Source organism: Streptomyces sp. NPDC014864 (assembly GCF_043081525.1).
Lineage (GTDB): Bacteria > Actinomycetota > Actinomycetes > Streptomycetales > Streptomycetaceae > Streptomyces.
This window is the reverse complement of the sequence record NZ_JBIBWT010000012.1, coordinates 113,714-170,551: the sequence shown is the minus strand read 5'-3', so window position 1 is coordinate 170,551 and position 56,838 is coordinate 113,714. Positions and strand designations below refer to the sequence as shown.

51 protein-coding genes and 1 pseudogene (2 of these 52 only partly in view) are annotated in these 56,838 nt (G+C 73.0%); 18 read left to right on the top strand and 34 right to left on the bottom strand.

The genetic code is table 11. The features are described 5' to 3' along the window. The 3 genes from pepN to ACF1A5_RS22530 all read right to left on the bottom strand — a co-directional run. Positions 1 to 2,210, bottom strand: the 5' portion of a protein-coding gene (gene pepN, locus ACF1A5_RS22540; protein WP_392194643.1) for an aminopeptidase N. The gene continues 295 nt to the left of window position 1, outside the view; 2,210 of the gene's 2,505 nt are visible here — the first part of the coding sequence; the start codon lies at positions 2,208 to 2,210; its stop codon lies beyond the left edge, outside the window. 196 nt (positions 2,211 to 2,406) lie between these two features. Further along, complete coding sequence (locus ACF1A5_RS22535; RefSeq protein ID WP_392194642.1) at positions 2,407 to 2,877, bottom strand: two-component system response regulator; 471 nt, start codon at positions 2,875 to 2,877, stop codon at positions 2,407 to 2,409. Between the two features lie 143 nt (positions 2,878 to 3,020). Continuing rightward, a complete protein-coding gene (locus ACF1A5_RS22530) occupies positions 3,021 to 3,380 on the bottom strand; it encodes a chorismate mutase (RefSeq protein ID WP_392194641.1) in 360 nt (119 codons plus the stop codon). Between the two features lie 164 nt (positions 3,381 to 3,544). On the opposite strand from ACF1A5_RS22530, the gene ACF1A5_RS22525 reads away from it, so the two are divergent. Further along, positions 3,545 to 4,444: a hypothetical protein gene (locus tag ACF1A5_RS22525; protein ID WP_392194640.1), complete on the top strand. Its 900-nt coding sequence runs from the start codon at positions 3,545 to 3,547 to the stop codon at positions 4,442 to 4,444. Positions 4,445 to 4,518: 74 nt separating this feature from the next. On the opposite strand, the gene ACF1A5_RS22520 is transcribed toward ACF1A5_RS22525, so the two are convergent. The 5 genes from ACF1A5_RS22520 to ACF1A5_RS22500 all read right to left on the bottom strand — a co-directional run bounded on the left by ACF1A5_RS22520 (position 4,519) and on the right by ACF1A5_RS22500 (position 13,294). Continuing rightward, positions 4,519 to 5,163, bottom strand: a complete 645-nt coding sequence (locus tag ACF1A5_RS22520; RefSeq protein ID WP_392194639.1) for a TetR/AcrR family transcriptional regulator — start codon at positions 5,161 to 5,163, stop codon at positions 4,519 to 4,521. Positions 5,164 to 5,230: 67 nt separating this feature from the next. Continuing rightward, positions 5,231 to 5,956, bottom strand: a complete 726-nt coding sequence (locus ACF1A5_RS22515; protein WP_392194638.1) for a vWA domain-containing protein — start codon at positions 5,954 to 5,956, stop codon at positions 5,231 to 5,233. Positions 5,957 to 6,138: 182 nt separating this feature from the next. Next, a complete protein-coding gene (locus ACF1A5_RS22510) occupies positions 6,139 to 7,602 on the bottom strand; it encodes a glutamate synthase subunit beta (protein ID WP_392194637.1) in 1,464 nt (487 codons plus the stop codon). Further along, positions 7,595 to 12,190 carry a glutamate synthase large subunit gene (gene gltB / locus ACF1A5_RS22505; protein ID WP_392194710.1) on the bottom strand — a complete coding sequence of 1,532 codons (4,596 nt, stop codon included), beginning with the start codon at positions 12,188 to 12,190 and terminating at the stop codon, positions 7,595 to 7,597. The genes ACF1A5_RS22510 and gltB overlap by 8 nt, the downstream gene beginning before the upstream one ends. A 372-nt stretch (positions 12,191 to 12,562) precedes the next feature. Then, a complete protein-coding gene (locus tag ACF1A5_RS22500; RefSeq protein WP_392194636.1) occupies positions 12,563 to 13,294 on the bottom strand; it encodes a VIT1/CCC1 transporter family protein in 732 nt (243 codons plus the stop codon). Between the two features lie 273 nt (positions 13,295 to 13,567). On the opposite strand from ACF1A5_RS22500, the pseudogene ACF1A5_RS22495 reads away from it, so the two are divergent. From ACF1A5_RS22495 to ACF1A5_RS22470, 6 genes and pseudogenes are all read left to right on the top strand, one after another. Continuing rightward, positions 13,568 to 14,533: pseudogene (locus ACF1A5_RS22495) on the top strand (ADP-ribosylglycohydrolase family protein); the annotation flags it as partial. 659 nt (positions 14,534 to 15,192) lie between these two features. Beyond that, positions 15,193 to 16,443, top strand: a complete 1,251-nt coding sequence (locus ACF1A5_RS22490; protein ID WP_392194635.1) for an ADP-ribosylglycohydrolase family protein — start codon at positions 15,193 to 15,195, stop codon at positions 16,441 to 16,443. 8 nt (positions 16,444 to 16,451) lie between these two features. After that, positions 16,452 to 17,627: an ADP-ribosylglycohydrolase family protein gene (locus ACF1A5_RS22485; RefSeq protein WP_392194634.1), complete on the top strand. Its 1,176-nt coding sequence runs from the start codon at positions 16,452 to 16,454 to the stop codon at positions 17,625 to 17,627. After that, positions 17,615 to 18,979 carry an ADP-ribosylglycohydrolase family protein gene (locus ACF1A5_RS22480; protein WP_392194633.1) on the top strand — a complete coding sequence of 455 codons (1,365 nt, stop codon included), beginning with the start codon at positions 17,615 to 17,617 and terminating at the stop codon, positions 18,977 to 18,979. Before ACF1A5_RS22485 ends, ACF1A5_RS22480 begins: the two co-directional genes overlap by 13 nt. Positions 18,980 to 19,016: 37 nt before the next feature. Beyond that, positions 19,017 to 20,312, top strand: coding sequence for a CaiB/BaiF CoA transferase family protein (locus tag ACF1A5_RS22475; RefSeq protein WP_392194632.1), 1,296 nt, complete (start codon positions 19,017 to 19,019; stop codon positions 20,310 to 20,312). Beyond that, positions 20,309 to 21,184, top strand: a complete 876-nt coding sequence (locus tag ACF1A5_RS22470) for an HpcH/HpaI aldolase/citrate lyase family protein (RefSeq protein ID WP_392194631.1) — start codon at positions 20,309 to 20,311, stop codon at positions 21,182 to 21,184. Before ACF1A5_RS22475 ends, ACF1A5_RS22470 begins: the two co-directional genes overlap by 4 nt. Positions 21,185 to 21,314: 130 nt before the next feature. Here ACF1A5_RS22470 and lgt read toward each other — a convergent pair whose 3' ends face one another. From lgt to ACF1A5_RS22425, 9 genes are all read right to left on the bottom strand, one after another. Further along, a complete protein-coding gene (gene lgt / locus ACF1A5_RS22465) occupies positions 21,315 to 22,337 on the bottom strand; it encodes a prolipoprotein diacylglyceryl transferase (RefSeq protein WP_392194630.1) in 1,023 nt (340 codons plus the stop codon). Between the two features lie 105 nt (positions 22,338 to 22,442). Continuing rightward, entirely contained in the window at positions 22,443 to 23,216 is a 774-nt protein-coding gene (locus ACF1A5_RS22460) for a DsbA family protein (protein WP_392194629.1), read from the bottom strand. Positions 23,217 to 23,373: 157 nt separating this feature from the next. Next, entirely contained in the window at positions 23,374 to 24,192 is an 819-nt protein-coding gene (trpA, locus tag ACF1A5_RS22455; protein WP_392194628.1) for a tryptophan synthase subunit alpha, read from the bottom strand. Further along, on the bottom strand, positions 24,189 to 25,472 hold the full coding sequence (gene trpB, locus ACF1A5_RS22450) for a tryptophan synthase subunit beta (protein ID WP_392194627.1): 1,284 nt from the start codon (positions 25,470 to 25,472) through the stop codon (positions 24,189 to 24,191). The genes trpA and trpB overlap by 4 nt, the downstream gene beginning before the upstream one ends. A gap of 89 nt (positions 25,473 to 25,561) precedes the next feature. Continuing rightward, positions 25,562 to 25,771: a tryptophan biosynthesis modulator TrpM gene (trpM, locus tag ACF1A5_RS22445; protein WP_392194626.1), complete on the bottom strand. Its 210-nt coding sequence runs from the start codon at positions 25,769 to 25,771 to the stop codon at positions 25,562 to 25,564. A gap of 46 nt (positions 25,772 to 25,817) precedes the next feature. Continuing rightward, a complete protein-coding gene (gene trpC, locus ACF1A5_RS22440) occupies positions 25,818 to 26,627 on the bottom strand; it encodes an indole-3-glycerol phosphate synthase TrpC (RefSeq protein ID WP_392194625.1) in 810 nt (269 codons plus the stop codon). 166 nt (positions 26,628 to 26,793) lie between these two features. Further along, positions 26,794 to 27,294: a DUF2752 domain-containing protein gene (locus tag ACF1A5_RS22435; RefSeq protein ID WP_392194624.1), complete on the bottom strand. Its 501-nt coding sequence runs from the start codon at positions 27,292 to 27,294 to the stop codon at positions 26,794 to 26,796. Positions 27,295 to 27,416: 122 nt separating this feature from the next. Next, positions 27,417 to 27,668 carry an HGxxPAAW family protein gene (locus ACF1A5_RS22430; RefSeq protein WP_392194623.1) on the bottom strand — a complete coding sequence of 84 codons (252 nt, stop codon included), beginning with the start codon at positions 27,666 to 27,668 and terminating at the stop codon, positions 27,417 to 27,419. A 233-nt stretch (positions 27,669 to 27,901) separates the two neighbouring features. After that, on the bottom strand, positions 27,902 to 28,549 hold the full coding sequence (locus ACF1A5_RS22425) for a TIGR02234 family membrane protein (protein ID WP_392194622.1): 648 nt from the start codon (positions 28,547 to 28,549) through the stop codon (positions 27,902 to 27,904). A 258-nt stretch (positions 28,550 to 28,807) separates the two neighbouring features. Between ACF1A5_RS22425 and ACF1A5_RS22420 the strand changes: the two genes are divergently transcribed. Further along, positions 28,808 to 30,025 carry a peptidase S8 gene (locus tag ACF1A5_RS22420; protein WP_392194621.1) on the top strand — a complete coding sequence of 406 codons (1,218 nt, stop codon included), beginning with the start codon at positions 28,808 to 28,810 and terminating at the stop codon, positions 30,023 to 30,025. A 30-nt stretch (positions 30,026 to 30,055) separates the two neighbouring features. On the opposite strand, the gene ACF1A5_RS22415 is transcribed toward ACF1A5_RS22420, so the two are convergent. Both ACF1A5_RS22415 and hisI read right to left on the bottom strand, forming a co-directional pair. Further along, a complete protein-coding gene (locus ACF1A5_RS22415) occupies positions 30,056 to 31,555 on the bottom strand; it encodes an anthranilate synthase component I (protein WP_392194620.1) in 1,500 nt (499 codons plus the stop codon). A gap of 11 nt (positions 31,556 to 31,566) precedes the next feature. After that, positions 31,567 to 31,959: a phosphoribosyl-AMP cyclohydrolase gene (gene hisI, locus ACF1A5_RS22410; RefSeq protein ID WP_392194619.1), complete on the bottom strand. Its 393-nt coding sequence runs from the start codon at positions 31,957 to 31,959 to the stop codon at positions 31,567 to 31,569. 116 nt (positions 31,960 to 32,075) lie between these two features. Here hisI and ACF1A5_RS22405 point away from each other — a divergent pair, with 116 nt between their 5' ends. Continuing rightward, complete coding sequence (locus tag ACF1A5_RS22405) at positions 32,076 to 32,711, top strand: TIGR03085 family metal-binding protein (protein ID WP_392194618.1); 636 nt, start codon at positions 32,076 to 32,078, stop codon at positions 32,709 to 32,711. A gap of 71 nt (positions 32,712 to 32,782) precedes the next feature. On the opposite strand, the gene ACF1A5_RS22400 is transcribed toward ACF1A5_RS22405, so the two are convergent. From ACF1A5_RS22400 to hisD, 10 genes are all read right to left on the bottom strand, one after another. Further along, positions 32,783 to 34,027, bottom strand: coding sequence for an MFS transporter (locus ACF1A5_RS22400; protein WP_392194617.1), 1,245 nt, complete (start codon positions 34,025 to 34,027; stop codon positions 32,783 to 32,785). Positions 34,028 to 34,206: 179 nt separating this feature from the next. Further along, a complete protein-coding gene (locus ACF1A5_RS22395; RefSeq protein ID WP_392194616.1) occupies positions 34,207 to 34,797 on the bottom strand; it encodes an ArsR/SmtB family transcription factor in 591 nt (196 codons plus the stop codon). A 154-nt stretch (positions 34,798 to 34,951) separates the two neighbouring features. Next, positions 34,952 to 35,707: an imidazole glycerol phosphate synthase subunit HisF gene (hisF, locus tag ACF1A5_RS22390; protein ID WP_356187616.1), complete on the bottom strand. Its 756-nt coding sequence runs from the start codon at positions 35,705 to 35,707 to the stop codon at positions 34,952 to 34,954. Continuing rightward, a complete protein-coding gene (locus tag ACF1A5_RS22385) occupies positions 35,704 to 36,099 on the bottom strand; it encodes a RidA family protein (RefSeq protein WP_392194615.1) in 396 nt (131 codons plus the stop codon). The genes hisF and ACF1A5_RS22385 overlap by 4 nt, the downstream gene beginning before the upstream one ends. Further along, the gene (priA, locus tag ACF1A5_RS22380) at positions 36,096 to 36,821 is read right to left on the bottom strand and encodes a bifunctional 1-(5-phosphoribosyl)-5-((5-phosphoribosylamino)methylideneamino)imidazole-4-carboxamide isomerase/phosphoribosylanthranilate isomerase PriA (protein WP_392194614.1); all 726 of its coding nucleotides are present in this window, start codon (positions 36,819 to 36,821) and stop codon (positions 36,096 to 36,098) included. Before priA ends, ACF1A5_RS22385 begins: the two co-directional genes overlap by 4 nt. Before the next feature lie 4 nt (positions 36,822 to 36,825). Next, positions 36,826 to 37,473: an imidazole glycerol phosphate synthase subunit HisH gene (gene hisH, locus ACF1A5_RS22375; RefSeq protein ID WP_392194613.1), complete on the bottom strand. Its 648-nt coding sequence runs from the start codon at positions 37,471 to 37,473 to the stop codon at positions 36,826 to 36,828. Then, positions 37,464 to 37,628 carry a hypothetical protein gene (locus ACF1A5_RS22370; RefSeq protein ID WP_046729563.1) on the bottom strand — a complete coding sequence of 55 codons (165 nt, stop codon included), beginning with the start codon at positions 37,626 to 37,628 and terminating at the stop codon, positions 37,464 to 37,466. The genes hisH and ACF1A5_RS22370 overlap by 10 nt, the downstream gene beginning before the upstream one ends. Positions 37,629 to 37,632: 4 nt before the next feature. Next, positions 37,633 to 38,226 carry an imidazoleglycerol-phosphate dehydratase HisB gene (hisB, locus tag ACF1A5_RS22365; RefSeq protein ID WP_356187626.1) on the bottom strand — a complete coding sequence of 198 codons (594 nt, stop codon included), beginning with the start codon at positions 38,224 to 38,226 and terminating at the stop codon, positions 37,633 to 37,635. Beyond that, entirely contained in the window at positions 38,223 to 39,365 is a 1,143-nt protein-coding gene (locus tag ACF1A5_RS22360) for a histidinol-phosphate transaminase (protein WP_392194612.1), read from the bottom strand. The genes hisB and ACF1A5_RS22360 overlap by 4 nt, the downstream gene beginning before the upstream one ends. Next, positions 39,362 to 40,687: a histidinol dehydrogenase gene (gene hisD / locus ACF1A5_RS22355; RefSeq protein WP_392194611.1), complete on the bottom strand. Its 1,326-nt coding sequence runs from the start codon at positions 40,685 to 40,687 to the stop codon at positions 39,362 to 39,364. The genes ACF1A5_RS22360 and hisD overlap by 4 nt, the downstream gene beginning before the upstream one ends. 195 nt (positions 40,688 to 40,882) lie before the next feature. On the opposite strand from hisD, the gene ACF1A5_RS22350 reads away from it, so the two are divergent. From ACF1A5_RS22350 to ybaK, 4 genes are all read left to right on the top strand, one after another. Beyond that, on the top strand, positions 40,883 to 42,460 hold the full coding sequence (locus ACF1A5_RS22350; protein WP_392194610.1) for an oxidoreductase: 1,578 nt from the start codon (positions 40,883 to 40,885) through the stop codon (positions 42,458 to 42,460). A 236-nt stretch (positions 42,461 to 42,696) separates the two neighbouring features. Then, the gene (locus ACF1A5_RS22345; RefSeq protein WP_392194609.1) at positions 42,697 to 43,722 is read left to right on the top strand and encodes a hypothetical protein; all 1,026 of its coding nucleotides are present in this window, start codon (positions 42,697 to 42,699) and stop codon (positions 43,720 to 43,722) included. 11 nt (positions 43,723 to 43,733) lie between these two features. Further along, on the top strand, positions 43,734 to 44,474 hold the full coding sequence (locus ACF1A5_RS22340) for an LON peptidase substrate-binding domain-containing protein (protein WP_392194608.1): 741 nt from the start codon (positions 43,734 to 43,736) through the stop codon (positions 44,472 to 44,474). Between the two features lie 16 nt (positions 44,475 to 44,490). Further along, positions 44,491 to 44,991 carry a Cys-tRNA(Pro) deacylase gene (gene ybaK / locus ACF1A5_RS22335; protein ID WP_392194607.1) on the top strand — a complete coding sequence of 167 codons (501 nt, stop codon included), beginning with the start codon at positions 44,491 to 44,493 and terminating at the stop codon, positions 44,989 to 44,991. A 67-nt stretch (positions 44,992 to 45,058) separates the two neighbouring features. On the opposite strand, the gene ACF1A5_RS22330 is transcribed toward ybaK, so the two are convergent. From ACF1A5_RS22330 to ACF1A5_RS22315, 4 genes are all read right to left on the bottom strand, one after another. Next, positions 45,059 to 45,817 (bottom strand): AAA family ATPase, encoded by a 759-nt coding sequence (locus tag ACF1A5_RS22330; protein WP_392194606.1) that lies wholly within the window; start codon positions 45,815 to 45,817, stop codon positions 45,059 to 45,061. Positions 45,818 to 45,851: 34 nt separating this feature from the next. Further along, the gene (locus ACF1A5_RS22325) at positions 45,852 to 46,673 is read right to left on the bottom strand and encodes an ABC transporter permease (protein ID WP_392194605.1); all 822 of its coding nucleotides are present in this window, start codon (positions 46,671 to 46,673) and stop codon (positions 45,852 to 45,854) included. A 172-nt stretch (positions 46,674 to 46,845) separates the two neighbouring features. Continuing rightward, complete coding sequence (locus tag ACF1A5_RS22320) at positions 46,846 to 47,820, bottom strand: ABC transporter ATP-binding protein (RefSeq protein WP_392194709.1); 975 nt, start codon at positions 47,818 to 47,820, stop codon at positions 46,846 to 46,848. Positions 47,821 to 47,894: 74 nt separating this feature from the next. Continuing rightward, a complete protein-coding gene (locus ACF1A5_RS22315; protein ID WP_392194604.1) occupies positions 47,895 to 49,139 on the bottom strand; it encodes an NYN domain-containing protein in 1,245 nt (414 codons plus the stop codon). A 224-nt stretch (positions 49,140 to 49,363) separates the two neighbouring features. On the opposite strand from ACF1A5_RS22315, the gene ACF1A5_RS22310 reads away from it, so the two are divergent. After that, entirely contained in the window at positions 49,364 to 49,537 is a 174-nt protein-coding gene (locus ACF1A5_RS22310; RefSeq protein ID WP_392194603.1) for a hypothetical protein, read from the top strand. 90 nt (positions 49,538 to 49,627) lie between these two features. Here ACF1A5_RS22310 and dnaE read toward each other — a convergent pair whose 3' ends face one another. Further along, entirely contained in the window at positions 49,628 to 53,167 is a 3,540-nt protein-coding gene (gene dnaE, locus ACF1A5_RS22305) for a DNA polymerase III subunit alpha (RefSeq protein ID WP_392194602.1), read from the bottom strand. A 224-nt stretch (positions 53,168 to 53,391) separates the two neighbouring features. Here dnaE and ACF1A5_RS22300 point away from each other — a divergent pair, with 224 nt between their 5' ends. The 4 genes from ACF1A5_RS22300 to ACF1A5_RS22285 all read left to right on the top strand — a co-directional run. Next, entirely contained in the window at positions 53,392 to 54,717 is a 1,326-nt protein-coding gene (locus ACF1A5_RS22300) for a DUF2252 domain-containing protein (RefSeq protein WP_392194601.1), read from the top strand. 68 nt (positions 54,718 to 54,785) lie between these two features. Further along, positions 54,786 to 55,487 (top strand): hypothetical protein, encoded by a 702-nt coding sequence (locus ACF1A5_RS22295; RefSeq protein WP_392194600.1) that lies wholly within the window; start codon positions 54,786 to 54,788, stop codon positions 55,485 to 55,487. A gap of 134 nt (positions 55,488 to 55,621) precedes the next feature. After that, positions 55,622 to 56,431, top strand: a complete 810-nt coding sequence (locus tag ACF1A5_RS22290; RefSeq protein WP_392194599.1) for a thioredoxin domain-containing protein — start codon at positions 55,622 to 55,624, stop codon at positions 56,429 to 56,431. Positions 56,432 to 56,522: 91 nt separating this feature from the next. Continuing rightward, on the top strand, positions 56,523 to 56,838 hold the 5' portion of the coding sequence (locus tag ACF1A5_RS22285; RefSeq protein WP_392194598.1) for an alkaline phosphatase D family protein. Its footprint extends 1,367 nt past the window's final position; 316 of the gene's 1,683 nt are visible here — the first part of the coding sequence; its start codon is at positions 56,523 to 56,525; the stop codon falls past the right edge of the window.

Sequence of the window (56,838 nt, the reverse complement as noted above, 5' to 3'; positions counted from 1 at the left end):
GACAGTTCGTCGGTGGCGAACATCGCCTCCCAGGCCCTGCGCTTGGACTCCGCGTCGGGCAGGGCGGCGCGGCAGCGGGCGGCGCCTTCCTGGCCTGTGGCGCTGGGGTCGCGGGCCAGTTCGGCGGCGATGGTGTCCTCGTCGGTGGCGCCGAGCGCGGCGAGCCGGGCCAGGATGCGCCAGCGCAGCTCCGGGTCGAGTTCGGGGCCGCCGGAGACGGTGCCCTCGGAGAGCCAGGCGGCGATGGTGCCGGGGCGGGCGGCGACGTCGATGAGGTGGCGTACGGCGGTCAGGCGCAGGCCCGGGTTGTCGCCGTCCTCGGTGCGGCGGATCAGGTCGCGGCACAGGTCGGTGAGGGTGGCCAGGGCGGCGGGCCGCTGGTCGGCGGGCAGGAAGCGGTCCGTGATGTGCACGGTGGCGAAGGACAGCACTCCCTGCACGACGGCGAGGTCCTTCTCCTCGGGGAGGTGGGCGGCGGCGGTGGCCAGGTAGTCGGCGGGGGCGAGGTCGCCGTCGCGCACCATGTCGCGCAGGCTGTTCCAGACGACGGCGCGGGTGATTCCGTCGGGGAGGCCGGACAGGCCGCGCAGCGCGGTCTCCAGGGAGTCCTCGTCGAGGCGGATCTTGGCGTAGGTGAGGTCGAGGTCGTTGGGGACGACGAGGGCGGGCCGGGCGCCGGGGCGTGCCGCGGGGCCGGTGCCCTGGGGGACGTCGGTGTCGTAGCGCTCGCGCAGGACGAGGGCGCGGCCGTCGCTCAGGTCGCGGTCGTAGACGCCGACGGTGACGCGGTGCGGGCGGCTGCCCTGGTGGCCGAGGTCGAGGGTCCACTCGCCGGGGCGGGAGCCGACGGCGGCGGTGAGGGTGTCGACGCCGGAGGTGCGCAGCCAGGAGTCGGCCCAGGCGTGGACGTCCCGGTCGGTGTGGTGGGCGAGGGAGTCGATGAAGTCGGCGAGGGTGGCGTTGGCGAACTTGTGGCGGGTGAAGTGGGTGTTGATGCCGGCGAGGAAGTCCTTCTCGCCGAGCCAGGCCACCAGTTGGCGCAGCGCGGAGGCGCCCTTGGCGTAGGAGATGCCGTCGAAGTTGACCATGGCGGAGGCGGTGTCGTCGACGGCTTCGGGGGCGACGGGGTGGGTGGAGGGGCGCTGGTCGGCGTCGTAGCCCCAGGCCTTGCGGGCGACGCCGAAGTCGGTCCAGGTGTCGGTGAAGCGGGTCGCCTCGGTGAGTGTCTGGTAGCCCATGTACTCGGCGAAGGACTCGTTGAGCCAGATGTCGTCCCACCACTTGAGGGTGACGAGATCGCCGAACCACATGTGGGCCATCTCGTGGGCGACGACCATGGCGCGGGTCTGCCGTTCGGTGTCGGTGACGGCGGAACGGTAGACGAACTCGTCGCGGAAGGTGACCAGGCCGGGGTTCTCCATGGCGCCCGCGTTGAACTCGGGGACGAAGGCCTGGTCGTAGGAGTCGAAGGGGTAGGGCTCCTCGAACTTCTCGTGGTAGCGGTCGAAGCAGGCGCGGGTGATGTCGAGGATCTCGTCGGCGTCCGCGTCGAGGTGGGGTGCGAGGGAGCGGCGGCAGTGGATGCCGAAGGGCAGGCCGCGGTGCTCGGTGCGCACGGAATGCCAGGGGCCGGCGGCGACGGCGACGAGGTAGGTGGAGATCAGCGGGGTGGGGGCGGCCTTCCAGCGGCCGTCGCCGAGGTGCTCGGTGACGCCGTTGGCGAGGACGGTCCAGCCTTCGGGGGCGGTGACGGCCAGGTCGAAGACGGCCTTGAGGTCGGGCTGGTCGAAGGCGGCGAAGACGCGCTGGACGTCTTCCATGAACAGCTGGGTGTAGAGGTAGGTCTCGCCGTCGGTGGGATCGGTGAAGCGGTGCATGCCCTCGCCGGTACGGGAGTAGCGCATGGCGGCGTCGACGCGCAGTTCGTGTTCGCCGGGGGCGAGGTTCTTCAGGGGCAGGCGGTTGTCGACCAGGTTCTCCGGGTCGAGGGGCTGTCCGTCGAGGGTGGCCGTGCGCAGTTCGGCGGGCTTGAGCTCGACGAAGGTGTCCGTGGCGTCCTGGCCGGCGCGCACGGTGAACCGGATGACGGTCAGGGAGTCGAAGGTCTCGTCCCCGGCGGTCAGATCGAGGTCGATCGTGTAGCGGTGGACGTCGAGGAGCTGGGCACGGGTCTGCGCTTCGTCGCGCGTGAGTACGGACATGGACGCCATGCTGCCCGATGGCACCGAGAGGGCACGAGGGGGTATCGGTGGCGTGCGCCGGGGGACGCTGGGGTTCCGTTCCGGATCGGGTCGGGCCGGGTCAAGTGAGGCCGTCGGGGCAGGCGGGGTGAGGCCGTCGGGACAGATGGGGTGAGGCCGTCGGGGCAGGCGGGGTGAGGCCGTCGGGTCGGGGCGGCGAGGGGCCCTAGGCGGGCGCTGCGGCCTCGGGGGCCCGGGTCTGCTCGGCCAGCCGGGCGCGCAGGACGCGTACCTCCTCCTCGAGCGCCTGCCGGCGCTGGTGGGCGTCGTAGAGGTAGTGGACCTTGGTGCGCAGCACCCAGGGGTCGACGGGTTTCGTCAGCAGGTCGGCGACGCCGAGGCGGAAGGCCGTCGCGGTCAGGTCGTGGTCGTAGCCGAAGCCGGTGAGGAGGATGACGGGGATGTGCCGGGTCTGCTTGAGGCGGCGCAGGTGGCGCACCACGTCCAGGCCGCTGATGCCGGGCATGCGCACGTCCAGGAGCAACAGGCCGACCTGGCCGCGCAGCACCTGCTTGAGCGCTTCGTCGCCGCTGGTGGCGCGGTCCGTCCGGTGGCCGAGCGGGGCCAGGGCGCTCTCCAGCGCGAACAGCGTGTGTTCGTGGTCGTCGACGATGAGGATCTTGGCATCCGACGGCATGGCCCGACGTCCCTCCCGCGTGGGGGACCACCAGCTTACGTCCGCGGCACTGACGGACGGTGCCCGCGGACTGACGGGCGGTGCACAGCGCAGCATGCACCCCCTGGGGGCCCGCTGTCACGACCCGTGCGGATCGTCGGAGGTCAGCGGGGTGCCGACAGGCCGCCGAGGGCGCCGTTGCCGGTGTCGTCGGCGATGCGCTCGTGGTGGCGGATCACCTCGGCGATGATGAAGTTCAGGAACTTCTCGGCGAATCCGGGGTCCAGCTTGGCGTCCTCGGCGAGGGAGCGCAGCCGGGCGATCTGGCGGCCCTCGCGGTCCGGGTCGGCGGGCGGCAGCCGATGGGCGGCCTTCAGGTGGCCCACCTGCTGGGTCGCCTTGAACCGCTCGGCGAGCATGTGGACGACGGCCGCGTCGATGTTGTCGATGCTGTCGCGCAGCCGTGCGAGTTCCTCGCGGACGGCGGGGTCGACCTCATCGGTGCCGGTGCTGCTGGTGGTCATGGGCAGCAACCCTACGGGGTGTGCGTCCACCCCGGGGGGGCGGCTGCCCGGGCGGGGGCCGGTGGCCCGGCTCGGCTGCCGGCCGGCGGGAGTCCGCGCGCGTCCGCGCAGGGGCGGATCCGCATAGAGTGGAGTGGAGTTCAGAGCGTCTTTGGGGGTCGGGCGTGGCGAACGACGGACCGGTCGAGCACGGCTACCCGCATCTGGAGACGGTGCGGGCCGCGATCACCGCGCTGTACAGACGGCTGTCGTACGACACGATCCAGACGTTCGCCGGCAGCGTGGCCCCCGCCGACGTCGCCTTCTGCGACACCGACGACCTGCATCTGGGCGCACAGCGCGTGGCCCGTGAACTGCTGCGCCACTACCGGCTGCCGGACGCCCGCCTGATCGTCGGCTTCCGCGAGATGACGCACGCGGCGAATGTGGAACTGGCGGCGGGGCCCGAGTACTTCGTCGAGCTGAACGACCGCTTCCGCACCCACCGCCGGGACATCGGCGCGGCCCTGGCCCACGAGGTGACGCATGTCTATCTGCACCGTCTGGGCCTGTCCTTCCCCGGCACCCGTGACAACGAGGTCCTCACCGACACGGCCGCGACGTATCTGGGCGCGGGCTGGCTGCTGCTCGACGCCTTCCGGGAGGACGCGGCGTCGTCGCAGAAGCTCGGCTATCTCACGCCCGAGGAGTTCGGGTACGTGCTGGCCAAGCGGGCGCTGGTCTTCGGTGAGGACCCCTCGACGTGGTTCACCAGTCCGCAGGCGTACGCGGCGTACGTCGAGGGGATGGCGCGGGCCCGTCAGGACGAGCGGCAGCCGCCGCTGACGGCGGCGGGCTGGGCGGGGCGCCGCCGGTACGCCCGGGACCGCCGGTACGCCCGGGACCACCGGCTTGAGCCGTTCGTCCAGCCGGAGACCCCGTACTCCTTCACCCCGGACGACGACGGTCCGCTGCGGGTGTCGTTCCCCTGCCCGACGTGCCATCAGCGGATCAGGGTGCCGGTGCGGGGCCGGATGCGGGCCCGGTGCGCGCTGTGCCGGACGGTGCTGGAGTGCGACACGTAGGGCCGTGCGCGTCCTGGGGTCCGCGCGGTGACCGCTTCGGCGACGCGGTGCTGGGCCACGGCGGCTTCGGCACGTCAACACCCCTGGGCGCGTACGGCGATCCCGTCCAGCACCATCGACAGGTACTGCCGGGCGATCTCCTCCGGGCTGTGCTGTCCGCCCGGCCGGTACCAGGACGCGGCGACCCAGACGGTGTCGCGCACGAAGCGGTAGGTGAGCCGGACGTCGAGGTCGGCCCGGAAGACCCGGTCGGCGGCCCCGCGTTCCAGCGTTGCCAGCCACGCCTTCTCGAACCGGCGCTGGGACTCGGCGAGGAACGCGAACCGTTCCTGGGTCACCAACTGCCGGGACTCCTTCTGGTAGATCGCGACGGCGGCGCGGTGCCGGTCGATCTCCCGGAACGACTCGGTGACCAGAGCCTCCAGGGTCTCGCGCGGCCCGAGTCCTGCGTCCAGGACGGTGCCGTAGCCGTCCCAGAGCTCGTCGAGGAAGGTGCGCAGGATCTCCTCCAGCATCGACTCCTTGGAGTCGAAGTGGTAGTAGAGGCTGCCCGCGAGCATGCCCGCGTGGTCCGCGATCGTGCGCACGGTGGTGGCGTTGTAGCCCTGTTCGGCGAACACCTCGGCGGCGGTGCGCAGAAGGTCGTGGCGGCGGTCGGCGGCGGCCGTGGCCGCGGGCTTCCTGACGGCGGTCACCTGAGGCTTCTTCTTGGTCGGCACGGGTCCATTGTCGTGCCGGGGATGCCGGTTGCCGACCGGGACGGCCTCGCCGGGGAGGTACGAGGAGTCAGGCCGGGCGCACGATGCCCTGCGCCCGCGCGGCCGCCAGCCAGGTGGGGAACTCGCCCACGAGCCGGTCGTACAGCACCGCGTCGGGCACCCGCCCGGGCTCCGTGCCCGCGTGGAAGAAGCCGGCGTTGTCGACGATCCGCTTGCCGGGCACGGCCAGTTCGTCCAGCTTGCGCAGGAAGTCGAACTGGCGGCTGCCCGGGTCGCCGAAGCCGATGAACTGCCAGAACAGCGGAAGCTTCGCCGCCTTGCACAGGTAGCGCTCCGCGGCGAGCTTGTTGATGGGGCCGCCGTCGGTCTGGAAGACGACGAGGGCGGGGTCGGTGGCGCCGCTGTCGAGGTAGTGGTCGATGACGGCGTCCATGGCCAGGTGGTAGCTGGTTTTGCCCATGTGCCCGAGTCCGGCCGCGATCCGCTCGACGCGGCCCCCGTGGCCGTCCAGCGCGATGTCGGTGACCGCGTCGATGTCCGTGGAGAAGAACACCACCGGCACCCGGCCGTCGTCGTCGAGATGCGCGGACAGTCCCAGCACCCGGTCGGCGAGCGCCTGCACGCTGCCGTCCTTGTAGTACGGCTTCATGGAGCCGGAGTAATCCACCACCAGGTAGACGGCGGCGCGCAGCCCCTCCAGGCCGTGCTTGCGCAGCGAGACTCCCGCGCTCTTGTAGAGGCTGACCAGCGCGGGCGCGGTCTCCTCGACTTTGCTCAGACTGATCGCGGCCATGGCCGGCTCCCCCTTCGATCATGGGCTGGGGGCCGAGGCTACAGGGGCCCGGGCATGCCGACGGCGCCTGCCCATCGTCCGGTCGGGGACTGGCGGGCAGGCGCCGTCTTGCGGGGTCTGGGGGGTGTCCCCCCGGATGACCCGCCCGTACGCCTTTGTACGGGACGCTTGGTGAGCGCGCGTCAGACCATCAGCGCGCGGTCCGTCGGGCGGATCGGGGCCGGCAGCTCGCTGACGCCCGTCAGGTAGCGGTCGACGCCGCGGGCGGCCGAGCGGCCCTCCGCGATCGCCCAGACGATGAGGGACTGGCCGCGGCCGGCGTCACCGGCGACGAAGACGCCCGGCACGTTGGTCTGGAAGTCGGCGTCGCGGGCGACGTTGCCGCGCTCGTCGAGCTCCAGGCCGAACTGCTCGACCAGGCCGTTCTCCCGGTCGGTGCCGGTGAAGCCCATGGCGAGGGTGACCAGCTGGGCCGGGATCTTGCGCTCGGTGCCCGGCTTCTGGGTGAGCTTGCCGTCGACGAACTCGACCTCGGCGAGGTGCAGCCACTGCACGTTGCCGTCCTCGTCGCCCTCGAAGTGGGTGGTGGACGCCGAGTAGATGCGCTCGCCGCCCTCCTCGTGGGCCGAGGTGACCTTGTAGAGGATCGGGAAGGTCGGCCAGGGCTGGCTGACCGGGTTCCGCTCCTCGTTCGGGCGGGGCATGATCTCCAGCTGGGTGACGGAGGCCGCGCCCTGGCGGTGGGCGGTGCCCACGCAGTCCGCGCCGGTGTCGCCGCCGCCGATGACGACGACGTGCTTGCCCTCGGCCGAGATCGGCGGGGCCACGTAGTCGCCCTCCTGCACCTTGTTGGACAGGGGCAGGTACTCCATGGCCTGGTGGATGCCGTTGAGTTCGCGGCCCGGCACCGGCAGGTCGCGCGCCATGGTGGCGCCGGCGGCGATCACGACGGCGTCGTACCGCTTCTTCAGGTCCGTCGCCTTCAGGTCGCGGCCGATCTCGACGCCGGTGCGGAAGCGGGTGCCCTCCGCGCGCATCTGCTCGATACGGCGGTTGATGTGCCGCTTCTCCATCTTGAACTCGGGGATGCCGTACCGCAGGAGGCCTCCGACGCGGTCCGCGCGCTCGTAGACGGCGACGGTGTGGCCGGCCCGGGTCAGCTGCTGGGCGGCGGCCAGGCCCGCCGGGCCCGAGCCGATGACCGCGACGGTCTTGCCGGACAGGCGCTCGGGCGCCTGCGGGGCGACGTCACCGGTCTCCCAGGCCTTGTCGATGATCGAGACCTCGACGTTCTTGATGGTGACCGGCGGCTGGTTGATGCCGAGCACGCAGGCCGACTCGCACGGGGCGGGGCACAGCCGGCCGGTGAACTCCGGGAAGTTGTTCGTGGCGTGCAGCCGCTCGGAGGCGGCCGCCCAGTCCTCGCGGTAGGCGTAGTCGTTCCACTCCGGGATCAGGTTCCCGAGCGGGCAGCCGTTGTGGCAGAACGGGATGCCGCAGTCCATGCAGCGGCTGGCCTGCTTGCTGATGATCGGCAGCAGGGAGCCGGGGACGTAGACCTCGTTCCAGTCCTTCGTGCGCTCCTCGACCGGGCGGGACGTGGCGACCTCGCGGCCGTGGTTCAGAAAGCCCTTCGGGTCAGCCATTGATCGCCGCCTCCATCATCTTCTCGGTGACCTCGGTCTCGGTCAGACCGGCTCGCTCGGCGGCGTCCTTGGCGGCGAGCACTGCCTTGTACGTGCTGGGGATGATCTTGCTGAAGCGCTCCACGGCGGTGTCCCACTCGGCCAGCAGCTTCTCGGCGACGGTGGAACCCGTCTCCTCCTGGTGACGGCGCACGACCTCGTGCAGCCACTGCTTGTCGGTGTCGTCCAGCGCCTCGACCGAGTCCACGTTGCCGGGGTTGACGTTGTCGCGGTCGAGGTCGACGACGTAGGCGACGCCGCCGGACATGCCGGCCGCGAAGTTCCGGCCCGTCTCGCCGAGCACGACCGCGTGACCGCCGGTCATGTACTCGCAGCCGTGGTCGCCCACGCCCTCGGAGACGACCAGCGCGCCGGAGTTGCGGACGCAGAACCGCTCGCCGGTCTTGCCGCGCAGGAACATCTCGCCGCCGGTCGCGCCGTAGGCGAGGGTGTTGCCCGCGATGACGCTGTACTCGGCGAGGTGGTCGGCCGCGCGGTCCGGGCGGACCACGATCCGGCCGCCGGACAGGCCCTTGCCGACGTAGTCGTTGGCGTCGCCCTCCAGGCGCAGCGTGACACCGCGCGGCAGGAAGGCGCCGAAGGACTGGCCCGCGGAGCCGGTGAAGGTGATGTCGACGGTGCCGTCGGGCAGGCCCGCGCCGCCGAACTTCTTCGTCACCTCGTGGCCGAGCATGGTGCCGACCGTGCGGTTGATGTTGCGGATCGCGACCTGGGCGCGCACCGGCTGGGCGTCGGCGGCGCCGGGCGCGGCGAGGGCGTCGGCGGCGAGCTTGATCAGCTCGTTGTCGAGCGCCTTCTCCAGGCCGTGGTCCTGGGGGACGACCTGGTGGCGCACCGCGCCCTCGGGCAGCTCGGGCACGTGGAACAGCGGCTCCAGGTCCAGGCCCTGCGCCTTCCAGTGGTTCACCGCGCGGGTGACGTCGAGGGCCTCGGCGTGGCCGACGGCCTCCTCGATGGAGCGGAAGCCCAGCTCGGCGAGGATCTCGCGGACCTCCTCGGCGATGAACTGGAAGAAGTTCACGACGAACTCGGCCTTGCCGGCGAACCTCTCCCGCAGCACCGGGTTCTGGGTGGCGATGCCGACCGGGCAGGTGTCCAGGTGGCACACGCGCATCATCACGCAGCCGGAGACGACGAGCGGAGCGGTCGCGAAACCGAACTCCTCGGCGCCGAGCAGCGCGGCGATGACCACGTCGCGGCCGGTCTTCAGCTGACCGTCGGTCTGGACGACGATGCGGTCGCGCAGGCCGTTGAGCAGCAGGGTCTGCTGGGTCTCGGCGAGGCCGAGCTCCCAGGGGCCGCCCGCGTGCTTCAGCGAGGTGAGCGGGGAGGCGCCGGTGCCGCCGTCGTGGCCGGAGATCAGCACGACGTCCGCGTGGGCCTTGGACACGCCCGCGGCGACCGTGCCGACGCCGACCTCGGAGACCAGCTTGACGTGGATCCGCGCCTGCGGGTTGGCGTTCTTCAGGTCGTGGATCAGCTGCGCCAGATCCTCGATGGAGTAGATGTCGTGGTGCGGCGGCGGGGAGATCAGCCCCACGCCCGGCGTCGAGTGCCGGGTCTTGGCCACCCACGGGTACACCTTGTGGCCGGGCAGCTGGCCGCCCTCGCCGGGCTTGGCGCCCTGGGCCATCTTGATCTGGATGTCGTCCGCGTTGACCAGGTACTCGCTGGTGACGCCGAAGCGGCCGGAGGCGACCTGCTTGATGGAGGAGCGGCGCGCCGGGTCGTACAGGCGCTCCGGGTCCTCGCCGCCCTCACCGGTGTTGGACTTGCCGCCCAACTGGTTCATGGCGATGGCGAGGGTCTCGTGCGCCTCCTGGGAGATGGAGCCGTACGACATGGCGCCGGTCGAGAACCGCTTGACGATCTCGGAGGCCGGCTCGACCTCGAGGAGCGGGATCGGCCGGCGGCCGGACTGGAAGCCGAACAGGCCGCGCAGCGTCATCAGGCGCTCGGACTGCTCGTTGACGCGGGAGGTGTACTTCTTGAAGACGTCGTAGCGTCCGGTGCGCGTGGAGTGCTGGAGGCGGAACACCGTCTCCGGGTCGAACAGGTGCGGCTCGCCCTCGCGGCGCCACTGGTACTCGCCGCCGATCTCCAGCGCGCGGTGCGCGGGAGCGATGCCGGAGGCCGGGTAGGCCTTGGCGTGGCGGGCGGCGACCTCCTTGGCGATGACGTCGATGCCGACGCCGCCGATCTTGGTGGCGGTGCCGTTGAAGTACTTCGCGACGAAGGCCTCGTCGAGGCCGACGGCCTCGAAGACCTGGGCGCCGCGGTAGGAGGCGACGGTCGAGATGCCCATCTTGGACATGACCTTCAGGACGCCCTTGCCGAGGGCGTAGATCAGGTTGCGGATGGCCTTCTCGGGCTCGATGCCCGGCAGGAACGTACCGGCGCGGACCAGGTCCTCGACGGACTCCATCGCCAGGTACGGGTTGACCGCGGCGGCGCCGTAGCCGATGAGCAGGGCGACGTGGTGCACCTCGCGGACGTCGCCGGCCTCGACCAGCAGGCCCACCTGGGTGCGCTGCTTGGTGCGGATGAGGTGGTGGTGGACGGCCGCGGTGAGCAGCAGCGACGGGATCGGCGCGTGCTCGGCGTCGGAGTGGCGGTCGGACAGGACGATCAGCCGGGCGCCGTTGTCGATGGCGGCATCGGCCTCGGCGCAGATCTCGTCGATGCGCGCGGCCAGTGCGTCGCCGCCGCCGGAGACCCGGAACAGTCCGGACAGGGTGGCGGCCTTGAAGCCGGGCATGTCGCCGTCGGCGTTGATGTGGATGAGCTTGGCGAGCTCGTCGTTGTCGATGACCGGGAAGGGCAGCAGGACGCTGCGGCAGGAGGCCGCGACCGGCTCGAGCAGGTTGCCCTCGGGGCCCAGCGAGGAGCGCAGGGAGGTGACCAGTTCCTCGCGGATCGCGTCCAGCGGCGGGTTGGTGACCTGCGCGAACAGCTGGGTGAAGTAGTCGAAGAGCAGCCGCGGGCGCTCGGAGAGCGCGGCGATCGGCGAGTCGGTGCCCATGGAGCCGATCGGCTCGGCGCCGGACTTGGCCATCGGCGCGAGGATGACGCGCAGCTCCTCCTCGGTGTACCCGAAGGTCTGCTGGCGGCGGGTGACCGAGGCGTGGGTGTGGACGATGTGCTCGCGCTCGGGCAGGTCGCCCAGCTCGATCTCGCCGGCCTCCAGCCACTCGGCGTAGGGCTGCTCGGCGGCGAGGGTCGCCTTGATCTCGTCGTCCTCGATGATGCGGTGCTCGGCGGTGTCGACGAGGAACATCCGGCCGGGCTGCAGGCGGCCCTTGCGGACGACCTTGGCCGGGTCGATGTCGAGGACGCCGACCTCGGAGCCGAGGACGACGAGGCCGTCGTCGGTGACCCAGTAGCGGCCGGGGCGCAGACCGTTGCGGTCGAGTACGGCGCCGACCTGGGTGCCGTCGGTGAAGGTGACGCAGGCCGGGCCGTCCCAGGGCTCCATCATCGTGGAGTGGTACTGGTAGAAGGCGCGCCGGGCCGGGTCCATGGAGTCGTGGTTCTCCCACGCCTCCGGGATCATCATCAGCACGGAGTGCGGCAGCGAGCGGCCGCCGAGGTGCAGCAGTTCGAGCACCTCGTCGAAGGACGCGGAGTCGGAGGCGTCCGGGGTGCAGATCGGGAGGATCCGCTGCAGGTCGTCCCGGTCGCCGAACAGCTCCGAGGCCAGCTGGGACTCGCGGGCCACCATCCAGTTGCGGTTGCCCTTGACCGTGTTGATCTCGCCGTTGTGCGCGACGAAGCGGTACGGGTGGGCGAGCGGCCAGCTCGGGAAGGTGTTCGTCGAGAAGCGGGAGTGGACGAGCGCGATGGCCGAGGCGAAGCGGCGGTCGGACAGGTCCGGAAAGAAGGGCTCCAGCTGGCCGGTGGTCAGCATGCCCTTGTAGACGATGGTGCGGGCCGACAGCGACGGGAAGTAGACGCCCGCCTCGCGCTCTGCGCGCTTGCGCAGCACGAACGCCTTGCGGTCCAGGGCGATGCCGGTGCTGCTGCCGTCGCTGACGAACAGCTGGCGGAAGACCGGCATGGTGGAGCGGGCGGTGGCACCCAGCAGTTCGGGGGCGACCGGGACCTCGCGCCAGCCGAGGACGGTCAGGCCCTCGTCGGCGGCGATCGTCTCGATCTGTGAGACGACGTCCGCGGTGCCGTCCTCCGGCAGGAAGGCGATGCCGACCGCGTAGGCGCCGGCCTCGGGCAGCTCGAATCCGGCCACCTCACGCAGGAAGGCGTCGGGCACCTGGGACAGCAGGCCCGCACCGTCGCCGGAGTCGGGCTCCGAGCCGGTGGCGCCGCGGTGCTCCAGGTTGCGCAGAACCGTGAGCGCCTGCTCGACCAGCGCATGGCTCGCCTCACCGGTGAGGGTGGCCACGAAGCCGACGCCGCAGGCGTCGTGCTCGTTGCGGGGGTCGTACATACCCTGCGCAGCAGGGCGAGCATCCATGAACGACCAGTTCTGGCCATTCGCGGAGTGCTGGGACGGCTGGCGCGGCGTACGCATCGGCTCTCCCGTCGTCGTCATGTGGCATGTGCTGGTGCCGAGGGACGACGTTGGCCCTCTGCGTGAGTGCAAAATTTCGTGCAGATTACATGATGGGGGGCTTCTCGGGAACCGGATAGCCCGTTCCAACATGCGGACACCACGACGTCGCGGCGGGGGTACCGCGCCCGGCGGCGGAAGCTACGGGGACCGCAGCGGACAGATCCGTGTCCTACGGCCCGGGAGAACAGGGAGAGCGGCGTCGCACGCCCCGTCGGTGCACGGCAGGCCCCATTGCCCACAGTGTTTACGGCTCATGCCCGGTGGTCATACGGTCGAAACCAGCGAGTAACGGCTACTTATGCGATCTCGCGCATAACTTCAAGCCAGGCCTTATCCTACGGCCGTCCCGAACAGGGTGCCCAGGGCGTACGTCACACCGGCCGCGGCACCGCCCAGGGCGAGCTGCCGCAGTCCGCTGTACCACCAGGACCGCGCCGTCACCTTGGCCACCACCGCGCCGCAGGCGAACAGGCCGAGGAGCGCGAGGAGCAGGGCCGGCCACAGCGCGGTGGCGCCGAGCAGGTACGGCAGTACGGGCAGCAACGCGCCCAGCGCGAACGACCCGAAGGACGACACCGCGGCGACCAGCGGGGACGGGAGGTCGCCGGGGTCGATGCCCAGTTCCTCGCGGGCGTGTATCTCCAGGGCCTGCTCGGGGTCCGCCGACAGCTGCCGGGCCACTTCACGGGCCAGCTCCGGCTGGACGCCCCGCGCCACGTAGAGGGCGGCGAGCTCGTCCTCCTCGTCCTGCGGGTGCTTGCGCAGCTCACGGCGCTCCACGTCCAGCTCCGCCTCGACCAGTTCGCGCTGGGAGGCGACGGAGGTGTACTCGCCGGCCGCCATGGAGAAGGCACCGGCGGCGAGACCCGCGAGACCGGTCAGGATGATGGTCTGCTGGCTCACCGCGCCGCCCGCGACACCGGTCATCAGGGCCAGGTTGGAGACCAGGCCGTCCATCGCGCCGAAGACCGCGGGACGCAGCCAGCCGCCGTTCACATCGCGGTGCGTGTGATTGTCGCGGTGCGCCTCGTGAAGCGTCGCCTCGGTGTCGATGATGGCCATGAAGGTCCCCCCTGGGAACTTAGGTAAGGCTGTCTTTTGGACGAGTTCTACTTTTCGACAACACTGAATCTACGTCGGAAATTTCTCCGTCGCCAGCAAGGAAAGGCTGAGCTAACCTGCACCTTTGCCTGTGGCTGCTCATCCGTGAAATGGACTGCACATATGTCGTCCGGGTGACGCTGGGGCCCGCCAGGCTGCGCGGACGACCCGGCCGGGGGACAGTTCCGCAAAGGGTTCCGTGCCCGCCACGGCGCCCTGAGAGGAGAGCCCGCGATGGGATCGACCACCTGCGTCCCCCCGGCTGCGCTCCGCGAGCGGGCGCGCGGCGCACTGCTCGGCCTCGCCGTCGGAGACGCCCTCGGGGCGCCCGCTGAGAACTTGAAGCCGTCCGAGATCCGCGCCCGCTGGGGCCGTATCACCGGCTACGTGGCCGAGTGTCCGGCCGGGACCGACGACACCGAGTACGCCGTCTTCTCCGGCCTCCTGCTCGCCCGGCACGGCTCCGCGCTCACCCCGGCCCATGTGGAGGCCGCCTGGCACGAGTGGATCGCCGACCGCGCCGAGGGTCCCTTCCGCGGCGCCGGTTTCAGCGAGCGGGGCACGCTGGAGAACCTCCGCCGGGGCCTGGCCGCGCCCGTCTCCGCCCAGCACCGGCACGCCTGGAGCGACGGACTCGCCATGCGGGCGGCGCCCTTCGGCGTGTTCGCCGCGGGCCGGCCCGCCGAGGCGGCCCGCCTGGTGGCGATCGACGGCTCGGTCAGCCACGAGGGCGAGGGGATCTACGGCGGCCAGGCGGTGGCCGCCGGGGTCGCCGCGGCCATGGCGGGCGCGCCGGTGGTCGCGGTGGTGGCCGCGGCGCTCGCCGTCGTCCCGGAGGACTCCTGGACGGCCCGGTCCCTGCGCCGGGCCGCGGCCGTCGCCCACCGCGGCGAACGCGCGGTCCGCTCCGCGGTGGTCATCGGCGGCTACCCGTGGACGGATCTGGCACCCGAGGCGGTCGCCCTCGCCTTCGGGGCGTACGCGGCCGCCGACGGCGACTTCCGGGACGCCGTGCTCACGGCCGTGAACATGGGCCGCGACGCCGACACCACGGCGGCGGTGGCCGGGGCCCTGGCGGGGGCGACCCAGGGAGTGGCCGCCATCCCGGAGGAGTGGGCGGCGGCCATCGGCCCGGCGCGCGGGAGCTGCCTGCCGTCCATGGCGGGACACCACGTCCTGGACGTGGCGGACCTCCTGATGGCACACGCCGACCCGGCCCCGGCCGGACGAAAGGCCAACCGAAGCCACGAGCTGAACGCGGCACGCCCCGGGGCCCTCGCGGACGCCGTACACGCCCGGACTCTCGCGGACGCCGTACGTCCCGGGGTGCCCGGGGACGCCGTATACGCCGGAAACCTCACGGACACCGTGCGCCCAGGGGACCTCGCGGACGCCGTACACACCCGGGCCCTCGCGGACGCCGTACGTCCCGAGACCCCCGGGGACGCCGCAGGCCCCAGGGACCTCACGGACGCCGTACAGGCCGGCGATCTCGCGGGCGCCGTGCGTCCCGGAAACCGCGCAAATACCTTGCGCCCTGGGAACCTCGCGGAAGCCCTACGTCCCGGATACCTCACGGACGCGCTAGGCCCCGGGGACCTCGCGCGGGCCACGGCACTCGTCCGGTGCGAGGTCGTCGACCGGCGCGAGGACGTCGCACGAAGGGAGGAGCTCGCACGGCACGAGGACGCTGCACGGCGCGAGGAGCTCGTAGGGCGCGAGGACGCCGCACGGCTGCAGGAGCTCGGACGGTGCGTGGAGCTCGTCCGGCGCGAAGCCGCCGCACGGCACGAGAGCGCCACCCGGCGCGAAGCCGCCGCACGGCACGAGGAACGCGTCCGGCGCGAGGAGCTCCTGCGTTGCGAGGATCCCGTGCGGCGCCAGGAGGCCCTGCTGCGTCAGGATCTCGTCCGGTCCGGCGACCTGGCGGTGGCCGACGGCCGTCGCGCCGACGGCGTCTGTCTGCTCGGTGCCGACGAGGGCGAGGCGCGGTCGTGACGCGCAGGGTGGAGGGGCTGCTGCTCGGCCTTGCCGCGGGGGACGCCGCCGGCTGGCCCGCCGCCCGGCACCGGGCCGCCCGGATGCCCGAGTGGACCCGCCGCCTCACCCGCGAGCTGGACACCTTCGCCGAGCAGAACGCGACGACCACGCTGCCCGTCCCGATCGCCCTCAACCAGCCACCGGAGCCGCTGCGCCTCGGCCCCTCCGACGACGCCGAGTGGGCGGCGTTCGCCGCGGAGGCCCTGCTGCGCGCCGGGGACGACGGCGTCCTCGGCGACCTCGGCCGGGAGCGCCGTACCCGGGCCGCGATCGATCTGACCTGGAACGCCGTGGCCAGCGAGGTCGCGGCGGCCGCCGACCGCGCGCCCGAGGTCGAGTCGGCGGTGCTGCCGCTGCGCGCCCGCATCTCGGTGCGGGCCGGTCTCGGCAACCTCGCCACCGGTCTGCGCCCGCCGGCCACCGGCCACGACAACCCCCACTACTTCGACGACGCGGCCTGCGTACGGGCCTGCGTCCTGGCCGTGGCCCACCCCGGCGACCCCCGGCGCGCCGCCGACCTGGCCGAGTTCGACGCCCGTTACACCCAGGACGGCGACGGTGTGCACGGCGCCCGGGCGATGGCGGCGGCGCTCGCCCTGGCCCTCACCGGCACCGAGGTCGAGCACTGTGTCACCGCCGCGCTCGCCGAACTGCCCGAGGCGACCGAGATCGGCCGCAACGCCCGGCACGCGCTGGCCCTCGCCCGGGACGCCGGGGGCGCGTTCGCACTGGTCCCGCCGCTGGAGCACGAGATCGTCGACCACGTCTACAGCTACGGCGTAGCCGCCGCCGAGACCGTGCCGGTCGCCCTGGCCCTCGCCACGGCGGCCGCCGGCCGGATCGCGGAGGCGGTGCCGGCCGCGGCCTGCCTGTCCCGCGTCGCCGACTCGGCCCCGGCCCTGGCGGGCGCGCTGACCGGGGCGCTGGGCGGCGGCGCCGCGATCCCGGCCGTCTGGCGGGAGGCCTGCCGCACCCTCTCCGGCTGTGCGCTGCCCCGCCTCACCGGCACCGACCTGGTGGAACTCGCCGGACTCCTGGAAGCCGCACAACCGGCCGCGCCAGGAGGATGATTCGGGGCATGACGCCCAAAGGAGAAACAAGTCGTTGCGCGAGCCTCGACGAGCGGATCACCGGTGCCCTGGTCGGCGCCGCCGTCGGCGACGCCCTCGGCGGCCCGGTCGAGGGCAACTCCCCCGACCGTATCCTCGAACGCCACGGCGGCCGGGTCCACGGCATCGTCGGCCCCTGGCACGGCGACGCCTGGCGCACCGCCCGCCCCATCGCCCCGTACCACAAGGGGGACGGGCACGTCACCGACGACACGTTGATGACGCACGCGCTGGTGAGGGTGTACGCGCGGGTCCGCGACCACCTGGACGCCTACGCGATCGCCGACCATCTGGTCCCCGACCTGATGACGAACCCGCGGTGGATCCCGGAACTGGAGGCGGAGGCGCTGCCGCTGCACCGTGTGTTCCTGGCGGAGAAGTGGCTGGTGGCCCGGCTGCACTACGGCCATGTCGACCCGCGCGAGGCCGGCGTCGGCAACATCGTCAACTGCGGGGCCGCGATGTACATGGCACCGGTCGGCCTGGTCAACGCGGCGAACCCGGCGGGCGCCTACGACGAGGCCCTGGAGATCGCGGGCGCCCACCAGTCGTCGTACGGCAGGGAGGCGGCGGCCGTCCTCGCGGCCGGGGTCGCGGCGGCGTGCGCGCCTGGTGCGACCTGGGAGTCGGTGGTCGCGGCCTGTCTGTCGCTGGCGAAGGACGGCACCCGGGCGGCGATCGAGCAGGTCTGCGAAGTGGCCTCGCGGCACACGGACTTCGAGTCGGCGCTGCGCCCGCTGCGGGAGGCGGTCGCGCCGTTCGACACGGTCGGACCGGACTACCGCACCCCCTCGCTGGGCGCCCGCCGCCCGTCGCGGCTGCACGCGATCGAGGAACTCCCGGTCGCGCTCGGCATGGTGGTGGTGGCGCGCGGAGACTGCCGGCACGCGCTGCTCGGCGCGGTCAACTACGGCCGGGACTGCGACTCCATCGCCACGATGGCGGGCGCTCTGACCGGAGCGCTCGGCTCGCCGGTCCCGGACGACTGGGCGAAGGCGGTGGCGGAGGCGAGCCGCCTGGACCTGTGGGAGCCGGCCCGGACGCTGGCCGCGGTGACCCGGGAGGTCTTCGAGCGGGACGTGCGGCGGCGCCGCGCCCACGAGGAGGCCTTCGCCGCGATCGGAGGCCCGGAATGCTCCGAGTGACCTGGGTCCAGCCGGAGGACCTCCTCGGCCACGAACTGTGCCAGGCGCGGCAGGACGGCCGCGAGCCGAAGGCGATCGCGGCCCGGTGGGCGGCGGCCGGCGGTCCCGAGGCCCCGGCGCGGGCGGGCGCGTCCCCGCAGCGGGCCTCGCGCTACCTGCGCCTGCTGGCGGAGGACCTGCTGGACGAACTCGCCGAGCTGCCCAGCAGGTTGGCGGAGGCCGAACCGACCGACCTGGACCGGATCAGGGCGCTGTGCCCCGACTGGCCGGTCGGGCCGGACCGGGCCCCGGCCGCGCGGCGCCCGGCCCTCGAGGCCGCCTGGCTCGGCCGGGCCGCCGGCTGCCTGCTCGGCAAGCCCGTGGAGAAGCTCCCCCTCGACGGCATCCGCGCTCTCGCCCGGGCCACCGGCAACTGGCCTCTGAACACCTGGTTCACCGCCCGGGGAGTGCCCGAGGACCTCACGGCGCGGCACCCCTGGAACCGCCGCTCGGCCGCCACCTCGCTGGCCGAGAACATCGACGGGATGCCGGAGGACGACGACCTCGACTACCCGGTCCTCAACCTGCTGCTGCTGGCCCGGCACGGCCGTGCCTTCACCACCGCCGACGTGGCCCGCCTCTGGCTGGACGAACTCCCCGCCGGCCGCACCTTCACCGCCGAGCGCGTCGCCTACCGCAACCTCCTCGGCGGCGTCGAACCCCCGCACACCGCCCGCCACCGCAATCCGTTCCGCGAGTGGATCGGCGCGCTGATCCGCGCCGACGTGCACGGCTGGACCAACCCCGGCGACCCGGCGGCCGCCGCCGAGCAGGCCCACCGCGACGCCACCCTCACCCACACCGCGAACGGCGTCTACGCGGCCATGTTCACCGCCGCCGTCATCGCGACCGCGATGACCGGCGGCCACGACGTGCACGCCTGCCTGGCCACCGGTCTGCGGGTCGTCCCGCCCGGCTCCCGGCTCGCCCGCGCGGTCCGGCACGCCGTACAACTGGCCGGGCGGCACGAGGACTTCGACACGGTCGTGGACGAGCTGCACGCCCTGTACTCCCCCACCCACCACTGGGTGCACGCCGTCCCCAACACCGCGCTGACCGCTGCCGCGCTCACGCATGCGAACGGCGACTTCACGGGCTCGGTCTGCCGTGCCGTGTCCGGCGGCTGGGACACCGACTCCAACGGCGCGACCGCGGGGAGCGTCGCCGCCCTGCTCGCCGGCTCCCCGGCCGCCCTCCCCGACCGCTGGACGGCACCGCTCAAGAACCGGCTCGCCACGTCCGTCGGCGACTTCAACGGCACCGGCTTCGACCACCTGGCCCAGCTCACCCATCTGGAGGCGTCCCGCCCATGACCGCCCTCGTCGTGCCCGGCGCACCGCGGCACGCCTCATGAGCACGCCCCGCACCGGGCCGCCCGAACCCGCCGCCCCCGGACCCGCGGCACCCCCCCGACCCGCCGCACCCGGGCCCACCCAACCCGAACCCGGCGTGCCCGGGCCCCCCGCGCCGCTGGCCGGCCTGCGCGTCCTCGAGCTCGCCACCCTCTTCGCCGGACCGATCGCCGCCACCATGCTCGGCGACTTCGGCGCCGAGGTCGTCAAGGTCGAGCACCCGGCCAAGCCCGACCCCTCCCGCGGCCACGGACCGGCGAAGAACGGGGTCGGCCTGTGGTGGAAGCTGCTGGGCCGCAACAAGCGCACCATCACCCTGGACCTGTCCCGGCCGGGCGGCCGCTCCACCCTGCTGCGGCTCGCCGCCACCGCCGACGTCGTCATCGAGAACTTCCGCCCCGGCACCCTGGAGAAGTGGGACGTCGGCTGGCCGGAGCTGTCGGCGGCCAACCCGCGCCTGGTGCTCGCCCGGGTCACCGGGTTCGGCCAGTACGGCCCCTACGCGCACCGTCCCGGGTTCGGCACCCTCGCCGAGGCCATGAGCGGCTTCGCCGCCATCACCGGCGAACCGGACGCGCCGCCGACCCTCCCGCCGTTCGGCCTGGCCGACTCGATCGCGGGCCTGGCGACGGCGTACGCGGTGATGACCGCGCTCGCGGCCCGGGAGCGGACCGGCGCGGGCCAGGTCGTCGACATGGCGATCATCGAGCCGATCCTGACCGTCCTGGGCCCCCAGCCCACCTGGTACGACCAGCTCGGCTACGTCCAGCCCCGGACCGGCAACCGCACGGAGAACAACGCCCCGCGCAACACCTACCGCACCAGTGACGGCACCTGGGTCGCCGTCTCGACGTCGGCCCAGTCGGTGGCGGAACGGGTGATGCGCCTGGTGGGCCGGCCGGAGCTGATCGAGGAGCCGTGGTTCACGACGGGCGCCGGGCGGGCCGCGCACGGCGAGGTCCTCGACGAGGCGGTCGGCGGCTGGATCGCCCGGCACACCCGCACCGAAGTGCTGGCCGCCTTCGAGAAGGCGGAGGCGGCGATCGCGCCGGTCCAGGACGTCCGGGACGTGATGGCCGATCCGCAGTACCGGGCGCTGGGCACCCTCACCACGGTGGAGGACCCGGAACTGGGCCGTCTGCGGATGCAGAACGTCCTCTTCCGGCTCTCCGCGACCCCCGGCGCCATCCGCTGGGCGGGCCGCCCGCACGGCGCGGACACCGAGGCGGTCCTGACCGAACTGGGCCTCACCGCACGGGAGCTGGCCGCCCTGCGTGCGGAGGGCGCGCTGTGACGGCCACCGGACCCTTCCCGCTCACCTGGCTGTACGCCCCCGGCGACCGGCCGCACGTCGTCGCCAAGGCGCTCGGCTCCGGCGCCGACGTGGTGGTCGTCGACCTGGAGGACGCGGTCGCCCCCGAGCGCAAGGAGTACGCCCGTGCCGCCACGGCCGAGCTGCTGGCCGAGCCCCCGCCGGTCCCGGTGCACGTCCGCGTCAACGCCGTCGACGGACCGCTGGCGGGCCAGGACCTCGACGCGGTCGCGCCGCTGCCGGGGCTCGCCGGGCTGCGGCTGCCGAAGGTGAGCTCCGCCGCACAGGTGGTGCGCGTCGCGGAGCGGGCGGGGTCCGGGGGAACGCCGGAGGGAGAGGCGCACCCGCCGCCGGGCTGCGGTGCGGGGCCCCCGCTGTACGCGCTCCTCGAAACGGCCCTGGCCGTCGAGCACGCCTACGCCATCGCCTCCGCGCACCCGTCCCTGCGGGGCGTCTCGATCGGCGAGGCGGATCTACGGGCCGACCTGGGCATACGGAACGACGCGGGCCTGGACTGGTCCCGCGCCCGCGTGGTCGTGGCGGCACGGGCGGCGGGCCTCGCCCCGCCGACGCAGTCCGTGCACCCCGACATCCGGGACCTGGAGGGGCTGGCGGCCTCCTGCGCCCACGGCCGCACCCTGGGGTTCCTGGGCCGGGCGGCCATCCACCCCAGGCAGCTCCCCATCATCGAGCGCGCCTATCTGCCGACCGACCGCGAGCTCGAAGAGGCCGAGACGATCGTCAAGGCGGCCACCACCCAGCAGGGCGCCCAGGCACTCCCGGACGGCCGCTTCATCGACGCGGCGGTGGTGGCGGCGGCCCAGCGCACCCTGAGCCTGGCCCGCCGCCGCTGACCGGCCCGGCCGCCCGCCCACCCCGGCTTCGTGGCCCGCGTCCGCCCCTCGCCGGTCGCCGCCACGTACGGGCGAGGGCGCCCGGAAGGTTCCGGGCGCCCTCGTCGGCTTGGGGAACAGAGCCGTACGGTCAGCTCTTCTTCGCGGACTCCGCCCCGTCCTTCACTTCCGCCTGCACGTCCGTCTTCGCTTCCGCCTCCGCGCCGGGCGAACCGGGCTCGGCGGTGTCGGCGGGGCCGTCCGCGGCGGAGGTGTCGTCGGCCCCGGTCTTCCCGGCGGCCGGTGCGGCCTGCCCGGCGGCGGGTTCGGCCGCCTCGGGCGCCGTCTCAGCCTCGGACGCCCCGGGCTCCACCTCGGTCTCCCGGCCGGGCCGCTTCCGGGCGGACACCACGATGTACACCACCGCGAGCAGGAAGACGATCAGCGCGGTCCAGTCGTTCAGCCGGAGGCCGAGGATGTGGTGGGCGTCGTCCACGCGCATGTACTCGATCCAGCCGCGGCCGACGCAGTACGCGGCGACGTACAGCGCGAAGGCGCGGCCGTGGCCCATCCGGAAGCGGCGGTCGGCCCAGATGACCAGCAGGCCGACGCCGATGCACCACAGGGACTCGTACAGGAACGTCGGGTGGTAGTACCCGGGCACCCGGCCGTCCGCCGACGACGTGATGCGCAGCGCCCACGGAACGTGCGTCTCCCGGCCGTACAGCTCCTGGTTGAACCAGTTGCCCCAGCGGCCGAACGCCTGCGCGAAGGCGATACCGGGGGCGACGGCGTCGGCGTACGCGGGCAGCGGGATGCCGCGGCGGCGGCATCCGATCCAGGCGCCGAGCGCGCCGAGCGCGACCGCGCCCCAGATGCCGAGGCCGCCCTCCCACACCTTGAAGGCGTCCACCCAGTTGCGGCCCTCGCTGAAGTACAGCTCGTAGTCCGTGATCACGTGGTAGAGCCGGCCGCCGACGAGGCCGAACGGCACGGCCCAGACCGCGATGTCGGCCACCGTGCCGGCGCGCCCGCCGCGGGCGATCCAGCGCTTGTTGCCGAGCCAGACGGCGACGAAGACGCCGATGATGATGCAGAACGCGTAGCCGCGCAGCGGGATGGGGCCGAGGTACAGCACACCGCGTGACGGGCTGGGAATGTAGGCAAGTTCCATGGCAAGGTCGACGCTACCGCAGCCGGCCCGGGCCGGGGCCGGGCGGCCCGGCTACGGCTCCGTAACAGGAGGTGCCGCACGGCGGCATCGCCCGCCGGCGCGCGCTCATCCCCGACCGGCCGCCTCGACCAACTGCTTCAGCTTGGCCGGGGTCATCGTGCGGTCCTGGCTGATGTTCTTGCCGTTCAGCAGGACGGTCGGGGTGCCCGAGAAGCCGCCGGCCTGGAACGCCTGGTGGGACTTGTCGACCCAGGCGTCGTGCGTGCCCTTGGTGACGCAGGTGCGGAAGGCCGGGGTGTCCAGGCCGCCGACCTTGCCCGCCAGGGCGAGAAGCTTGGCGTTGTCCGCGTAGGCGTCCTCGGTCTCCTTGGGCTGGTTCTCGTACAGCACGTCGTGGAAGGCGGGGAACTTGCCGGCGTCCTGGGCGCAGGCCGCGGCGTTGGCCGCGCGCAGCGAGCCGGTGCCGCCGAGGTTGCCGTCGATCAGCCGGACCAGGTGGTACTCCACTTTCAGCTTGCCGGAGCCGGTCAGCTCGTGGATCGTCGGGCGGTACGCCGCCTCGTAGGCCTGGCAGGCCGGGCAGCGGAAGTCCTCCCAGACGGTGAGCGTCGATCTGGCGCCGTCCTTGCCGACCGGGACGGCGAGGCTGTCCTTGCCCTGCGCTCCCGAGGGCGCCACCACCGGGCCCGCGCTCGGGCCCTTCTTCTTTCCGGAGTTCGCGGCGATCACGCCGATCACCGTCGCCAGGCCCAGGACGCCGACGACGGCAGCGGCCACGACGAGCGTGCGCCGCCGCTTCTCCGCCGACTTCTGCTTCTCGCGCTCGACCGCCAGCCGCTCGCGGGCGGCGCGCTTTCCGTCACGGTTCTTCTCGCTCACACCCCCAGAACGAACCGGGGAGGCGCATTGCGCCTCCCCGGTCCCAGGTCCACTCGTTCGGGTGACCGATATTTCCGCTGTGCCGGTTCGGGCCCGGTCGGGACCGGCCGGGACCGGCCGGGACCCGCAGGCCAAGGGCCCGGCTCGGGCCCGGCGGCTACGCCTGTCCGCGCACGCCCCGGGCCAGCTCGCCCGCCAGCGTGCGGACGGCCTCGACACCGGCCGCCGGGTCCGGCGCGTCGAGCATCCGCTTGACGAAGGCCGAGCCGACGATCACGCCGTCGGCGAAGCCGGCGACCTCGGCGGCCTGGGCCGGGTTGGAGACGCCGAGGCCGACGCAGACGGGCAGCCCGGTGCCGGTGGCCCGGGTGCGCCGGACCAGGTCCTGCGCCTGCGCGCCCACCGACTCGCGGGTCCCGGTGACGCCCATCAGCGAGGCGGCGTAGACGAACCCGGAGCCCGCCACGGTGATGTCGGCGAGCCGCTCGTCCTTGCTGCTGGGCGCCACGACGAAGACCGTCGCGAGGCCGTGCTTCTCGGCGTGCTCCCGCCACAGCGCGGACTCCTGGACGGGGAGGTCCGGCAGGATGCACCCGGCGCCGCCCGCCTCCGCGAGCTCGGCGGTGAAGCGCTCGACGCCGTAGCGGTCGATCGGGTTCCAGTAGGTCATGACGAGCACCGGCCTGCCGGTGGCCTCGTGGGCCTCGCGCACCGTGCGCATCACGTCGGCGATCTTGACGCCGCCGCGCAGGGCGATGTCGTCGGCGGTCTGGATGACGGGCCCGTCGAGGACGGGGTCGCTGTGCGGCAGCCCGACCTCGACGACGTCTGCGCCGCCGTCGAAGGCGGCCTTGACCGCCTCGATGCCGCCGTCCACGGTCGGGAAGCCCGCCGGGAGGTAGGCGATGAGGGCGGACCGCCCCTCCGCCTTCGCGGCGGCGAGGGTGTCCGTCAACAGCTGGAGGTTGCCGCTCACTTGGCGTCCCCCTCGATCTCGGCGGTGTCGGCCTGGTCGGCGGCCACCTCGGCGTCGGTGTCGTACAGGCCGAAGTAGCGGGCGGCGGTGTCCATGTCCTTGTCGCCGCGGCCGGAGAGGTTGACCACGATCAGCCCGTCCGGGCCCAGCTCGCGTCCGACCTCCAGGGCGCCGGCCAGCGCGTGGGCGCTCTCGATGGCCGGGATGATGCCCTCGGTGCGCGACAGCAGTCGCAGGGCCTGCATGGCTGCGTCGTCCGTGACTGCGCGGTACTCGCCGCGGCCGGAGTCCTTGAGGTAGGAGTGCTCGGGTCCGATGCCCGGGTAGTCCAGACCGGCCGAGATCGAGTACGGCTCGGTGATCTGGCCCTCCTCGTCCTGCAGGACGTAGGAGCGGGAGCCGTGCAGGATGCCGGGCTCACCCGCGGTCAGGGTGGCCGCGTGCTCGCCGCTGTCGACGCCGTGCCCGGCGGGCTCGCAGCCGATGAGCCGGACCCCCTCGTCGGGGATGAAGGCGTGGAACAGGCCGATGGCGTTGGAGCCGCCGCCGACGCAGGCCACGGCGGCGTCGGGAAGGCGGCCGGCGCGATCCAGGAGCTGACGGCGGGCCTCCACGCCGATGACGCGGTGGAAGTCGCGGACCATGGCCGGGAAGGGGTGCGGGCCCGCGACGGTGCCGAAGAGGTAGTGGGTGTGGTCGACGTTGGCGACCCAGTCGCGGAACGCCTCGTTGATGGCGTCCTTCAGGGTGCGGCTGCCGGACTTCACCGCGACGACCTCGGCGCCGAGCATCCGCATCCGGGCCACGTTGAGCGCCTGCCGCCTGGTGTCGACCTCGCCCATGTAGATGGTGCAGTCGAGGCCGAACAGGGCGCAGGCGGTCGCGGTGGCGACGCCGTGCTGTCCGGCGCCGGTCTCGGCGATCACGCGGGTCTTGCCCATGCGCTTGGTGAGCAGCGCCTGGCCGAGCACGTTGTTGATCTTGTGCGAGCCGGTGTGGTTGAGGTCCTCGCGCTTGAGGAAGACGCGGGCGCCGCCGGCGTGCTCGGCGAAGCGGGGGACCTCGGTGAGCGCGCTCGGGCGCCCGGTGTAGTTGGCGAGCAGGTCGTCGAGCTCGCGGGCGAAGGCGGGGTCGGTCTTGGCCTTGTCGTACTCGACGGCGACCTCGTCCACGGCGGCGACGAGCGCCTCGGGGATGAACTTGCCGCCGAACGCGCCGAAGTAGCCTCCGGCGTCGGGGACCCGGCCCTCGGGGTCGGGAAAGAAATACTCGCTGGGCATGCGGAAACCTCACGGTGAGTGTGCTGGATACCAGTCGCCGTGGGGGCGGGGGCGTCAGCGGCCGTCCGGCCGCCGGTGGCGTGTCGCGTTCACGCGGCTCGGCCGCATGACGGGCGCTGCCCCGCGCCCCTCCCGGGGCGCCATCGCATGCCGTTCACCTGGCCCGGCTCGTCGCCGATGACGTACCGCACCCGGCGCCCGTGCACGCGCCGTGCGGGCGCGCGGCAGCCCCGGGGCCGGCAGCCGCGCGCGAGGCGGGCGTACGGGTCCCGGGCGGACACGGAGGGCGGGAGGGTCATCGCGGTCATTTTACCGGCGTACGGTTCTCGGCTGGTCCGGCACGCGTCAGTCCCGTCCGTGCCGCAGCGCCGGGTGCGCCCCGGCCGCCACCAGGTCGGCCACCGCCGCCTTGGGGTCGCGGCCGGTGACGAGGGACTCGCCGACCAGGACCGCGTCGGCGCCCGCGTTGGCGTAGGCGATGAGGTCGTGCGGGCCGCGGACACCGGACTCGGCGACCTTGACGATGTGGTCGGGGATCTCCGGGGCCACCTGCTCGAAGGTGTCGCGGTCGACCTTCAGGGTCTTCAGGTTGCGCGCGTTGACGCCGATGATCTTGGCGCCCGCGTCCGCGGCGCGCGCCACCTCGTCCTCGTCGTGCACCTCGACGAGCGGGGTGAGGCCGATGGACTCCGCGCGCTCGATCAGCGACTCCAGGGCCGGCTGGTCGAGGGCTGCGACGATCAGCAGGGCGAGGTCGGCGCCGTACGCACGGGCCTCCCAGAGCTGGTACGACGTGACGATGAAGTCCTTGCGCAGCACCGGGATGTCGACCCGGGCGCGCACGGCCTCCAGGTCGGCCAGCGAGCCGCCGAAGCGGCGCTGCTCGGTGAGCACGGAGATGACGGCCGCGCCGCCCGCCTCGTAGTCCGCGGCGAGTCCGGCCGGGTCGGCGATCGCGGCCAGCGCGCCCTTGGACGGGCTGGAGCGCTTGACCTCGCAGATGACCTTGACGCCGTCGCCGCGCAGGGCCGCGACCCCGTCCTTGGCCGCGGGGGCCTTCGCCGCGCGCTCCTTGAGCTCGTCGAGGCTGACGCGCGCCTGCCGCTCCGCGAGGTCGGCACGGACTCCGTCGATGATCTCGTCGAGCACACTCACGCGAGCGGCCCCCTTTCAGACGGTTGACTGTTCAAGCGGGTCTGGCTACCCCCGGCGGCCGCCTCACGCGGACGAAACCGGTGGTCACTGCGATGGTATCCGGAGGACGGCGAAGCCCTCACATCCGGTTGACAGCGGTCCCACCCACTGGACATCCCTCCGCTGATCAGGGATGGAGCCAGGAGCCGAAGGGCAGGTTGCGGACCACGGTGAAGAGCAGCAGCAGGGCGCCGAGGCTCCACAGCACCACCGGCCCGGGCGCGCTCCGCGGCGGCCGGCCGCGGGCCGCGCCGACGGTCCAGACCGTCCACAGCACGGCGAAGGCCACGTAGCCCACGACGGCCGGGGCGTTGTCCCGCAGGGCGGCGAGGAGGTCTCCGTGGACGAAGGCGTGGGCGCTGCGCAGGCCGCCGCAGGCGGGGCAGTAGAGGCCGGTCAGGCGCAGCAGGGGGCAGACCGGGTAGTGGCCGGGCTCGTTGGGGTCCACGGCCCCGACGTAGGCGAAGGCCCCGGCGACGGCGGCCATGAGCCCGGCGGGAGCCGCCACCCGCCGCAGCGCGTCCGGGACCCGCAACGGCAGGGCGCGGCCGCGGTCCGTGCCCCTCGGGCGGGGGACGGGTGTACGGCCGTGGGTCACCCGCTGGCTGTCGGCGTTCACGCTTCGCATTCTGCCCCGCGCGGGACGAACGCGCGCGAGAGGCGGCCGGACCTCGTCGGGCCCCGGGCCGCCCCCCGCCACGTCACCGGGCTCCGCCGCGCGGACGCCGGCTCCCGTCCGCCGCGGCGGTGTCAGCCCTCGACGCCGGCCGGCTCACGCTCGCCCGCGACCTGGTGGACCGGGTGCACGTCCTTCGGCTGGCCGAGACCCATCATGCGCATGATGCCGCCGACCACACCGCCCAGCAGCGTGATGACGACGCCGATCCAGAAGCCGACGGGCTGGGCCATCACCATGAAGGCGCCCGCGACGCAGAAACCGATGAAGGCGATGATGACACCGGTCCAGGCGGCCGGGGTGTGACCGTGGCTGCTGCCCGCCATGACTTGCTCCTCGTTGCTGTGTACGTGTCTGAGCCGGACGCTCGAGGTCCATTGTCCCGTACCCGCCGAAGGCACGTGACCGGGGGTGGTCCCTCGGCACGCGCCGTAGGGCCCCCTTCGGGATCCTGCCGGGGCCGCGTGTTCGGCGCCCCGCAGGACACCGTCCCGCGGAGCCGGGCCGTCCGGGCGAAAGGCCCTGACCACCGTCCCGGGAGGGGGATCGCGGGGAACGGTCAGGCCGGTTCCGTGCCGGTGGGGTCCTCGCCTCGGTCGAGGGCCTTCCAGAGGTCCTCCGGACGGTCCGGGTCGACCGGGCGGGCCGCCCGGGCGCGGGGTGCCCCGGAGCGCTCGTAGCGACCGGACATGGCCGGCCAACGGTGGCCGTGGCGCAGGGCGAGCAGTCCGGCGAGCAGGAGCAGGGCGCCGCCGGCGGCCGCGACGTAGGGCCAGCCGGTGTGGCTGAGCGCGGTGGCGGTGGCGGCGGTGTTGCCGGAGGCCTGTGCGGCCTTGTCGTCGAGGGTGGAGCTGTCGGTGGCGCCGAGCACGGCCGCGGCGACGACGCCCGCGCCGGAGAGCGCGAGCAGGCCGGCGACCAGGAAGCGGCCGGCCCGGCGGACGGCGAAGACGGCGACGAGCGCGGCGAGGCCCACCACGGCGAGGGCCGCGGGCACGCCCGTGACCTCGCTGCCCTTGGCGGTCAGGGGGAAGGCGCCGCCGGCCACCGTCGCGGTGCCCTCCGCCCACTGCTGCCGGGAGGCCAGCAGCACCACGGCCGCGCCGAGCGCTCCGCACAGCAGGGCGACGGCGAGGCTGCGGCGGCCGGGCCGGGCGGGGGCGGCGGCTTCGGTACGGGGGTGAGGTACGGCAGTCACGCCCTCCACTATCACCCGAACCCCGGGCGAACCGTCATCCGGGGTTGGTAAACGCCGGGCCGCGCAACCCTTTCCCCATGATCTTGTCAGGGTCAGGACATGGTTGCCCCGGAAACGGCAAAGGATCGTTCTCGGTTCAACGTCCATCTTGTTGACGTGTCCGGGACACGCATACGTTCTGCCCGGCCGAAGCGCGCACCCCGCGCACCGGCTGCACCGCGCACCCCCCACATCTTCCCGGTTCACCCCTTCGTGGAGGAACGTACGTTGCGCAGAACCGTATCCGCATTCTCCGTGGCCACCCTCGCCACGGCCGCCCTCGCCCTGGCCGCACCGCTCGGCCAGGCGGCGTCCTCGACGTCCACGACGCACGGCGTCTCCGTCGCGCACTCCTGTGCGGCGCCGACGCAGAAGGACGTCATGGCCTGCAACGCGCTCAAGGTGACCGCGGGCACCCCCAGGTCCGCGCACGCGGAGAGCGCCCTCACGGCCGCCGCCGCACCCGCCGGCTACGGCCCCGCCTCGCTCCAGGCGGCCTACAAGCTGCCCTCGTCCACCGGGGGTTCGGGCCAGACGGTGGCGATCGTCGACGCCTACGACGACCCGAACGCCGAGGCCGACCTCGGGGTCTACCGCTCGCAGTACGGGCTGCCCGCCTGCACCACGGCCAACGGCTGCTTCAAGAAGGTCGACCAGAACGGCGGCACCAGCTACCCACGCGGCGACTCGGGCTGGGCGGAGGAGATCTCCCTCGACCTCGACATGGTCAGCGCGGCCTGCCCCAACTGCAAGATCCTGCTGGTGGAGGCCAGTTCGGCGACCATGACCAACCTCGGCACGGCCGTGAACACGGCGGTGAACCTGGGCGCCAAGTTCGTCTCCAACAGCTACGGCGGCTCCGAGTCCTCCAACGACGCCACCTACGACTCCTCGTACTTCAACCACCCGGGCGTCGCCATCACCGTCTCCTCCGGTGACAACGGCTACGGCGTGGAGTACCCGTCCGCCTCGCGGTACGTGACGGCCGTCGGCGGCACGTCCCTGAACACCGCCTCCAACTCCCGCGGCTGGACGGACACCGTGTGGAGCGGGGCCGGCTCCGGCTGTTCGGCCTACGACGCCAAGCCGACCTGGCAGACCGACGGCGGCTGCGCCAAGCGGACCGTCGCCGACGTCTCCGCGGTCGCCGATCCGAACACCGGCGTCGCGGTCTACGACAGCTACCGCTCGGCCACCGGCTGGATGGTCTTCGGCGGCACCAGCGCCTCGGCGCCGCTGATCGCGGCCACCTACGCGCTGGCGGGCGCCCCGTCCTCCGGCTCCTACCCGGCGTCCTTCCCGTACGCCCACACGTCGTCCCTGTTCGACGTGACCAGCGGCTCCAACGGAAGCTGCGGCGGCTCGTACCTGTGCACCGGCACCACCGGGTACGACGGGCCGACCGGGCTCGGCGTCCCGAACGGAACGGCGGCCTTCACCGGCTGAACCACCGTTGCACGGCCGCCGGACCGTAGCTCAACGGCCCTGTGAGCCGAGCCGGTCGGCCGTGTGCACCGCACGGAGGACGGCCGCCGCCTTGTTGCGGCACTCGGTGTCCTCGGCGAGCGGGTCGGAGTCGGCGACGATGCCGGCTCCGGCCTGCACGTACGCCGTGCCGTCGCGCAGCAGGGCGGTGCGGATGGCGATGGCGGTGTCGGAGTCGCCGGCGAAGTCGAGGTAGCCGACGCAGCCGCCGTACAACCCCCGCCGGGACGGCTCCAGTTCGTCGATGATCTGCATGGCGCGCGGCTTCGGCGCGCCGGACAGGGTGCCGGCCGGGAAGCAGGCCGTCAGCACGTCGAAGGCGGTGCGGCCCGCCGCGACCCGGCCGGTCACGGTCGAGACGATGTGCATGACGTGCGAGTACCGCTCGACGGACATGAAGTCGACGACCTCGACCGAGCCGGGCTCGCAGACCCGCCCCAGGTCGTTGCGTCCGAGGTCGACGAGCATCAGGTGCTCGGCCCGCTCCTTGGGGTCGGCCATCAGCTCGTCGGCGAGGGCCTGGTCCTCCTGCGGGGTGGCGCCCCGCGGGCGGGTGCCGGCGATGGGGTGCACCATCGCCCGCCCGTCCTCGACCTTCACCAGCGCCTCGGGGGACGAGCCGACCACGTCGAAGCCGTCGAACCGGAAGAGGTACATGTACGGCGAGGGGTTGGTGGCCCTCAGCACCCGGTAGACGTCCAGCGCGCTCGCGGTGCACGGGGTCTCGAAGCGCTGCGAGGGGACGACCTGGAAGGCCTCGCCCGCGCGAATGCGCTCCTTGATGTCCTCGACGGCCACCTGGAAGTCCGGGCCGCCCCAGCGGGCGGTGTACTCGGGCAGCTCCGAGGGCGGCAGCACGGCCGGGGGCTGGGCGACCGGGCGGGCCAGGTCCGCCTCCATCGCGTCCAGGCGGGCCACCGCGTCGGCGTAGGCCTCGTCGACGCCGGTGTCGAGGTCGTTGTGGTTGATCGCGTTGGCGATCAGCAGCACCGTGCCGTCCCAGTGGTCGAGGACGGCGAGGTCGGAGGTGAGCAGCATGGTCAGCTCGGGCAGCCCGAGGTCGTCCCGCTCACCGGGGCCGATCTTCTCCAGGCGGCGCACGATGTCGTACCCCAGGTAGCCGACCATGCCGCCGGTGAAGGGCGGCAGGCCCAGGTCGTGCGCGAGGTCGCGGGGCGTGTGCAGGGTCTCGACGGTGGCGCGCAGGGCGGCCAGCGGGTCGCCCTCGACGGGCACGCCGACCGGCGGGGCGCCGAGCCAGTGGGTCCGGCCGTCCCGCTCGGTGAGGGTGGCGGCGCTGCGCACGCCGACGAAGGAGTAGCGGGACCACGAGCGGCCGTTCTCCGCGGACTCCAGCAGGAACGTGCCGGTGCGCTCGGCGGCGAGCTTGCGGTAGAGCGCGACCGGGGTGTCGCCGTCGGCCAGGAGCTTGCGGGTCACGGGAATGACCCGGCGGTCGGTGGCCAGCTTGCGGAAGGTCTCGAGGTCCATGGCGGTCGGCCTCACTGATCCGAGCCCGGGACGCCGGAAACGGCGTCCTTGAGCAGTACGTCGGCGTCGAAGCAGGTACGGGCGCCGGTGTGGCAGGCCGCGCCGACCTGGTCGACCTTGACCAGCAGGGTGTCGGCGTCGCAGTCCAGGGCGACGGACCGGACGTGCTGGACGTGGCCGGAGGTGTCGCCCTTGACCCAGTACTCGCGGCGGCTGCGCGACCAGTAGGTGCAACGGCCGGTGGTCAGCGTGCGGTGCAGCGCCTCGTCGTCCATCCAGCCGAGCATCAGCACCTCTCCGGTGTCGTACTGCTGGGCGATCGCGGGGAGGAGCCCGTCGGCGCTGCGCTTGAGGCGCGCGGCGATCTCGGGGTCGAGGCTGCTGTGCGGCGGCGTGCTGGTCATGGATGCCATTGTGCCGCGCGGGACCGGTGGAACCGGCCGCGGTCCACTGGCTGGGCGGCCGCGGCGCGCGGCCCCGCCGGGTGGGGGTACCTCCTACGTGGTCGTAGGCTGACCCTATGTCGACCTTTGCCCAGCGTGAACGGCTCCTGCTCGCCGACCTTCTGGAGACCGCGGGCCCCGACGCCGACACCCTCTGCGAGGGCTGGCGTACCCGTGACCTCGCCGCCCACGTGGTGGTGCGCGAGCGCCGTCCCGACGCGGTGACGGGCGTGCTGATCAAGCAGCTCGCCCCCCGCCGGGAGAAGGTGCTGCAGGAGTACGCCGAGAAGCCGTACGAGGAGCTGATCCGGCTGATCCGCACCGGGCCGCCGCGCTTCTCCCCCTTCCAGATCAAGCAGCTCGACGAGGCGGCCAACACCGTCGAGTTCTACGTCCACGCGGAGGACGTCCGCCGCGCCCAGCCCGACTGGGCACCGCGCGAGCTCGACCCCGTCTTCCAGGACGCCCTGTGGTCCCGGCTGGAGCGGGTGGCCCGGCTGCTGGGGCGCGGCATCCCGACCGGTCTGGTGCTGCGCCGCCCCGACGGGCAGACTGTCGTCGCCCACCGCGGCGCGCCGGTCGTGACGGTGACCGGCGAGCCCTCGGAGCTGCTGCTGTTCGCGTTCGGGCGGCAGAGCGCGGCGCACGTGGAAGTGGACGGCGACCAGGACGCCGTCACGAAGCTGCACGGGGCCAAGCAGCTCGGCTTCTGAGACGGGGCGCGCGGGTCGGGACGCCGGCCGGGCCCGCGGTTCAGCACGGGACAACCGCCGGCCGGCCCGGTTCAGCGCGGGAGTTCGGCGTGGCGCAGGGCGCCGGAGCACAGGGCCAGCAGGCCGCTCAGGGCGCAGAGCGCGGCGCAGACGGTGAACACCGGGCCGGTGCCCCACCGTTCGACGGCCGCGCCGACGAGCGGGAAGGTGAGTGGCGCGACGCCGAAGCTGACCAGGGTGGAGGCCGAGGTGACCCGCCCGGCGTAGGCGGGGCCCGCCGCGGCCTGCACCAGCGCCCCGGACAGGGCCCCGCCCATCCCCGCCAGCAGGCCGATCAGCAGGGCGGCGACCGCCGCGGCGGCCACCGCCGGCACCTGGGCGAGCCCCCCGACGGCGAGGGCCCCCGCGCTCTCCGCCACGGCCAGGACCAGCCCGGCGCGGGGCACCCGTCCGCGCACGGTGAGCAGCAGTGAGGCGGCCCCGGCTCCGAGGCCGAACCCGCCCAGCACCCAGCCCATGCCGGACGAGCCCCAGCCGCGCTGCTCCGCCAGCAGGGTCAGCCCGAGGTTCATCGGGCCGACGAAGCCCAGGTCGCCGAGGGCGATGACGACGACCAGGGCGCGGAGCACGGGGTCCCGGCCGATCCGGCGGAAACCGTCGCACAGCTCGGCCAGGACGGCCCCCCGCTCCGTGCGGTCGTCCGGGGGAAGCTCCCGGACCCGGAGGGTCAGCAGCACCGGCAGGGACACGCCGATGAGCAGCGCGGCCAGTCCGAAGGCACCGGCGGTGCCGCCGAGCGCGACACCGAGCCCGCCGAGCGGTCCGCCGAGGACGGTGGCCAGCCGGACGGCGAAGCCCCGCATGCCCTGGACCCGGGCGAGCTGTGCGGGGGCGGCGATCCGGACGGGCAGGGCGCCCGCGGCGGGCAGGAAGACGGCGTCGACGACCCCGAAGAGGACCGCCACCACGCCCAGCGTCCACAGCCCGGGCCCGGTCGCGAGGAGCAGCCCGGCCGCGGCGAGCACCAGGGCGCAGCGCGCCGTGCCGCTGCCGACGACCACCCGGCGCGGGCCGTAGCGGTCGGCGACCACTCCCCCGCCGAGCATCAGCAGGGCCCGCGGCACGGCACCGGCCGCCGTCACGATCCCCGCCTGCGCGGGCGTCCCGGCCTGGACGGCCGCCCAGGACAGCGCGATGAAGTAGACGCTGTCGCCGATCGCCGACGAGGTGTAGGCGCCCAGCCAGCGCAGCACGTTCGGATCGCGGTGGGCGGCCCGCTCCGGGACGGAGACCGGTGGTACGGCGGTGGCGGTCATGCGGACGGTCCTCTCGGGCACGCGAGCACGGATCGGGCGGGGCGGGGCGGGGCGAAACGATCGGGCGGAAGCGATCGGGCGGGGCGGATCGGGCGGAAGCGATCGGGCGGGGCGGATCGGGCGCGGAGGGAATCAGCCGCAGCACGGCCGGGGCGCGGAAGGGTCAGACGCGGAAGGGATCAGACGCGGAACGGGAAGGCGTTCAGATGCACGGCGACGTTCTCGCGGCCCGCGGTGTCCCCCGCCGCGTCGGCGGCGCGGCCCCGCTCCTCGTACCTCCGCAGCAGGGCCTGCGCCTCCCGGCCCAGTTCGAGAAGTTCGTCGGGCGTCAGCCTGAGCGCTGACTCGGCGGACTCGGCGGCGCGGTTCCACTCCGGACCCCAGTACGCCCGCTCGTCCAGGTAGCGCCGGTACATCTCGGCGCGCTGCTCGAAGAACAGGCGGCTGGCCGCGGTGTGCGCGGCCGCCTTCTCGGGGGCGTCGCGGAAGTCCTCGTCGCGGATGCTCACCCCGTCGGAGGCGGGCTCCCACCACCGCTCCCGGCTGTCCGTGCTGCGCGGTCGGGCCTCCTCGATGAGCCCGAACTCGGCGAGCTTGCGCAGGTGGTAGCTGACCAGGGAGACGGCCTCGTCGACCTGCTCGGCGAGCTGCGAGGCGGTCGCGGCCCGCGCGACGATCAACCCCCGGTACAGCTTCATCCGCAGGGGGTGGGCGAGCGCCTTGAGCGTGCCCAGGTCGGTGATGCGGCGGTCCCTGTCCTTGCTGCTCATGACCTCAGGCTAGATGCGAAGGAAAAATTGCACAACATATTTTGCGCAACTTCTCTTTCGCATCTGCCCGCGAAGAAGCCCCGGCCACCCATCGGGCAACCGGGGCCGGAGGCGCGGACCGTCACGTCCGGCGGGGCCGGTACGGCCCGGCCGGTCACCGCACGGGATGCCCCGCCTCCCGCAGCGTCTGCTTCACCTCGCCGATGCGCAGGTCGCCGAAGTGGAAGACCGAGGCCGCGAGCACCGCGTCCGCGCCGGCCGCGACGGCCGGCGGGAAGTCGGCGAGCCGCCCGGCGCCGCCCGAGGCGATCAGCGGGACGCTGACGTGCTTGCGGACGGCCGTGATCATCTCCAGGTCGTAGCCGTCCTTCGTGCCGTCGGCGTCCATGGAGTTGAGCAGGATCTCGCCCGCGCCCAGCTCGGCCGCCCGGTGCGCCCACTCCACGGCGTCGATGCCGGTGCCGCGACGGCCGCCGTGGGTGGTCACCTCGAAGGTGCCGCCCTCCGTGCGCCGGGCGTCGACCGACAGGACCAGCACCTGGCGGCCGAAGCGCTCGGCGATCTCGCGGATCAGGTCCGGGCGGGCGATCGCGGCCGTGTTCACGCCCACCTTGTCGGCGCCGGCCCGCAGCAGCCGGTCCACGTCCTCGGCCGTGCGGACCCCGCCGCCGACCGTGAGCGGGATGAACACCTGCTCGGCCGTGCGGCGCACGACGTCGTACGTCGTCTCCCGGTCGCCCGAGGAGGCGGTGATGTCCAGGAACGTCAACTCGTCGGCGCCCTCGGCGTCGTACACCTTGGCCATCTCGACGGGGTCGCCCGCGTCGCGCAGGTTCTGGAAGTTGACGCCCTTGACGACCCGGCCGTTGTCCACGTCCAGGCAGGGGATGACTCGGACGGCCAGCGTCATGCGGACACTCCTCGGAACGCCTCCACCTCGACCTGGACGACCAGACCGGGGTCCACGAAACCGGAGACGATGGTCATGGACGCGACGGGCCGGACGGCGTCGAACAGCTCCTTGTGAGCGCGTCCGACATCCTCCACGTCCCGGGCGTGGGTCAGGTACATGCGCGTCCGCACGACGTCTTCGCGGCCGAGGCCCAGTTGCGCCAGCGCCGCGAACGCGACGTTGAAGGCGTTGACCGTCTGCTCGTACGGACCGCCCCCGGCGATCTCGCCGTCGACCATCGACGTGCAGCCCGCGACCAGGACCAGCCCGTTCGGCAGCTCCACCGCGCGGGAGTAGCCGAAGGCGTCCTCCCAGGGCGCGCCGGTCGTGACGCGTCGTACGTCGCTCACTGGGCCACCGCCTCCAGCGCCTCTTCGAGGGTGAACGCCTTCGCGTACAGCGCCTTCCCGACGATCGCGCCCTCGACACCGAGCGGCACCAGGCCGGCGATGGCGCGCAGGTCGTCCAGCGAGGACACGCCGCCGGAGGCGACCACCGGGCGGTCCGTCGCCGCGCACACGTTCCTCAGCAGCTCCAGGTTCGGGCCCTGCAGCGTGCCGTCCTTGGCGATGTCGGTGACGACGTAGCGCGCGCAGCCCTCCTTGTTCAGCCGCTCCAGCGTCTCGTACAGATCGCCGCCGTCGCGGGTCCAGCCGCGGCCGCGCAGGGTGGTGCCGCGTACATCCAGACCGACCGCGATCTTGTCGCCGTGCTCGGCGATGACCTTGGCGACCCACTCGGGGGTCTCCAGGGCGGCCGTGCCGAGGTTGACGCGGGTGCAGCCGGTGGCCAGGGCGGCGGCGAGCGAGGCGTCGTCGCGGATTCCGCCGGACAGCTCCACCTTGATGTCCATCGCCTTCGCGACCTCCGCGATCAGCTCGCGGTTGTCGCCGGTGCCGAACGCGGCGTCCAGGTCGACCAGGTGCAGCCACTCGGCGCCGGAGCGCTGCCAGGCCAGGGCGGCCTCCAGCGGGGAGCCGTAGGAGGTCTCCGTGCCGGACTCGCCGTGCACGAGGCGGACGGCCTGGCCGTCGCGGACGTCGACGGCGGGGAGGAGTTCGAGCTTGGCCATGTCTCTACAGGGTTCCGATCCAGTTGGTGAGCAGCTGCGCGCCGGCGTCGCCGGACTTCTCGGGGTGGAACTGCGTGGCCCACAGGACGCCGTTCTCCACGGCGGCCACGAACGGCTTGCCGTGGGTCGCCCAGGTGACCTTGGGGGCCTGCATCGCCGGGCTCTCGCTCTCCAGGCGCCAGTCGTGGACGGCGTAGGAGTGCACGAAGTAGTAACGCTCGTCCGCGTCCAGACCGGCGAACAGCTCGGAGTCCGCCGGTGCCTCGACGGTGTTCCAGCCCATGTGGGGCACCACCTCGGCCCGGAGCGGCTCGACCGTGCCGGGCCACTCGTCCAGGCCCTCGGCCTCGACTCCGTGCTCGATGCCGCGCGCGAACAGGATCTGCATCCCGACGCAGATGCCGAGCACCGGGCGCCCGCCGGCCAGCCGCCGGTCGACGACCCAGTCGCCGCGCGCCTCCTTGAGGCCCTTCATGCAGGCGGCGAAGGCGCCGACGCCCGGCACCAGCAGGCCGTCGGCGTTCATCGCCCGGTCGAAGTCACGGGTGATCTCCACGTCGGCGCCCGCGCGGGCGAGGGCGCGCTCGGCGGAGCGGACGTTGCCGAAGCCGTAGTCGAAGACCACGACGCTCTTGGTCGCGCTCAATTCCACACCTCCAGCCGCATGACGCCGGCCACCAGGCACATGGCCGCGCCGATGGACAGCAGCACGATCAGGCTCGTGGGCATCTTCTGCTTGACGAAGGAGATGATCCCGCCGACGAGGAAGAGTCCGACGACGATCAGGACGGTCGACAGTCCGTTCATGGCTCTACAGCGCGCCCTTCGTGGACGGGATGATGCCGGCCGCGCGCGGGTCGCGCTCGCTGGCGTACCGCAGGGCCCGGGCCAGCGCCTTGAACTGGCACTCCACGATGTGGTGCGCGTTGCGCCCGTAGGGCACGTGGACGTGCAGCGCGATCTGCGCCTGGGCGACGAAGGACTCCAGGACGTGCCGGGTCATCGTGGTGTCGTACTCGCCGATCATCGGCGCCATCTTCTCGGGCTCGGTGTGCACGAGGTAGGGGCGTCCGGAGAGGTCGACGGTGACCTGGGCGAGGGACTCGTCCAGCGGGACCGTGCAGTTGCCGAAGCGGTAGATGCCCACCTTGTCGCCGAGCGCCTGCCGGAAGGCGGCGCCCAGCGCGAGGGCGGTGTCCTCGATGGTGTGGTGGGAGTCGATGTGCAGGTCGCCCTCGGTCTTCACGGTCAGGTCGAACAGACCGTGCCGGCCGAGCTGGTCGAGCATGTGGTCCCAGAAGCCGACGCCGGTGGCGATGTCGGTCCTTCCGGTGCCGTCGAGGTCGATCTCGACGACGACCGAGGTCTCCTTGGTGGTGCGCTCCACGCGCCCGACGCGGCTCATGCGCTCTGCTCCTTCGGGGGTGCGGGGGTGTCGTCCCCCACGAGACAGTTCAGTTCACGGACGGCGTCGAGGAACGCGTCGTTCTCCTCCGGGGTTCCGGCGGTGACCCGCAGCCGGCCCGGGACGCCGTTGTCCCGGACCAGGACGCCCCGGTCGAGGATCCGCCGCCAGGCCGTGTGGGAGTCGGCGAACCGTCCGAACTGGACGAAGTTCGCGTCCGAGGCGGTGACGTCGTAGCCGAGCGCGCGCAGCTCGGTGACCAGCCGGTCCCGCTCGGTCTTCAGCTGCTCGACGTACTTCAGCAGCGTGTCGGTGTGCTCCAGGGCGGCCAGCGCGGTCGCCTGGGTGACCGCGGAGAGGTGGTACGGCAGTCGGACGAGCTGGACGGCGTCCACGACGGCCGGGTGCGCGGCGAGGTAGCCGAGGCGGAGGCCGGCGGCGCCGAACGCCTTGGACATGGTGCGGGAGATCACCAGGTGGGGCCGGCCCTCGAGCAGCGGCAGCAGCGAGTCGCCGTGGCTGAACTCGACGTACGCCTCGTCGACGATCACCATCGACGGCCGGGCCGCCTGCGCCGCGTCGTACAGCGCGAGGACCGTCTCGGGCGGGACCGCGTTGCCCGTGGGGTTGTTGGGGGTGGTGACGAAGACGACGTCCGGGCGGTGCTCGGCGATCGCCTTCTCGGCGGCGGGGAGGTCGATGGTGAAGTCCTCGGCACGCGGGCCGGAGATCCAGCCCGTCCCCGTGCCGCGCGCGATGAGCGCGTGCATCGAGTACGACGGTTCGAAGCCGATCGCCGTGCGGCCCGGTCCGCCGAAGGTCTGCAGGAGCTGCTGGATGACCTCGTTGGAGCCGTTGGCCGCCCAGACGTTCTCCGGGCCGACGGCGTACTTGCCGGTGTCCGTCAGGTATTCGGCGAGCCGGGTGCGCAGCTCGACCGCGTCCCGGTCCGGGTAGCGGTTGAGGTGGCGGGCCGCCTCGCGGACCCGCTCGGTGATCCGCTCGACCAGCGGTTCGGGCAGCGGGTAGGGGTTCTCGTTGGTGTTCAGCCGTACGGGGACGTCCAGCTGGGGCGCTCCGTAGGGGGACTTGCCGCGCAGCTCGTCCCGTACGGGGAGATCGTCGATTCCGAGGTTCACTTGCTCGTCGGTACCTTCCAGCCGAACCTGGCCTTGATCGCCGCGCCGTGCGCCGGCAGGTCCTCCGCCTCCGCCAGCGTCACCACGTGGTGGGCGACCTCGGCGAGCGCGTCCCGCGTGTAGTCGACGATGTGGATGCCGCGCAGGAAGGACTGGACGGACAGACCCGAGGAGTGGCAGGCGCAGCCGCCGGTCGGGAGCACGTGGTTGGACCCGGCCGCGTAGTCGCCGAGGGAGACGGGGGCCCAGGGCCCGACGAAGATCGCGCCGGCGTTCCTCACCCGGTCGGCGACCGCGGCCGCGTCGGCGGTCTGGATCTCCAGGTGCTCGGCGCCGTAGGCGTCGACCACGCGCAGGCCCTCGTCGATGCCGTCGACCAGCACGATCGCGGACTGCCTGCCCGCGAGCGCCGGGCGGATCCGGTCCTCGACGTGCCGGGTCGCCGCGACCTGCGGCTCCAGCTTCTTCTCCACCGCGTCCGCGAGCTCGGTGGAGTCGGTGACGAGGACGGCGGCGGCGAGCGGGTCGTGCTCGGCCTGGCTGATCAGGTCGGAGGCGACGTGCACCGGGTCGGCGGTGGAGTCCGCGAGGATCGCGATCTCGGTCGGGCCGGCCTCGGCGTCGATGCCGATCTTTCCGGTGAAGTAGCGCTTGGCGGCGGCGACCCAGATGTTGCCGGGGCCGGTGACCATGGTGGCGGGCGGGCAGGACTCGGTGCCGTGGGCGAACATGGCGACGGCCTGGGCGCCGCCCACCGCGTACACCTCGCCGACGCCGAGCAGGGCGCAGGCGGCGAGGATCGTCGGATGCGGCAGGCCGCCGAACTCCGCCTGCGGCGGGGAGGCGAGCGCGATCGACTCGACGCCGGCCTCCTGGGCGGGCACCGCGTTCATGACCACGGAGGACGGGTAGACCGACCGGCCGCCGGGCGCGTACAGCCCGACCCGGTCGACGGGCACCCACTTCTCGGTCACCGAGCCGCCGGGCACCACCTGGGTGGTGTGCGGGGAGCGGCGCTGCTCGCGGTGGACGAGCCGGGCGCGCCGGATGGACTCCTCCAGGGCCGCGCGGACGGCCGGGTCGAGCCGCTCCAGGGCGTCCTTGAGCGCCCGTTCCGGGACCCGGACGGATTCCAGGCGTACGCCGTCGAACTTCTCGGCGAAGTCGATCAGCGCCGCGTCGCCGCGATGATGCACGGCCTCGCAGATCGGACGCACCCTCTCCAGGGCGGCCGCGACGTCGAAGTCGGCTCGGGGCAGCAGGTCGCGCAGGGCGGGGCCCTCGGGAAGGGCGTCGCCGCGCAGATCGATTCGGGAGATCACGCAACCAATTCTCTCAGACCGGCGTACGGCGTCGTTCGCCTGTATCAATGGCTGATACAGAGTGTCCGCCTCCCGTGACCCGTCCGGCCGCCGCAACCCGGAAGATCCCCGTCACGTCTTGTGTTCAGACCGTCACGCAACGGGCATGAACGGTTGTACGAAACCGGCGAGTAGCCAGGGGAGGGAGGGGGCGACGTGACCGAGGGGGCCGCCGCACGCGCCGGGGACCTGCCCGACGACCTGACCGCCACCGAGGCGGGCATGTGGCAGGCCTTCCGCAACGGCAGCGCGTACGACCTGCGCAGCGGGGACAGGGTGGTCGACGATCCGCACGGCGGGCACCCCTGGGGGCCCGAGCGGACCGTGCGGGCGCGCATCGTCTGCTGGCTGCTGCTCGACGGGCCGCCCGCGCTGGCGGGCCGCGTGTCGTCGCTGAAGCTCGTCGGGGTGCGGATCGACGGCGTGCTGGACCTCGCGGGCGGCACGGTGGTGCCGTACGTGGAGCTGAAGGGCTGCCGGTTCGCACAGGAGGTCCGGCTGCCGGAGGCCCACTTCACGACCCTGCGGCTGGTGGACTGCTCGGTGCCGCGGCTGGAGGCGGCCCGCGTGCGCACGGAGGGCGACCTGCACCTGCCGCGCTGCCGCTTCCACGCCGGGGTGCGGCTGACCGACGCCCACATCGGCACGGACCTGCTGCTCAGCCAGGCGGTGGTGCACCACGACCGCAGCGGCCGGTCGATCGCCGCCGACGGCATGACGGTCGGCCAGGACCTCCAGGCGGAGCTGCTGGAGTCGTACGGCGAGTTCAGCCTGCGCAGTGCCAAGGTCGGTGTGTCGCTGAGCCTGCGCGGGGCGCGGCTCGCCAACCCGCGCGCGCGGCTCGCCCTGAACGCGCCCCAGCTGACCGTCGAGCGCACGCTCTACCTGACCCCGGCCGGCGTCGGCAATCCGCTGCTCAGCGGCATGACCCCGGAGCGCGGGACCCGGATCCAGCCGTTCACCTGCGAGGGCGGGGTGCGCTTGGACGACGGCCGGTTCGGGGACGCGGTGGACCTGGAGGGGGCCCGGTTCGCCTTCACCGACGACCAGGAGCTGTCGCTGCGCCGGGTGCAGGCGCCCGAGCTGCGCTTCCTCGGGGAGCGACCGGAGCGCGGCTCCGTGCTGCTGTCCGGGGCACGGATCGTGACCCTCGTCGACCGGGCGGCGGGCTGGCCGGGGCCGGGACGGCTGCACATGGGCGGCTTCGTCTACGAGAACCTCGTGCCACGGGGTCCGTTCCCGCTGGCCGAGCGCCTGGACTGGGTGGCCGCGGCGACCGCCGAGTACAACCCGGAGCCGTACGAACGGCTCGCGACCGTGCTGCGGGGGGCCGGTGAGGACGAGGACGCGCGCGAGGTGCTGCTCGCCAAGCAGCGCCGCCGCCGCGAGACCCTGCCGCCGGCCGCCAAGTTCTGGGGCCATGTGCAGGACTGGGCGGTCGCCTACGGGTACCGGCCGGGCCGGGCCGCGGTGTGGATGGCGGTGCTGTGGGCGGCCGGCTCGCTGGCCTTCGCCCGGGCGGGCCACCCCCCGGTCAGCCCCGACGAGCATCCGCAGTGGAACCCCGCGCTGTTCGCCCTCGACCTGCTGCTGCCGGTGATCGACCTCGGTCAGGTGGGCCAGTGGCAGCTGCGTGGGGCCTGGCAGTGGCTGGCCGCGGCGCTGATCCTGCTGGGCTGGATCCTGGCGACGACGGTGGCCGCGGGGGCCACCCGGCTGCTGCGGCGGAACTGAACACCCGGGCCACGCCTCGCACCGGGCACCGGTCGCCGGGCACGGCGCCAGGTGCCGGTCGCCGGGCACGGCACCGGGTGCCGGTCGCCGGGCACGGCACCGGGTGCCGGTCGCCGGGCACGGCGTTCCAGGAGCAGCCGACGGCCGTCACCCTTTGCCATCCCTTGACCCGCCCCCGTACAACTTTCCACAGTTCCGCTTTCCCCTCTGGCGTGTCCGCGACCTGCGGACTTTCAATGGTCGACACCATGGCTCTGCTGCCCCCCTTCATCCGCGCGTCCCGGATGACCCCGCCCGCCGCACCCGCCGTCCCCGTGGCCGACGACGAGGTGCTGCTCGACGCCCCCGACGACCGCCTGGCTCCCGCGCTGGTCGCGGCCGCGCAGGGCGTCTTCGGGCCCGCCGCCGAACTGCTCGCCACCACCCGGGCGCGGGCCGAGTGGGAGAACCGCGACCGGTACGCCCTGCGGCTGGCCGCCTTCGCCCGCTCCCGCCCCGGATGGCTGGACGCCTGGCGTGCCGCCGCCCCGCACGACCCGGACGCGCTGCTGGTCGCGGCCCAACTCGCGGTGGACCGCGCCTGGCTGTCCCCGGCCCGCGCCGAGCTGCTGCGCGAGGTGAGCCCGCTGATCACGGCCGCCGCGCGCGGCGACGCCCGGGACCCGGTCCCGTGGCGGGTCGCGCTGGACCACGCGCGCGGCGCGCGTGCCGGGCACCGCTACTTCGAGGAGCTGTGGGAGGCGGCGGTGCGCCGCGCCCCGCACCACTACGGCTGCCATGTCGCCGCCCTGCGCTACCTGGTGGCCTCCTGGCACGGCTCCCACCGCGAGTGCTTCGACTTCGCCGACCTCGCCGCGCAGGACGCCCCGGCCGGCTCGCTCGTCCAGGCCCTCCCAGTCCGGGCGGCCTTCGCCTACCTGACCGACGGCTGCGGCCCGGAGGTGCCACGCGCCCGGCTGGACGCGGCGGCCGACCGGGCGATCGCGCTCTCGGCCCGGTTCCCCGCCGCCGACCCCTGGCCTGCGGAGATCCGCAACCTGCTCGGGTACGTGCTGGCCCGGCTGGGACGCCAGGAGGACGCACGCCTCCAGCTGCGCCTCGTCGGCCCGTACGCCACGTCCTTCCCCTGGGACCGGGTGTCGGACGACCCGCTGGGCCTGTTCCTGAAGGTCCGCGACGACGTCGGGGCGGCACCCCTCGCGCGGCCCTCCCGGCACCCGCGGAACGAGCAGGGCGGACGCGTCCGCTCCGGCGACCATTAGGCTTCTGCGTCGTGACCACCCTCCGGCTCCCGCTCTTTCCCCTGAACTCGGTGCTGTTCCCGGGGCTGGTGCTTCCTCTGAACGTCTTCGAGGAGCGCTACCGCGCCATGATGCGCGCGCTCCTGAAGACGCCCGAGGAGGAACCGCGCCGGTTCGCCGTCGTGGCGATCCGCGACGGCCACGAGGTGGCCCTGAGCGCCCCCGGCATGCCCGACCCGACCGCCGAGCCCGAACGCGGCCCCGCGGCCGGCTTCGGCCCCGATCCGGCCGCCGCGTTCCACACCGTGGGCTGCGTGGCGGACGCGGCGACGGTCCGGGAGCGGGCCGACGGCACCTTCGAGGTGCTGGCGACGGGCACGACCCGGGTGCGGCTGCGGTCCGTCGACGCGAGCGGCCCGTTCCTGACGGCCGAGCTGGAGGAGCTGTCCGAGGAGCCCGGCGACGAGGCGGGCGCGCTCGCCGAGGGGGTGCTGCGGTCCTTCCGCCAGTACCAGAAGCGGCTGGCGGGCGCGCGCGAGCGGTCGCTCACCACCGGCGCGGAACTGCCGGACGAGCCGAGCGTGGTGTCGTACCTCGTGGCGGCGGCGATGGCGCTGGACACGCCGACGAAGCAGCGGCTGCTGCAGGCCCCGGACACCTCCTCCCGCCTGCGCGAGGAGCTGAGACTGCTGCGCACGGAGACGGCGATCATCCGTAATCTGCCGTCGCTGCCGGCCGTGGACCTGACCCGCGGCCCGACGAGCCTCAACTGAGGGAAGACAGGCCGGGATGGCGAAGAAGGCGAAGAAGCAGCAGCCCGGGGGCACGCCCGCGACGGTGGCCCTCACCGCGGCGGGCGTGGACTTCACGGTCCACTCCTACGACCACGACCCCTCCCACCCCTCCTACGGCGCGGAGGCGGCCGAGGCGATGGGCGTCTCCCCGGACCGCGTCTTCAAGACACTGGTGGCGGACGTCGACGGCGCCCTGACGGTGGCCGTGGTCCCGGTGGCGGGGTCCCTGGACCTGAAGGCGCTGGCCGCCGCGGTGGGCGGCAAGCGTGCGGCGATGGCGGACCCGGCCCTGGCCGAGCGGACCACCGGCTACGTCCGCGGCGGCATCTCCCCGCTCGGCCAGCGCAAGCGGCTGACCACGGTCCTGGACGACTCGGCGACGGCCCACGGCACGATCTGCGTGTCCGCGGGCCGCCGGGGTCTGGAGGTCGAGCTGTCCCCCGCCGACCTGGCACGGCTGACCGGCGCGGTGCTGGCACCGGTCGGGCGGGCCTGAGCGGGTTTCCCGCGCGGGCCTGAGCGGGTTTTCCCGCGAAGGCCCGAGCGGGGGGCGGGCGGGACCGCTACGCCGTCGGTGAGTCCCCGTGGGCACCGTGTCCGTAGGGGCCGTTCCCGTGGGCTCCGTGTCCGTAGGGGCCGTCGCCGTAGGGATCGGGGTCGCGGGGGCCGAACAGGGCGGTCAGGCCCAGGTGCACGACCAGCGCGGCCAGCGGCCAGGCGAGGAGCGCGCCCTTGGCGCTCAGCTTCAGCGGCGCCGGGAAGGTGACGCCCTTGCCGGCCGCCTTCGCGTGGGCGATGACGTCCTTGCCGGGCCCGAGCCAGATCCCGAACCGCCAGGCCAGCAGCGATCCGAGCAGACCGCCGACGCACAGCGCGACCACCAGCGGCACGCCGCCGCGCCGGCGCACCAGGAAGACGGCCAGCGCGCTCACCAGGCCGAAGGCCAGCGCCAGCAGCGTGAACGCGCCGTCCACGCCGATCGCCTGCTCCCCCTCGGTGTCCTTGAAGTAGACCACCCAGCCGTTGTCCACGACGTCGCCCACCAGCGGCACGTGCGGTGCCAGCCACCACCACAGCAGCCCCAGCAGCAGTCCGCCGAGCGCCACGGCCACGGTGACCACGGCGGCCTCCCGGACTTCGGTCTTCATACCGGGTCCGTCCTGTTCGTACGCGGTCGCCGCGACCCCGGCCCCGGGCCCGGCAGGCGGCACCTGCCAGGCCTGCCCGTGCGGGGCCTGCGGGGCCTGCGGGGCCTGTGCGGCCTCGGCGGACTGGGAGGGCCGCTGATGCGGCGGCGGAGGAGGAGTCAACGGAGCGGTCACCCTGTCATCGTGCCAGTTGGGTCCGACGGCCGCGTCACCGGACGGCCGCCCGCCGGTACGCCCAGGTGGCGAGGGCCAGGGAGACCACACCGACCGCGGCGCACACGGCCATGTCGCCGGCCACGAACGCCCAGTCGGGATGTGCCGAGAAGGTACGGGCGTAGGCCTCGACGCCGTACGTCGACGGCAGCAGGTCGCGGGCGAGGCGGACCACCTCCGGCATCCGGTCGGGCGGCAGCACCCCCAGCAGCAGCGCCGCCGACATGCCCAACTGGCCGAGCAGCGTGGCCAGTTCCGGTCGCGGGGCGAGCAGTCCGCAGGCCGCGCCGAGCCCGGAGAGCGCGGCACCGGCGAGCGGGATCACGGCGAGCAGCACCCACAGGTTCCCGAGCGGCAGCCCGAACAGCGCGCACCCGAAGACGGCGGTCACCACCGTCCCCGGCACGGTGAAGGAGGCGTACGCCGCGGCCGCGCCCAGCACCACCGCCGCGGGCGGAACCGGCAGCGTGGCGTAGTGGTCGAGGCCGCCGCTGGCCCGCAGGTGCCCGAAGTACTGCGCCAGCAGGTTCAGGGCGACATAGGCGACGACCACGATCGACGCCCCGGCCACGACGGACCGCGCCTCGCCGCCCCCGCCGACCACGCCGCGCATCATGACCATGATGCCGACGGACTGGAAGGTCGCCACGAACAGCAGCGGGATCCGCGCCACCCGCGCCCGGGACAGCTGGGCCCGGTACACGGCCGCGAGGGACGGCCACAGCCGCGCCCGCGGGGCGAGGACGGCCGCCTCACCGGCACCGCCGTCCTGCACGGCCGTGGCGCCGGGCAGCACACCGGCGGGTACGACACTCACGTCGAACTGCTCCTCTTCCCTGCGGCGAACGCGGTACGGGCCCCGGTCGCGTTCCGTCCTCCGGACGGGTTCCCCGCGGCGCCCGTGTAGTCCCTGCGGTCCCTGCGGTCCCTGCGGTCCGGGTGGTCCGCGGCGCCCGCGCAGTCTCCTACGGATGTGCCGGCCCGCGCGCTCATGCCTTCACCAGTCCCTGCCGGGCCGCGCCGCCGAGCGAAAGGTAGACGTCCTCCAGGCTGGGCGTGGCGAGGGTGAAGTCGTCCAGGGCGGCGAAGGCGGCGCCGCCGGTGACCGTGGCGACGGCCGCGCGGGCCTCATCGGGCGCGAGCCGCAGCGTCCAGCGCCGGCCCGCCTCCACGGCCCGCTCCCGAAGGGCGGCGACCTCGGCCACCTCCAGGGGCGCCCGGTCCCGCCAGACCAGTTCGACCCGGACCTCGCCGGAGACCCGTGCCTTCAGCCCGGCCGGGGTGTCGCAGGCGATGACCCGGCCCCGGTCGAGCACGGCGACCCGGTCGAGGACGGTCTCGGCCTCGATGACGTTGTGCGTGACCAGCAGGACCGTCGTGCCGTGTTCGGCGCGCCGGCTGTCGACGGCGGACCACACCGCGCGCCGGGCCACCGGGTCCATGCCGGTGGTGGGCTCGTCGAGCACGAGCAGCGGCCGCTCGCCGACCAGCGCGGCGGCGAAGCAGGCGAGCCGCCGCTGACCGCCGGAGAGCTTCTTCAGCGGACGCCCGGCGATCGGGCCGAGGCCCAGCTCGTCGAGGACGGCGTCACGTTCGGCGCGCGCCCGCCGGGCGTCCAGGCCGCGCAGCCGCCCGGTGGTCTCGGCGGCGAGCGAGACGGTCAGCTCGTCCAGGGCGGTGGACTCCTGCCCGAGGTAGGCGAGGATCCGGGCGGCCCGCTCGGGGTGCGCCACGATGTCGTGGCCCAGGATCTCGACGCTGCCGCGGTCCGGCCGCAGCAGCCCGGTGAGCTGCCGTACGAGGGTGGACTTGCCGGCGCCGTTCGGCCCGAGCAGCCCGAAGATCTCCCCGCGCCGGACGTCGAGGCCGACGCCGTCGCAGGCCAGCACCTCGGGCGCGGCGGGGACACCACGCCGGCCGCGCACCGCGGGATAGGTCTTGGTCAGTCCGCGCACCGCGCACACCACGCCGTCCCCGTGCCGAAGTGCCTGTGTCGCGCGCGTACTCACAAGGGACGAGGGTACGGGGTCCGGGGCCTTTACTCGTCCTTGGGGCGACCCGCCGGGACGCCGTCCCCCGCGGGCGCGTGCTCCGCCCCGGTGCGCACGTCGATCTCCCGCCAGAACCCGGCCCGGATGGCGTAACGGTCGTGCTCGTCGATCTGGTCGTCCTTGTGGGCCAGCAGCCCGAACCGGGCGGCGTACCGCAGCAGCTCCCCGTCGATGCGGTGCGGGACGCGCGGATACATCGACGACAGCTTCTGCAGATGGGTCCCGTCTCCCAGCCGCTCCACCCACCGCCGCGCGAAGACCTGCCCGACCTCGAAGGGGTCGCCGCCGACGGTGGTGATGTCCTCCTCGCGGTCCGCCCACCGCTGCTCGGCCGTCGTCAGCTGCGCCAGCGTCGGCATGGAGGCGGCCTCGGCGGGCTCGGCGGCCACCCCGGGGCGGTCCACCCAGCCCCGGTCGGAGGACCAGCGCAGGGTCGCCGTGGTGGGCGGGTGGACGGGCTGGTTCCCGGGGGCGCGCAGGGCGGCGAGGTCCTTGGGGGTGGGTACGCCCTTGGGGTTCGGCATCCGTTCCTCGGTGCCGTTGCGCCCGGCGGCCGCGGCCGGGTGCGGGCGCTGCTCGCCGGGGCGCTCCGTCGCGGCGAGCGCGGACTCGGGCAGCGGCGCGGAGAGGATCGCGGCGATCTCGGGGCGGGGCGCGGGCGGCGGGGCGCAGACGCCGGTCAGTTCCTTGGCCCGTACGGCCTTGGTGATCCAGGTGCGGTCCAGCACGCGCCGCTCGTCGGCCTCGGCGACCAGGTCCTCGGACTGGTTGTAGTCGCCGTCGGCGGCCTGGACGGCCCACAGATGGACGGCGACGCCGTGCTCCTTGGCGGCCATCATGCCGGGCAGCAGATCGCCGTCGCCGGTGACGAGGACGACGTCGGAGCAGGCGCGGTTGCGGGCCAGCTCGGTCAGTTCGGCGTGCATGGCGGCGTCCACGCCCTTCTGCGCCCAGCGGCCGTCGCTGCGGGTCAGCGCGCCCAGCCGAACCGTGACACGGGGCATCACCCGGAGCCTGCGGTGCTCGGGCTGCGGCACGCGGTCGGGGGCTCCGTCGAACCAGTAGATGCGCAGCAGGGGCCGCTCGGTGTCGGATTCGGCCTGCTCGCGCAGCCCCTGGACGAGGGCGGTGTGGTCGACGCTGATGCGGGAGCGTGACGGTTCCCCGGCGAGGAGACTGGCGGCGGCCCCCAGCAGATACCCGGCGTCCACCAGGACGATGCAGCGGTCCACGCGATCCACCCTCTTTCCGGGAGGTTTGCTTCGGGCTTGCTTCGAGTCTGCCCGACGGCGCCGGGGTTAACGGCCCGAACTCGATCTTCGGCGTGGCGTTTCCGGGCCCGGTGTCCCGACCACCCCTGTCACATACGGTAATTATCCGACATGCGTTCATTGTCGGCCTATGTGAATCTGGTCCCGGCCCTGGCCCCTAGATCCCCCACAGGAGGCTGATCACCATGGCCAAGAACAGGAAGCAGGACCGCAGCCGACAGAAGGCCTCGGTGGCCGCGAACGGCCCCCAGGAGACCGAGCGGTCCGTGATGGAGTCGCAGCCCGAGCACCACGCCCCGCAGCTGACTCCCACTGATATGGCCCGTAAGGGCAGGCAGAAGCGCTTCGGCCACAACTGAGCCCGGCGCTCTGTCCGTTGAGCATCCACGAGGGGCGTGCCCGCGCGCAGGCACGCCCCTCGTGCACGTCGGCCGCCCCGCCGTCCGGGGTCAGCCGGCCAGGCAGGACGGGCCGAGCAGGACCTTGAGGTCGCCGAAGAGGGCGGGGTCCGGCTTCACCCGGTGCCGGTCCAGGCGCAGCACCGTCGTCTTGCGCGGGCCCTGGAGCTTGATCCGGACCTCGCTGTCGCCCTTGTGGTGGCTGAGGATCTCGCCGAGGCGGCTGACCATGGGCGGGGTGACCCGGGTGGCCGGGATGGTGAGGACCACCGGCGCGTTGGTGCCCGCGTTGGACAGGTCGGGGACCATCAGCTCCATCGCGACCAGGCGGGGCACGTCCTCGCGCTTGTCGAGGCGCCCCTTGACGAACACCACGGCGTCCTCGACGAGTTGCGTGGACACCAGCTGGTAGGTGGCCGGGAAGAACATGCACTCGATGGAGCCGGCGAGGTCCTCGACGGTGGCGATGGCCCAGGCGTTGCCCTGCTTGGTCATCTTGCGCTGCAGGCCGGAGATGATGCCGCCGATGGTGACGACCGCGCCGTCCGCGTGCTCGCCGCCGGTGAGCTGGGCGATGCCCGCGTCCGCCTTGTCGGACAGGACGTGCTCCAGGCCGAAGAGGGGGTGGTCGGAGACGTAGAGACCGAGCATCTCCCGCTCCTGGGCGAGCAGGTAGGTCTTGTCCCACTCCTCCTCGCCGAAGACGACGTCGAGGCCGAAGCCGGGCTCGCTGCTCTGCTCCTCGCCCATGCCGCCGAAGAGGTCGAACTGGCCCTCCGCCTCCTTGCGCTTGACCGCGACCACGTTGTCGATCATCGGCTCGTACTGCGCCGTCAGGCCCTTGCGGGTGTGGCCCATGGTGTCGAAGGCGCCCGCCTTGATCAGCGACTCCGTGGTGCGCTTGTTGCAGACGACCGCCTCGACCTTGTCGAGGTAGTCCGGGAAGGAGGTGTACTTCCCCTTGGCCTTGCGGCACTTGATGATCGACTCGACGACGTTGGTGCCGACGTTGCGCACGGCGGAGAGGCCGAAGAGGATCACGTCGTCGCCCTGGGCGGCGAAGTTCGCCTGCGACTCGTTGACGTTCGGCGGGAGGACCCGGATGCCCATGCGGCGGCACTCGTTGAGGTAGACCGCCGACTTGTCCTTGTCGTCCTTCACGGAGGTCAGCAGCGCGGCCATGTACTCGGCCGGGTGGTTCGCCTTCAGGTAGGCGGTCCAGTACGACACCAGGCCGTACGCGGCGGAGTGGGCCTTGTTGAACGCGTAGCCGGCGAAGGGGACCAGCACGTCCCACAGGGCCTGGATGGCCTCGTCGCTGTAGCCCTTCTTCCGGGCTCCCTCCTGGAAGAGGACGAAGTTCTTCGCCAGTTCCTCGGGCTTCTTCTTGCCCATGACCCGGCGGAGGATGTCGGCCTCGCCGAGCGAGTACCCGGCGATGATCTGGGCGGCCTTCTGCACCTGCTCCTGGTAGACGATCAGGCCGTAGGTGACGGCCAGGACCTCTTCGAGGGGCTCCTCCAGCTCCTTGTGGATCGGGGTGATCTCCTGGAGCTTGTTCTTGCGCAGCGCGTAGTTGGTGTGCGAGTCCATGCCCATCGGGCCCGGACGGTAGAGCGCGGAGACGGCGGAGATGTCCTCGAAGTTGTCGGGCTTCATCAGCCGCAGCAGCGAGCGCATGGGGCCGCCGTCGAACTGGAAGACGCCCAGGGTGTCGCCGCGCTGGAGCAGCTCGAAGGTCGTGGGGTCGTCCAGCGGGAGGCTGAGGAGATCGATGTCGATCCCCTTGTTGGACTTCACCATCTTGACGGCGTCGTCCATGATCGTCAGGTTGCGCAGGCCGAGGAAGTCCATCTTCAGCAGGCCGAGCGACTCGCAGCTCGGGTAGTCCCACTGGGTGATGGTCACGCCGTCGGTGTGCCGGACCCAGACGGGCACGTGCTCGGTGATGGTCTCGCTGGACATGATCACGCCGGCGGCGTGCACGCCCATCTGCCGGACCAGGCCCTCGACGCCCTTGGCGGTGTCGATGACCTTCTTCACGTCCGGCTCGTTCTCGTACATCCCGCGGATCTCGCCCGCCTCGCTGTAGCGCGGGTGCGAGGGGTCGGTGATGCCGTTGAGGTCGATGCCCTTGCCGAGGACGTCGGCGGGCATCGCCTTGGTGAGCCGGTCGCCCATGGCGTACGGATAGCCCAGCACGCGCGCGGAGTCCTTGATCGCGTTCTTGGCCTTGATCTTGCCGTAGGTGCCGATCATGGCGACCTTGTCGGCGCCGTACTTCTCCGTCACGTACCTGATGACCTCGACGCGCCGGCGCTCGTCGAAGTCGATGTCGACGTCGGGCATGGAGACGCGCTCGGGATTGAGGAACCGCTCGAAGATCAGGCCGTGCGGGATCGGGTCGAGGTCGGTGATGCCCATGGCGTACGCCACGATCGAGCCGGCCGCGGAGCCTCGGCCGGGGCCCACCGCGATGCCGTTGTTCTTCGCCCACATGATGAAGTCGGCGACGACGAGGAAGTACCCCGGGAACCCCATCTGGATGATGACGTCCATCTCGTACTCGGCCTGCTTCTGCCGGTCCTCGGGGATGCCGCCGGGGAAGCGGCGCTCCATGCCGCGGCGGACCTCCTCCTTGAACCAGGTGACCTCGGTGTAGCCCTCGGGGATGTCGAACTTCGGCATGAGGTTCTTCGCCTCGAACATGCCGGTGGTGTCGACCATCTCGGCCACGAGGAGCGTGTTGGCGCAGCCCTCCTGCCAGGCGTCCGAGGAGTCGATGGCGTACATCTCGTCCGTGGACTTCAGGTAGTAGCCGGTGCCGTCGAACTTGAAGCGGTCGGGGTCGGAGAGGTTCTTGCCGGTCTGGATGCACAGCAGGGCGTCGTGGGCGGTCGCCTCGTGCGCGTACGTGTAGTGCGAGTCGTTGGTGACCAGCGGGGGGATGCCGAGCTTCCTGCCGATCTCCAGGAGGCCGTCGCGGACCCGGTGCTCGATGTCGATGCCGTGGTCCATCAGCTCCAGGAAGTAGCGGTCCTTGCCGAAGATGTCCTGGTAGTCGGCGGCCGCCTTGAGCGCCTCGTCGAAGTGGCCGAGGCGCAGCCGGGTCTGGACCTCGCCGGAGGGGCAGCCGGTGGAGGCCACGATCCCCTCGGACCACTGGGCGATGGTCTCCTTGTCCATCCGGGGCCACTTCTGCAGCCAGCCCTCGGCGTACGCGTCGGAGGACAGCCGGAAGAGGTTGTGCAGGCCGGTCTTGTTCACCGCCCACATCGTCTTGTGGGTGTAACCGCCGGAACCGGAGACGTCGTCCCGCTTCTGGTGCGGCTGGCCCCAGAGGATCTTGCGCTTGTTGCGCCGGGACTCCGGGGCCACATACGCCTCGATGCCGATGATCGGGGTGACTCCGGCCTTCTTCGCGGAGTGGAAGAAGTCGTACGCCCCGTGGAGGTTGCCGTGGTCGGACATGGCGATGTGCGTCATGCCCATCTCGTTGCACGCCTCGAACATGTCCTTGAGCCGCGCGGCACCGTCCAGCAGCGAGTACTGGGTGTGGACGTGCAGGTGCGTGAACGGCGGCTTTGACACGGTTGCGGCCTCCAAGGCGAACAGTTGTCTACAGGCTGCGGACAGTCCGGGGGACAGCGTCGAAGTCTATGCCCCGGCACTGACACTCGGCGGGCATCCACGCGTACCTTCGTGCGAGGAGCACGCGGGCACTCCCCGGCCCCGCCGGACGTTGGCGCAGGGGAAGATCCGCGGAGATTCCGTCCCACACGTCACGCACCACCCGTACCAGGAGGCACCCAGCGATGTCGGTCCCCCAGCTCAGCGACGAGCAGCGCGGCGAGGAGATCCTCGCCGTCTTCGACACCGCCTTCGGCGAGCTCCTGGCCGCCGACCCGGCCGCGTTCCGCGTGAAGTTCCGGAAGATGGCGGCCTCGGCCTTCGCGTTCTACCGCGGCACGGCCGGCCTCTTCTACCACGACCTGGACGCCGAGAAGCGCGGCGGCCCGTACCTGGACGAGCGCACCTCGCGCGTGTGGATCCACGGCGACCTGCACGCGGAGAACTTCGGCACCTACATGGACTCCAACGGCCGCCTGGTCTTCAACGTCAACGACTTCGACGAGGCCTACGTGGGCCCCTTCACCTGGGACCTGAAGCGCTTCGCCGCCTCGGTGGCCCTGATCGGCTACGCCAAGGCGCTGAGCGACGAGCAGATCACCGAGCTGGTCACCGTCTACGCCACCGCCTACCGCGAGCGCGTGCACGCCCTGGCCACCGGCGCCAAGAGCGACGAGGTGCCGCCCTTCACCCTGGACACCGCCCAGGGCCCCCTCCTGGACGCCCTGCGCGACGCGCGTTCGCTCACCCGCTTCGGGCTGCTGGACTCGATGAGCGAGATCCGCGACTTCGAGCGCCGCTTCGCGCCCGGCGGCGGCTCCATCGAGCTGGACGCCGCCACCCGCTACAAGGTGCTCGCGGCCTTCGACGGCTATCTGGAGACGCTCCCGGAGACGTCCCTGGCCCGCCCGGACTCCTACCGGGTGAAGGACGTCGTGGGTCGCCGCGGCATCGGCATCGGCTCGGCCGGCCTGCCGTCGTACAACATCCTCCTGGAGGGCCACAGCGACGCCCTGGAGAACGACGTCGTGATCTACATCAAGCAGGCCCAGACCCCGGCCGTCTCCCGGCACATCACGGACCCGGCGATCCGCGACTACTTCCAGCACGAGGGCCACCGCACGGTGATCTCCCAGCGGGCCCTCCAGGCGCACGCCGACCCGTGGCTGGGCTGGACCGAGCTGGACGGCGCGGGCCAGCTGGTGGCGGAGGTCTCGCCGTACGCCGTCGACCTGGACTGGGGCGACATCGACGACCCGGAGGAGATCGCGCAGGTGGTCGCCGACCTGGGCCGGGCCACGGCGACGATGCACGCGGCGGCGGACGACCAGTCCGGGGAGTCGCTGGTGCCGTTCTCCACCGAGCGGGCGATCGACGCGGCCATCGCGGCCGACGAGGAGGGCTTCGCGCCCCTGCTCGTGGACTTCGCGCACGACTACGGCGCACGCGCGCGCGGCGACCACCAGATCTTCCTGGACCTCTTCCGCAACGGCCGCATTCCGGGTCTGTGACGGAAGGGCCGCGCGCGGGGCGCCTTTAAGGCTCCCTTACCGCGGCACGTGACACACTCTTCTGCGCAATGGACATATCAGGGACCCACCTCAGAGCCGTACGCGCGGCGCTGTTCACGGCCGTCGTCGTGACGCTCAGCACCGCGTCGCACGTGCTGCTGTCCCGGGTCCCGCTGCCCCTGAACACGGTGGCCGCCGTCACGGTCGCCGTGTTCGTGCTCGCGTACGCCCTGGCGGGCCGCGAGCGCGGCTTCGGGCGGATCGCCGCGCTGCTGATCCCGCTGGAACTGGCGGCCGACACGGTCTTCACCACCGGCCAGCACGTCTGCTACGGACCCGTGGGCGGCCCCGTGGCCGGCCCGCTGCGCTCCGTCGGCGTCGACCTGCTGTGCGGCGGCGGACCGGGCGTCGGCGCACACCTGGCCCCCCTGACCGGCGCCGGCCCCGACCGGCTCGCCACCCTGCTCGCCCACGCCGACCCGGCCACCGCCTGGCTGCTGCTCGCCGCGCACACCGGCGTCGGACTGCTCGCGGCCGCGTGGCTGCGCCGAGGCGAGCGGGCGCTCGCCCAGCTGCTGCGCGCGGTGGCCGCCACGGCCGCCACGACGGTCCGGCCGCTGCGGCTGGCTGCCGCCGCGGTGACCGTCCGCCCCACCCCGTCCGCGCCGCGCCCGGCGCGTCCCGCGGCGCGGCCCGCGGTCCTGCGCACCCGCTTCCTCGTACGCGCCCTGGGACGGCGCGGACCGCCGTGCTCGGCCGCCCTCGCCTGAGCGGCACCACCTATCGGCCGGGCGCGGGCGGCACCCCGCGCGGGGCCGGCCCGGACGGCCGCCCCTGAGCACGACCAGTCCCCCGCACGTACCCAGCGCACAGAGAGCTGCGCGTCCCACAGGAGAACACCACCATGAGCCAGCGGAACAGTCAGGCGGCGAAGTCGGCGGCCCGGGAGCGGCTGCGCGCCGAGCGCGAGCGCGACGCCAAGCGGGCCAAGGCCAAGCGGCAGGCCGTCGTGGCCGTCTCGGTCGTCGCCGTGCTGGCGGCGGCGGGCGGCATAGGCTACGCCGTCGTCCAGGCCAACAAGCCCGGCCACTGGGAGGCCGTGAAGGACGAGAAGGTCGTCGCCCCGGCCAACACCACCGGGGCCGACGGCACGACGGTGGTCATCGGCAAGAGCACCGCCAAGAAGACCCTGAAGGTGTACGAGGACCCGCGCTGCCCCGTGTGTGCCGTGTTCGAGCAGACCGTCGGCTCGACGGTGAAGAAGGACATCGACGAAGGCAAGTTCAAGTTCCAGTACGTCGGCGCCACGTTCATCGACAACCACGACAACGGCGAGGGCTCCAAGAACGCGCTCAGTGCTCTGGGCGCCGCGCTGAACGTCGGCCCCGAGGCGTTCCTCGAGTACAAGGGCGCGCTGTACTCGGCCAAGTGGCACCCGGAGGAGACGGCCGACACGTTCAAGGACGACAGCTACCTCATCAAGGTCGCCGACACCGTCCCCGCGTTGAAGAACAACGCGAAGTTCCAGGACGCGGTCAGGAAGGGCACCTACGACGCCTGGGCGATGGCCATGTCGAAGACCTTCGACACCAACAAGGAGGGCGTGAGGGGCACACCGGGCTTCGTCATGGACGGCAAGCAGCTCAACGGCGGCAAGCCGCTCCTGACGGTGGCCGACTTCAACAAGGTGGTGGACGCGGCCCTCAAGGGCTGACACCCGGGCAGCCGTCTCCGCGCTGAAGGGCGGGCGAACATTTGGCCGTTCGCCCGCCCTTCGCGCGTACCGATCAGTAATCTGATCGCCCGTGACCAGTCGATACAGATCAGCACCTGACGCCGGCTCGGGATCCGAGCGCGTCAACTCCCTTTCCCCGCGCCGCCGTACGGTCGTCAAGGCCGCGGCGGCCACTGCTGTCCTGGCCGGGCCGCTCGCCGCCGCGCTGCCCGCCCGCGCCGCCACCGAGACACCCGCGTTCCTGCACGGGGTGGCCTCCGGGGACCCGCTCCCGGACGGCATCCTGCTGTGGACCCGCGTGACGCCCACCGCCGAGGCGACACCCGGCTCGGGGGCCGGCCCGGACACCGAGGTGAGCTGGGTGGTGGCCCGGGACAAGGCGTTCA

Coding starts and splice junctions, on each gene's coding strand:
- ybaK (WP_392194607.1), top strand. CDS start 44,491: ATGGCGAAGAAGGCGAAGAAGCAGCAGCCCGGGGGCACGCCCGCGACG.
- gltB (WP_392194710.1), bottom strand. CDS start 12,190: ATGCGTACGCCGCGCCAGCCGTCCCAGCACTCCGCGAATGGCCAGAAC.
- ACF1A5_RS22485 (WP_392194634.1), top strand. CDS start 16,452: ATGACGCCCAAAGGAGAAACAAGTCGTTGCGCGAGCCTCGACGAGCGG.
- ACF1A5_RS22370 (WP_046729563.1), bottom strand. CDS start 37,628: ATGAACGGACTGTCGACCGTCCTGATCGTCGTCGGACTCTTCCTCGTC.
- ACF1A5_RS22295 (WP_392194600.1), top strand. CDS start 54,786: ATGGACATATCAGGGACCCACCTCAGAGCCGTACGCGCGGCGCTGTTC.
- ACF1A5_RS22480 (WP_392194633.1), top strand. CDS start 17,615: ATGCTCCGAGTGACCTGGGTCCAGCCGGAGGACCTCCTCGGCCACGAA.
- ACF1A5_RS22290 (WP_392194599.1), top strand. CDS start 55,622: ATGAGCCAGCGGAACAGTCAGGCGGCGAAGTCGGCGGCCCGGGAGCGG.
- trpM (WP_392194626.1), bottom strand. CDS start 25,771: ATGACCCTCCCGCCCTCCGTGTCCGCCCGGGACCCGTACGCCCGCCTC.
- ACF1A5_RS22435 (WP_392194624.1), bottom strand. CDS start 27,294: ATGCGAAGCGTGAACGCCGACAGCCAGCGGGTGACCCACGGCCGTACA.
- hisI (WP_392194619.1), bottom strand. CDS start 31,959: ATGACCAGCACGCCGCCGCACAGCAGCCTCGACCCCGAGATCGCCGCG.
- ACF1A5_RS22310 (WP_392194603.1), top strand. CDS start 49,364: ATGGCCAAGAACAGGAAGCAGGACCGCAGCCGACAGAAGGCCTCGGTG.
- ACF1A5_RS22530 (WP_392194641.1), bottom strand. CDS start 3,380: ATGACCACCAGCAGCACCGGCACCGATGAGGTCGACCCCGCCGTCCGC.
- ACF1A5_RS22430 (WP_392194623.1), bottom strand. CDS start 27,668: ATGGCGGGCAGCAGCCACGGTCACACCCCGGCCGCCTGGACCGGTGTC.
- ACF1A5_RS22400 (WP_392194617.1), bottom strand. CDS start 34,027: ATGACCGCCACCGCCGTACCACCGGTCTCCGTCCCGGAGCGGGCCGCC.
- lgt (WP_392194630.1), bottom strand. CDS start 22,337: ATGGAACTTGCCTACATTCCCAGCCCGTCACGCGGTGTGCTGTACCTC.
- ACF1A5_RS22415 (WP_392194620.1), bottom strand. CDS start 31,555: ATGGACCTCGAGACCTTCCGCAAGCTGGCCACCGACCGCCGGGTCATT.
- ACF1A5_RS22500 (WP_392194636.1), bottom strand. CDS start 13,294: ATGGCCATCATCGACACCGAGGCGACGCTTCACGAGGCGCACCGCGAC.
- ACF1A5_RS22475 (WP_392194632.1), top strand. CDS start 19,017: ATGAGCACGCCCCGCACCGGGCCGCCCGAACCCGCCGCCCCCGGACCC.
- trpB (WP_392194627.1), bottom strand. CDS start 25,472: ATGCCCAGCGAGTATTTCTTTCCCGACCCCGAGGGCCGGGTCCCCGAC.
- ACF1A5_RS22300 (WP_392194601.1), top strand. CDS start 53,392: ATGTCGGTCCCCCAGCTCAGCGACGAGCAGCGCGGCGAGGAGATCCTC.
- priA (WP_392194614.1), bottom strand. CDS start 36,821: ATGGCCAAGCTCGAACTCCTCCCCGCCGTCGACGTCCGCGACGGCCAG.
- hisB (WP_356187626.1), bottom strand. CDS start 38,226: ATGAGCCGCGTCGGGCGCGTGGAGCGCACCACCAAGGAGACCTCGGTC.
- ACF1A5_RS22515 (WP_392194638.1), bottom strand. CDS start 5,956: ATGGCCGCGATCAGTCTGAGCAAAGTCGAGGAGACCGCGCCCGCGCTG.
- ACF1A5_RS22510 (WP_392194637.1), bottom strand. CDS start 7,602: ATGGCTGACCCGAAGGGCTTTCTGAACCACGGCCGCGAGGTCGCCACG.
- ACF1A5_RS22345 (WP_392194609.1), top strand. CDS start 42,697: ATGGTCGACACCATGGCTCTGCTGCCCCCCTTCATCCGCGCGTCCCGG.
- hisF (WP_356187616.1), bottom strand. CDS start 35,707: ATGACGCTGGCCGTCCGAGTCATCCCCTGCCTGGACGTGGACAACGGC.
- ACF1A5_RS22395 (WP_392194616.1), bottom strand. CDS start 34,797: ATGAGCAGCAAGGACAGGGACCGCCGCATCACCGACCTGGGCACGCTC.
- ACF1A5_RS22405 (WP_392194618.1), top strand. CDS start 32,076: ATGTCGACCTTTGCCCAGCGTGAACGGCTCCTGCTCGCCGACCTTCTG.
- ACF1A5_RS22535 (WP_392194642.1), bottom strand. CDS start 2,877: ATGCCGTCGGATGCCAAGATCCTCATCGTCGACGACCACGAACACACG.